Source organism: Clostridium liquoris (genome assembly GCF_002995785.1).
Classification (GTDB): Bacteria; Bacillota; Clostridia; order Clostridiales; family Clostridiaceae; genus Clostridium_AO; species Clostridium_AO liquoris.
In genome coordinates this window covers 1-57671 of sequence record NZ_PVXO01000027.1, presented here as the reverse complement: position 1 = coordinate 57671, position 57671 = coordinate 1, and the positions used below count along the sequence as shown (strand labels likewise).

At 30.5% G+C, this 57671-nt stretch carries 47 protein-coding genes, 2 pseudogenes and 1 riboswitch (1 of these 50 running past the window's edge); of the genes and pseudogenes, 12 read left to right on the top strand and 37 right to left on the bottom strand.

Annotated elements, in window-relative coordinates; all coding sequences use genetic code 11:
• From CLLI_RS04360 to CLLI_RS04320, 9 genes are all read right to left on the bottom strand, one after another.
• A protein-coding gene (locus tag CLLI_RS04360; protein ID WP_106063012.1) for a protein-glutamate methylesterase/protein-glutamine glutaminase crosses the window boundary here: on the bottom strand, window positions 1-775 show its 5' portion. The gene continues 332 nt to the left of window position 1, outside the view; 775 of the gene's 1107 nt are visible here — the first part of the coding sequence; the start codon lies at window positions 773-775; its stop codon lies off the left edge, out of view.
• 15 nt (window positions 776-790) lie between these two features.
• A complete protein-coding gene (locus CLLI_RS04355; protein WP_106063011.1) occupies window positions 791-1279 on the bottom strand; it encodes a chemotaxis protein CheD in 489 nt (162 codons plus the stop codon).
• A 57-nt stretch (window positions 1280-1336) separates the two neighbouring features.
• Window positions 1337-1783 (bottom strand): chemotaxis protein CheW, encoded by a 447-nt coding sequence (locus tag CLLI_RS04350; RefSeq protein WP_106063010.1) that lies wholly within the window; start codon window positions 1781-1783, stop codon window positions 1337-1339.
• 10 nt (window positions 1784-1793) lie between these two features.
• Window positions 1794-3821 (bottom strand): DUF342 domain-containing protein, encoded by a 2028-nt coding sequence (locus CLLI_RS04345; protein WP_106063009.1) that lies wholly within the window; start codon window positions 3819-3821, stop codon window positions 1794-1796.
• A gap of 84 nt (window positions 3822-3905) precedes the next feature.
• The gene (locus CLLI_RS04340) at window positions 3906-4730 is read right to left on the bottom strand and encodes an aminotransferase class IV (RefSeq protein ID WP_106063008.1); all 825 of its coding nucleotides are present in this window, start codon (window positions 4728-4730) and stop codon (window positions 3906-3908) included.
• Between the two features lie 55 nt (window positions 4731-4785).
• Window positions 4786-5439: an HAD-IB family hydrolase gene (locus tag CLLI_RS04335; RefSeq protein WP_106063007.1), complete on the bottom strand. Its 654-nt coding sequence runs from the start codon at window positions 5437-5439 to the stop codon at window positions 4786-4788.
• A gap of 97 nt (window positions 5440-5536) precedes the next feature.
• Window positions 5537-5869, bottom strand: coding sequence for a DUF1292 domain-containing protein (locus CLLI_RS04330; protein ID WP_106063062.1), 333 nt, complete (start codon window positions 5867-5869; stop codon window positions 5537-5539).
• 413 nt (window positions 5870-6282) lie between these two features.
• Entirely contained in the window at window positions 6283-9798 is a 3516-nt protein-coding gene (gene nifJ / locus CLLI_RS04325; RefSeq protein ID WP_106063006.1) for a pyruvate:ferredoxin (flavodoxin) oxidoreductase, read from the bottom strand.
• A gap of 341 nt (window positions 9799-10139) precedes the next feature.
• Complete coding sequence (locus tag CLLI_RS04320) at window positions 10140-11210, bottom strand: undecaprenyldiphospho-muramoylpentapeptide beta-N-acetylglucosaminyltransferase (protein WP_106063061.1); 1071 nt, start codon at window positions 11208-11210, stop codon at window positions 10140-10142.
• Between the two features lie 257 nt (window positions 11211-11467).
• Here CLLI_RS04320 and CLLI_RS04315 point away from each other — a divergent pair, with 257 nt between their 5' ends.
• Complete coding sequence (locus CLLI_RS04315; protein WP_106063005.1) at window positions 11468-11662, top strand: alpha/beta-type small acid-soluble spore protein; 195 nt, start codon at window positions 11468-11470, stop codon at window positions 11660-11662.
• Window positions 11663-11805: 143 nt separating this feature from the next.
• Here the strand turns inward: CLLI_RS04315 and CLLI_RS04310 are convergent, their stop codons facing one another.
• The 3 genes from CLLI_RS04310 to CLLI_RS04300 all read right to left on the bottom strand — a co-directional run bounded on the left by CLLI_RS04310 (window position 11806) and on the right by CLLI_RS04300 (window position 18048).
• Window positions 11806-14190, bottom strand: a complete 2385-nt coding sequence (locus CLLI_RS04310; RefSeq protein ID WP_146127070.1) for a PAS domain-containing sensor histidine kinase — start codon at window positions 14188-14190, stop codon at window positions 11806-11808.
• Window positions 14191-14346: 156 nt separating this feature from the next.
• Window positions 14347-16122 (bottom strand): single-stranded-DNA-specific exonuclease RecJ, encoded by a 1776-nt coding sequence (recJ, locus tag CLLI_RS04305; RefSeq protein ID WP_106063004.1) that lies wholly within the window; start codon window positions 16120-16122, stop codon window positions 14347-14349.
• Window positions 16123-16494: 372 nt separating this feature from the next.
• Window positions 16495-18048, bottom strand: coding sequence for a cell wall-binding repeat-containing protein (locus tag CLLI_RS04300; RefSeq protein WP_106063003.1), 1554 nt, complete (start codon window positions 18046-18048; stop codon window positions 16495-16497).
• A 201-nt stretch (window positions 18049-18249) separates the two neighbouring features.
• Between CLLI_RS04300 and CLLI_RS04295 the strand changes: the two genes are divergently transcribed.
• Window positions 18250-18429, top strand: coding sequence for a hypothetical protein (locus CLLI_RS04295; RefSeq protein WP_106063002.1), 180 nt, complete (start codon window positions 18250-18252; stop codon window positions 18427-18429).
• Between the two features lie 217 nt (window positions 18430-18646).
• On the opposite strand, the gene CLLI_RS04290 is transcribed toward CLLI_RS04295, so the two are convergent.
• Window positions 18647-19465, bottom strand: a complete 819-nt coding sequence (locus CLLI_RS04290) for a TIM barrel protein (protein ID WP_106063001.1) — start codon at window positions 19463-19465, stop codon at window positions 18647-18649.
• 228 nt (window positions 19466-19693) lie between these two features.
• Between CLLI_RS04290 and CLLI_RS04285 the strand changes: the two genes are divergently transcribed.
• Window positions 19694-20338, top strand: coding sequence for a FlxA-like family protein (locus CLLI_RS04285; protein ID WP_106063000.1), 645 nt, complete (start codon window positions 19694-19696; stop codon window positions 20336-20338).
• A gap of 174 nt (window positions 20339-20512) precedes the next feature.
• Here the strand turns inward: CLLI_RS04285 and CLLI_RS04280 are convergent, their stop codons facing one another.
• From CLLI_RS04280 to thiD, 6 genes are all read right to left on the bottom strand, one after another.
• Window positions 20513-21625, bottom strand: coding sequence for a Ger(x)C family spore germination protein (locus CLLI_RS04280; RefSeq protein ID WP_106062999.1), 1113 nt, complete (start codon window positions 21623-21625; stop codon window positions 20513-20515).
• Window positions 21591-22706, bottom strand: a complete 1116-nt coding sequence (locus CLLI_RS04275; RefSeq protein WP_106062998.1) for a GerAB/ArcD/ProY family transporter — start codon at window positions 22704-22706, stop codon at window positions 21591-21593. The genes CLLI_RS04280 and CLLI_RS04275 overlap by 35 nt, the downstream gene beginning before the upstream one ends.
• Complete coding sequence (locus CLLI_RS04270) at window positions 22696-24189, bottom strand: spore germination protein (RefSeq protein ID WP_106063059.1); 1494 nt, start codon at window positions 24187-24189, stop codon at window positions 22696-22698. The genes CLLI_RS04275 and CLLI_RS04270 overlap by 11 nt, the downstream gene beginning before the upstream one ends.
• Before the next feature lie 144 nt (window positions 24190-24333).
• On the bottom strand, window positions 24334-24960 hold the full coding sequence (gene thiE / locus CLLI_RS04265; protein WP_106062997.1) for a thiamine phosphate synthase: 627 nt from the start codon (window positions 24958-24960) through the stop codon (window positions 24334-24336).
• Entirely contained in the window at window positions 24960-25781 is an 822-nt protein-coding gene (gene thiM, locus CLLI_RS04260; RefSeq protein ID WP_106062996.1) for a hydroxyethylthiazole kinase, read from the bottom strand. Before thiM ends, thiE begins: the two co-directional genes overlap by 1 nt.
• Before the next feature lie 174 nt (window positions 25782-25955).
• Window positions 25956-26804, bottom strand: a complete 849-nt coding sequence (thiD, locus tag CLLI_RS04255; protein ID WP_106062995.1) for a bifunctional hydroxymethylpyrimidine kinase/phosphomethylpyrimidine kinase — start codon at window positions 26802-26804, stop codon at window positions 25956-25958.
• A gap of 73 nt (window positions 26805-26877) precedes the next feature.
• A riboswitch (TPP riboswitch) is annotated at window positions 26878-26989 on the bottom strand.
• A gap of 167 nt (window positions 26990-27156) precedes the next feature.
• Between thiD and CLLI_RS04250 the strand changes: the two genes are divergently transcribed.
• The 3 genes from CLLI_RS04250 to CLLI_RS04240 are packed head-to-tail and all read left to right on the top strand — an operon-like array spanning window position 27157 to window position 30826.
• Window positions 27157-28251: a GerAB/ArcD/ProY family transporter gene (locus CLLI_RS04250; RefSeq protein WP_106062994.1), complete on the top strand. Its 1095-nt coding sequence runs from the start codon at window positions 27157-27159 to the stop codon at window positions 28249-28251.
• Window positions 28232-29377, top strand: coding sequence for a Ger(x)C family spore germination protein (locus tag CLLI_RS04245; protein WP_106062993.1), 1146 nt, complete (start codon window positions 28232-28234; stop codon window positions 29375-29377). The genes CLLI_RS04250 and CLLI_RS04245 overlap by 20 nt, the downstream gene beginning before the upstream one ends.
• Window positions 29378-29398: 21 nt before the next feature.
• Window positions 29399-30826: a spore germination protein gene (locus CLLI_RS04240; RefSeq protein ID WP_106062992.1), complete on the top strand. Its 1428-nt coding sequence runs from the start codon at window positions 29399-29401 to the stop codon at window positions 30824-30826.
• A 51-nt stretch (window positions 30827-30877) separates the two neighbouring features.
• Here the strand turns inward: CLLI_RS04240 and CLLI_RS04235 are convergent, their stop codons facing one another.
• Complete coding sequence (locus tag CLLI_RS04235) at window positions 30878-32125, bottom strand: M16 family metallopeptidase (RefSeq protein ID WP_106062991.1); 1248 nt, start codon at window positions 32123-32125, stop codon at window positions 30878-30880.
• Between the two features lie 106 nt (window positions 32126-32231).
• Here CLLI_RS04235 and CLLI_RS04230 point away from each other — a divergent pair, with 106 nt between their 5' ends.
• Window positions 32232-32633 (top strand): GtrA family protein, encoded by a 402-nt coding sequence (locus tag CLLI_RS04230; RefSeq protein ID WP_106062990.1) that lies wholly within the window; start codon window positions 32232-32234, stop codon window positions 32631-32633.
• On the opposite strand, the gene CLLI_RS04225 is transcribed toward CLLI_RS04230, so the two are convergent.
• Window positions 32623-33171, bottom strand: a complete 549-nt coding sequence (locus CLLI_RS04225) for a DJ-1 family glyoxalase III (protein ID WP_106062989.1) — start codon at window positions 33169-33171, stop codon at window positions 32623-32625. The two genes, CLLI_RS04230 and CLLI_RS04225, sit on opposite strands and share 11 nt — an antisense overlap.
• Before the next feature lie 160 nt (window positions 33172-33331).
• Between CLLI_RS04225 and CLLI_RS04220 the strand changes: the two genes are divergently transcribed.
• A complete protein-coding gene (locus CLLI_RS04220) occupies window positions 33332-33757 on the top strand; it encodes a SoxR reducing system RseC family protein (protein ID WP_106062988.1) in 426 nt (141 codons plus the stop codon).
• Between the two features lie 302 nt (window positions 33758-34059).
• Here CLLI_RS04220 and CLLI_RS04215 read toward each other — a convergent pair whose 3' ends face one another.
• Window positions 34060-34620, bottom strand: coding sequence for a glycerol-3-phosphate responsive antiterminator (locus CLLI_RS04215; RefSeq protein ID WP_106062987.1), 561 nt, complete (start codon window positions 34618-34620; stop codon window positions 34060-34062).
• A 300-nt stretch (window positions 34621-34920) separates the two neighbouring features.
• On the opposite strand from CLLI_RS04215, the gene rocF reads away from it, so the two are divergent.
• The gene (gene rocF, locus CLLI_RS04210) at window positions 34921-35817 is read left to right on the top strand and encodes an arginase (protein ID WP_106062986.1); all 897 of its coding nucleotides are present in this window, start codon (window positions 34921-34923) and stop codon (window positions 35815-35817) included.
• A 225-nt stretch (window positions 35818-36042) separates the two neighbouring features.
• Here the strand turns inward: rocF and CLLI_RS04205 are convergent, their stop codons facing one another.
• The 3 genes and pseudogenes from CLLI_RS04205 to CLLI_RS04195 form a co-directional block, all read right to left on the bottom strand.
• Complete coding sequence (locus CLLI_RS04205) at window positions 36043-38916, bottom strand: DNA topoisomerase IV subunit A (RefSeq protein ID WP_106062985.1); 2874 nt, start codon at window positions 38914-38916, stop codon at window positions 36043-36045.
• A gap of 12 nt (window positions 38917-38928) precedes the next feature.
• A pseudogene (locus CLLI_RS04200) lies at window positions 38929-39324 on the bottom strand (DNA topoisomerase IV subunit B); the annotation flags it as partial.
• 330 nt (window positions 39325-39654) lie between these two features.
• Window positions 39655-41214 (bottom strand): annotated as a pseudogene (locus CLLI_RS04195) (DNA gyrase/topoisomerase IV subunit B); the annotation flags it as partial.
• Between the two features lie 248 nt (window positions 41215-41462).
• Between CLLI_RS04195 and CLLI_RS04190 the strand changes: the two are divergent.
• On the top strand, window positions 41463-41861 hold the full coding sequence (locus CLLI_RS04190; RefSeq protein ID WP_106062984.1) for a hypothetical protein: 399 nt from the start codon (window positions 41463-41465) through the stop codon (window positions 41859-41861).
• Between the two features lie 62 nt (window positions 41862-41923).
• Here CLLI_RS04190 and CLLI_RS04185 read toward each other — a convergent pair whose 3' ends face one another.
• From CLLI_RS04185 to CLLI_RS04165, 6 genes are all read right to left on the bottom strand, one after another.
• The gene (locus CLLI_RS04185) at window positions 41924-42577 is read right to left on the bottom strand and encodes a TVP38/TMEM64 family protein (protein ID WP_242975524.1); all 654 of its coding nucleotides are present in this window, start codon (window positions 42575-42577) and stop codon (window positions 41924-41926) included.
• 237 nt (window positions 42578-42814) lie between these two features.
• On the bottom strand, window positions 42815-44524 hold the full coding sequence (ptsP, locus tag CLLI_RS04180; protein WP_106062983.1) for a phosphoenolpyruvate--protein phosphotransferase: 1710 nt from the start codon (window positions 44522-44524) through the stop codon (window positions 42815-42817).
• Window positions 44525-44536: 12 nt separating this feature from the next.
• The gene (locus tag CLLI_RS04175; RefSeq protein ID WP_170063644.1) at window positions 44537-44797 is read right to left on the bottom strand and encodes an HPr family phosphocarrier protein; all 261 of its coding nucleotides are present in this window, start codon (window positions 44795-44797) and stop codon (window positions 44537-44539) included.
• 43 nt (window positions 44798-44840) lie between these two features.
• Window positions 44841-45338 carry a PTS sugar transporter subunit IIA gene (locus CLLI_RS15035; RefSeq protein ID WP_170063643.1) on the bottom strand — a complete coding sequence of 166 codons (498 nt, stop codon included), beginning with the start codon at window positions 45336-45338 and terminating at the stop codon, window positions 44841-44843.
• 36 nt (window positions 45339-45374) lie between these two features.
• On the bottom strand, window positions 45375-46817 hold the full coding sequence (locus CLLI_RS04170) for a PTS transporter subunit EIIC (protein ID WP_170063642.1): 1443 nt from the start codon (window positions 46815-46817) through the stop codon (window positions 45375-45377).
• Between the two features lie 153 nt (window positions 46818-46970).
• Window positions 46971-47807, bottom strand: coding sequence for a PRD domain-containing protein (locus CLLI_RS04165; RefSeq protein ID WP_106062982.1), 837 nt, complete (start codon window positions 47805-47807; stop codon window positions 46971-46973).
• Window positions 47808-48129: 322 nt separating this feature from the next.
• On the opposite strand from CLLI_RS04165, the gene CLLI_RS04160 reads away from it, so the two are divergent.
• Window positions 48130-48624 carry an FUSC family protein gene (locus CLLI_RS04160; RefSeq protein ID WP_207655073.1) on the top strand — a complete coding sequence of 165 codons (495 nt, stop codon included), beginning with the start codon at window positions 48130-48132 and terminating at the stop codon, window positions 48622-48624.
• Window positions 48625-48660: 36 nt separating this feature from the next.
• On the opposite strand, the gene CLLI_RS04155 is transcribed toward CLLI_RS04160, so the two are convergent.
• The 6 genes from CLLI_RS04155 to CLLI_RS04130 all read right to left on the bottom strand — a co-directional run bounded on the left by CLLI_RS04155 (window position 48661) and on the right by CLLI_RS04130 (window position 55946).
• A complete protein-coding gene (locus CLLI_RS04155; RefSeq protein WP_106062980.1) occupies window positions 48661-49023 on the bottom strand; it encodes a DUF1667 domain-containing protein in 363 nt (120 codons plus the stop codon).
• 3 nt (window positions 49024-49026) lie between these two features.
• Window positions 49027-50283: an NAD(P)/FAD-dependent oxidoreductase gene (locus tag CLLI_RS04150; protein WP_106062979.1), complete on the bottom strand. Its 1257-nt coding sequence runs from the start codon at window positions 50281-50283 to the stop codon at window positions 49027-49029.
• Between the two features lie 21 nt (window positions 50284-50304).
• Window positions 50305-51735, bottom strand: a complete 1431-nt coding sequence (locus tag CLLI_RS04145; protein WP_106062978.1) for an NAD(P)/FAD-dependent oxidoreductase — start codon at window positions 51733-51735, stop codon at window positions 50305-50307.
• 204 nt (window positions 51736-51939) lie between these two features.
• Window positions 51940-53118: a galactokinase gene (locus CLLI_RS04140; protein ID WP_106062977.1), complete on the bottom strand. Its 1179-nt coding sequence runs from the start codon at window positions 53116-53118 to the stop codon at window positions 51940-51942.
• Window positions 53119-53134: 16 nt separating this feature from the next.
• Window positions 53135-54688: a UDP-glucose--hexose-1-phosphate uridylyltransferase gene (gene galT / locus CLLI_RS04135; protein WP_106062976.1), complete on the bottom strand. Its 1554-nt coding sequence runs from the start codon at window positions 54686-54688 to the stop codon at window positions 53135-53137.
• A gap of 238 nt (window positions 54689-54926) precedes the next feature.
• On the bottom strand, window positions 54927-55946 hold the full coding sequence (locus CLLI_RS04130; protein ID WP_106062975.1) for a LacI family DNA-binding transcriptional regulator: 1020 nt from the start codon (window positions 55944-55946) through the stop codon (window positions 54927-54929).
• Between the two features lie 226 nt (window positions 55947-56172).
• Between CLLI_RS04130 and CLLI_RS04125 the strand changes: the two genes are divergently transcribed.
• Window positions 56173-57075, top strand: a complete 903-nt coding sequence (locus tag CLLI_RS04125; protein WP_106062974.1) for a chemotaxis protein — start codon at window positions 56173-56175, stop codon at window positions 57073-57075.
• The last annotated feature ends 596 nt before the right edge of the window (window positions 57076-57671 follow it).

The following is a 57671-nucleotide window of genomic DNA, read 5'->3' as shown; positions in this document are numbered from 1 at the left end:
TGTGGAATCCCCCTGGAGCTACATAAACCACATTTTTTTCTATTATATCGCCTTCCTTTGATTCTACTACTTTTAATTTGCTATTACTATTTAATCTATCTGCAAACGCCTTTGTAAAAGTAGCCGGCATATGCTGAACTACAAATACAGGTACATTTAAATCTTCTGGTAACTTTGTAATTATTGAATAAAGCGCCTTTGGTCCTCCTGTAGAAGCACCTATTACCACAGCTTCTATCTTATTAAATGATTTTCTTCTTACTATATTATTTACATTTATATCTTTATTTTCTTTTTTGGCAATTTCTTTTATAGTCATAGCAGCTTCTTTAGCATGTCTTTTAATTTCGCCTTTTGTACAGCCTTCCTGGCATTTTTCATAAGCTAAATTTATCTTTGTTATAAGATCATTTTTTACTTTATCCAAATCTAAAGATATAGCACCTGAAGGTTTAGGAATGAAATCAAAGGCTCCATTTTCAAGACATTCCATAGTAAGTTCAGAAGATTTTTTTGAAAAACTACTTAAAACTATTACAGGAATATTAATTCCAATTCTTCTCATCTTCTTTAATGCAGATATACCATCCATTACAGGCATTTCTACATCTAAAGTTACTACATCTGGAGAAAACTCCTCCAGTTTAGAAAATAGATCTTCACCATTTCTTGCAGTTGTTACTACCTCCATATTGGACTGTGAATTTATCATGTCAGAAATTATTTTCCTCATTAAGGCAGAATCATCTACAACTAAAACCTTTGCTTTTTTCAATGTCAATCAACTCCATTAAATTTCTTTTACGCCCATTCCAACGGTTTTTATCTGAACTGTCCCATTGGCAGTATCAAAAATCATTGTTCTCCCCTTATTGCCGCCTATATCTTCACTTAGAACTGGAATTGAAAATTTATTTAAAACCTTTTTTACTGAAATACCATTTCTGTTTCCTATATCCATTGTCATACTTTTATCTGAGAAATTAAACATGGAAGCCCCACCAGCAATTTTAGCCTTTAAGTTTCCCTTATTTGCACCTTTTGATTCCAATTTTTCAATAAGAATAGGAATACCTAAATCTGCAAATTTCAATGGATTGGTCACATTGCTAAACTGTGTACTATCTGGCAGCATTATATGGAGTAATCCACCTATACCATTAATCTTGTCATATAATGCTATGCCTATACAGGAACCAAGTCCCACTGTTATTATTTTATCTGGTGACGTAGCTACATTTAAATCCGCAATCCCCACTCTATATTCTTTTACTTCCATAATATGCAACCTTTCATACTTTAATAAATATTCATTTTAGCAGCTTGTTATTTAAATTTAAATAAGATTCTTTTCTTCTTCCGTGAGTATAGTTTCTAAATTTAAGAAAATTACAATCTTTTCATCTATTTTTATAAGACCTTTTATATATCTTCTTGATATTCCTGCTATTATATCTGGCGGATTTTCTATATCCTTTGCAAATACATCTCTCACCTCAGATACAACATCAACCATAATCCCAAATTTATTGTCATCTTGCTTTACTACTATTATCTTTGAATCATTTTTTCTTTCATTTTCTTTTAACCCAAATCTTTTGCTCAAGGATATTACAGGTAAAATATTCCCATCATAACTGATAACCCCATCTACAAAACTTGGTGAATCAGGAAGCTTTGTAGGTTCTTGAAAACCTAATATTCTTTCTATTTCCATAATATCCGCAGCATAGTATTCATCATTAATGCAAAATATTAGTACTTTGATCTCCTTATTTGCCATAATACGCCTCCTATAATACAAATCTATCTACTGTTAGTTCACCATGATTATCTATATAAGCATGGATATCCTTGCTTGGTGTTTCTAATAGATGTTCCTTTTTCCCAACTGTAAAAATTGTATTCTGATAAGCTATATCAGCCCATATATGTCCCTTCTCCTCTACAATAAGTTTTGTAGCTACTCCTCCTATACTTCCTACAACTTTACACTTTATTTCATTTTTGGCTTTTAATTCTCCACCTCTAGCTATGCCTCTAATATCCGTAAAATATATTCCACCATTGGCAACTAATGTGGATACATATTGCCCTTTTCCAGCTACTATTATATCTCCTGAGCTGTTTATTTTAGCATCTTGGCAATAACTTATTTTTACATTTACCGGTAATGATAGCTCTCCCTTTACCTTATTTATCTTTTCATTTAAAAAATTAGCAATATCCTGCAATTCACCATAATGTCTTATGTTAATAGGGCTTAATCCTATTAATTTCCCCTTTATTATTGGAAGTAGTGTTTTTTCTCCCTCTGAATCAGATGTTAAAACTATATCTCTAGTAATTTTTATACACATTTTAGGAATATCTTTGAATTTATTTTCTATTAATATTTTAATTATTTCTCCATCTTTTTTATCCTGTCCAAGTAAATTATATTTTTTAATTTCTTCTACTGTTCCAATCAACTTTTCTAAAATATCCTTAAACTTAGTTAAATCATCTATATAATTTAACTTTGCTACATCTTCTCCCCCGCCTGTTATTTCTGAGGCTATTATATTTCCATCTATAATTATATCGCCTTTGCCCTTTATAATTGATCTATCTACCTGTTTTTTTATGATTATGGAATTGCCAGAAAGTATTTTCATTCCTTCTTTTACATTCCCATGAACTAATATATCTCCAACAAACTTCACATCTCCAGTTTTCAAATCCACATCAGTTTTTACTTCGTGAACTTTATAAACATAAAAAACATTATTTCTTACGCAGGGCTTACCTTCAATAGTGGCAATTACAGTATTACCACCCTTTAGACTGCATCCATCTGCTGTTCTTAATTGTATCCTTTTACCACTCTTATGTTTTTTTACTTTGCCAAGAATGTTTTTTCCATCTTTTCCTGGAGTACCTGGAACCTTTTTGGCTATTATATCCCCTTCTTTTACAGATTCTACTGAACCTATGCTCTTAAAATCCACATTTCCTTGTTCATCCTCTGCTAATTTTTTTAAGGTACTGTCCATAGAAAATTTGTATTCTATAGTATCATTTTTGTCGTCTATAGGCATGTCCCCTTTTGCTATAATGATATTTGTGCAATCTGTTTCTACATATTTAGCAATATTTTCTTCCATTATACCATAAACTATCCCCTTTTTGGATAATTCTTCTTTAACTTCTTCTACAGTATACTTTGGCGGCATTTTTTGAGCTTTTAATATTTTTTCTAAGGATATACTGTTGCTTTCTTTACTGTCTTTAAGTGCATATATATTTCCCGGGCTATAGGTTAAAGTCATATAGCACTCCATTTTTTCATTTGTAGTACTTATATCCAAATGTCTGGTAGGTGGTATTTCTTCTAGACATATTTCTATAGAAGATTCTTCATAAACCTCCACCTTACCCACAGCCTGTTTCCCATCTATAATAATCTTCATGGATGGATCAATTATAATAAATGCCGGTAAACCATCCTGTTTTGGATTAGTGACTATAATATTTCCATTTTCTACTTTTACTTTTCCACTTTTTTCATTATGATTTATACTATTTTCTAATATATTTGTCCCCTGGTTTCCTTCCTTATCTTTATTATTATCTATTTCAATTTTATCTAATTCTTTTTCATCTTTTCCATCTTTAGTTTCTTCTGGCGGGCATTGAGCCTTTATAACTACTTTCTTTTTAAATATCCCATTCTTTTCTTCTAGTATTTCATATTTTAAGTCTTTTTCTTCTATTTGATAAACCTTGCAAGCTTCCCCTATGCATTTTTCTAAACTGGAGTCTTTAAAAATATTTTTCATTTGTATCCCCCCACAAACTTAAATAAGATCTCCTATGCTTAAACCCTTTTTATAAATTATCGTTATTTTATCATTATTCTTTAATTATTGCTTATTTAAATCTTTTTTTATATATTCCTTAATTTTATTTCTATATGCATTCATTATAGTTGTAATTACCTTATTATCCGCTGATGCTAAATTTATTTCATCTATGTTTTTTATTGGAAGTATATCAAATGGAGTACTTGATATAAACATTCCTTCTATATTTTCAATTTCCTTATAATATAGCTTTTTTTCTATTAATTCTATATTCTCTTCCTTACATATTTCTAAAATAGTACTTCTTGTGGTACCTGGCAGCACGGCTTTTACTGGGGTGGTTATTACTTTCTCATCCTTTATTACAAATACATTTGACTTACTTCCCTCAGTTATATCTTCATTTCTATCTACCAATATGGCCTCAAATATATTTTTTTCTTTTATAAACTTGTCTAAATCCTTTCTAAATTCTGCATTCAGAACCTTTGCATTAGGATTTACCCTTTCCCTATGATACAATGCTGCAGCCACACCTTCCTCATACTGAATTTCTGTAGGAAAATTATTTTCCTCAAAAAAAGCTAAAAAACTTTTTTTGTCAAAATTAAGAAGAAATTTTAAACTTCCCTGTTCTACTTCATTGGCTTCTATAAGTTTTTTTAATCCTTCCTTTATATATGAATCTGAAATCCATGGTTGTAAATTAGTTAACTTAGCAGAATTATGAAGTCTTTCTATATGTTTTTCATAAAACAAGGGAACCCCTTCTTTAACCTTTATAACTTCATATAGATTCTTCCCTTGAAAAATCTTATCTTCTTCAAAATACTTAACATCTATCAAGTCCTCATTTAATAAAAAATACTTATTAGATATTCCCATTTTAACACTCCCCTTTTTTAGTTAATAGTTAATAGTTAATAGTTAATAGTTATTATTATTTCCATTTCAATATTTTTATTTTGTTATATTTTTTTCTGTAATTAATTAAGCATGGATTCCCTACTAAATTGAACAATGGCAAATCAGATAATGAGTCAGAAAACATATATGATTTCCCAAAGTCTACATCAATATTCTCCTCTTTTAAAACTTCCATTAATCTATTTACTTTTTCTTCGCCCTTGCAGTTTTTTCCTTCTATTTTTCTACTAAATACTCCATGATTTATAGTAAATTTGGTTCCGATGACTTTATCTACTATAGTTATATTATACAATTCATTTAAATAAAATTCAGCAGATGCTGATATCAAATATATTTTATATCCTTGTTTTTTTAATTTTTCCATATATTCTATAGCATCCTTGTAAAATATTTTACTTAAACGTTTCTCATAAAACTCCTTTACCAGCTTTTTCATATCATCTTCTTTAATTCCCTCTATAAAGGATATAAAATTTTCCTTTGCTTTTCCTGCATCATATATTTTAAAAACATAAAAAAAAGCCGCTTTAAGACTCCTTGGAATATACTTAATCAGATAGGGTTTTTTTCTTAATACAAATCTATAAAATTCTATCAATGTTTCCCTTTTAGTTAAGGTAAAATCCACATCAAATATGGCTAGCTTTACTTTTTCATTTTCCATTTAAGAATCCTCCAGTTCATCATCTATTCTTATTACTTACTATATATATTTTAATATTGAAAAAAGAACCTCACTTCCGTGGGTTCTTTTTTAATAATTATTCTTCTGTATCACCTAAAGTTTGGTAATAGGAAGAAACTTCTTCAAACTCTTCATCCTCAGGAATTACAAGTTCACTATTTTCTTCATCTCCAACAACTTTAAATAAGTATACTGAACCATCCTCCGGATTCTGTACTAGTACATATTCATTCTCCTTATACTCAAATCCGTCAACCACTTCGCAAGTTACTACCTTGCCATTTTCATCTTCTAAATCTACTACTAAGGCGCCATGTTCATGATCATGATCTTCACAGCCGCATCCACAACCTTCGCTTTCGCAGCCTTCATTTTCACAACCACAATTATATAGTTTTTCATTATCCATAATATTCATCCGGCATTTAAAAAAAACCAGATTTCCACCTCCTTTTCGGTTATGGTATAATTTTAACCTTAAATGCAAAATTTTAAAAGACCTTTTTGAAAAATATTTTTTAATACTGTAAAATCCTTAGCAATTGCTAAGGATTTTCTTAATTTAGAAGGACTTTTTAATATTTTTAACTATTTTTTTTACACCTTTTTCTATTCCGTCTGTCATATCATTAACAGTCATTTTTTTCCTTCTTTTATTAAATACCTTTTTATTCATATAAATTCATCTCCCTTCTATATAAGTATTATTCCTATTTTCTCTCCATATAAGTTTTTAATACTAGTAAATAAGAGTGACCTTTAGTCATTTATTCCTTAACTAAAAAAAAGGAGACCACTTCGTGATCTCCTTTTTTATTAAAATTAAACTAATTTTTTATAGCTTTCGTATCTTACCTTTGCATCCTCTTCAGTCTTAGCATATAATGAATCTGCTGTTTCTGGGAATGCTTTCTTTAATGAAGCATATCTTACTTCGCCCATTAAGAAGTCTTTGAATTTGCCCCAATCTGGTTCTTTTGAATCAAGTGTAAATGGATTCTTACCTGCTTCTTTAAGAGCTGGATTGAATCTGTACATCTGCCAGTATCCACATTCAACGGCTCTCTTCTGTTCTAACTGACTGCAGCCCATTCCAACTTTTAATCCCTGGTTGATACATGGTGCGTAAGCAATGATTATTGATGGACCATGATAAGCTTCAGCTTCCTGCATAGCCTTTAGTGTCTGGTTCTGATTGGCACCCATAGCTACCTGTGCTACATATACATAACCATAGCTCATAGCCATCATTCCAAGGTCTTTCTTCTTTGTCTTCTTACCTGATGCAGCAAATTTTGCTATAGCAGCAGTTGGTGTAGATTTTGAAGACTGTCCACCAGTATTTGAGTAAACTTCTGTATCAAATACAAATATGTTTACATCTTCTCCAGATGCTAGAACGTGGTCAACTCCACCGTATCCGATATCGTAAGCCCAACCGTCTCCACCGAAGATCCACTGTGATTGTTTTAGTAAATAATCCTTGTGTTCAAACATATCTTTTACAGCTACATTCTTACCTTTTTCAGCTTCAAGCAATGGGATAAGAACTTCTGTAGCTTTCTTTGAAGCTTCTCCATTGTCCATGTTATCTAACCAGTTCTGTAAAGCTGATTTTAATTCAACACTTACTCCAGCTTCCATAGCTTCTTTAGCATTCATAGCCAATTTTTCTCTTATCTGTTTAGTTCCAAGGGACATACCTAATCCGTATTCAGCGTTGTCCTCAAATAATGAGTTAGCCCAAGCTGGACCATGTCCTTTATGGTTAACAGTGTATGGAGTTGAAGGAGCTGATCCTCCCCATATTGATGTACATCCTGTTGCATTAGCTACCATCATTCTGTCACCAAATAACTGAGTTAATAATTTAGCGTAAGAAGCTTCTCCACAACCAGCACATGCTCCGTTGAACTCAAGTAATGGCTGTTCGAACTGACTTCCTTTTACAGTCATCTTGTTCATTGGATTTTCTTTTGGTGATAATGTTAAAGCGTATTCCCAATTTTCTTCTTCTTTTAACTGAGTTTCAGCTGGTTTCATAATAATAGCTTTTCCTGGTGCTGGACATACGTCAGCACAGTTTCCACATCCTGTACAATCAAGTGGAGTAGTAGTAATTCTATACTGTAATCCAGCAAATGCAGCTCCACCCTTAGCAGCAACCATGTTAAATCCTGCAGGAGCCTTAGCAGCTTCTTTAGCATTTAGTAAGAATGGTCTAATTACTGAGTGAGGGCATACAAATGCACACTGATTACATTGGATACATTTATCTGCCTGCCATTCTGGAATATTAACAGCTATTCCTCTCTTTTCGTAAGCAGCTGTTCCCTGTGGGAATGTACCATCTTCATATCCTTTGAATGCTGATACAGGAAGTTTATCTCCTTCTTGTCTATTCATAACATCAACGATATTCTTTATGAATTCTGGTTTTTCTTTAGCTTCTTGTACGAAACCTTTAGTAGTTGTTTTCCATGATCCTGGAATGTTGATTGTAACAATGGATTCTACTCCTTTGTCTATAGCAGCGTTGTTCATGTTAACAACTTTTTCACCTTTTTTGCCGTAGGATTTAACAACAGCCTCTTTTAAGTACTTAATAGCATCTTCAACAGGAATGATATCAGCTAGCTTGAAGAAAGCAGCCTGCATAATCATGTTGATTCTTCCACCAAGACCAATTTCCTGAGCAATCTTAACAGCATTGATTGTGTAGAACTTAATATTGTTATTAGCAATGTAGTTCTTCATGGATGCTGGTAACTGAGCTTCTAATTCTTCTGGAGTCCAGATACAGTTAAGTAAGAATGTACCATTCTTCTTTAATCCATCAAGTACATTGTATTTATGAACATATGCTTGGTTATGACAAGCAACGAAATCTGCTTTGTTTATTAAGTAAGGGCTCTTTATAGCTTTCTTACCAAATCTTAAGTGAGATACAGTTATACCACCAGATTTCTTTGAATCGTATGCGAAGTATCCTTGAGCATACATATCAGTATGGTCTCCTATGATCTTTATAGCACTCTTGTTGGCTCCAACAGTACCATCTGATCCAAGGCCCCAGAACTTACAAGCTGTAGTTCCTTCTGGTGTAGTATCCACATCTTCTCCAACTGGAAGTGACTTGAATGTTACATCGTCGTCTATACCAATTGTGAAGTCGTTCTTTGGACATTCTGCTTTTAAGTTTTCAAATACAGAAATGATGTGTCCTGGTAAAGTATCTTTTGAACCTAATCCGTATCTTCCTCCTACAATAACTGGGTTCATTTCTTTACAGCTGTAGAATGCTGATCTAATATCTAAGTATAATGGTTCTCCTATTGAGCCTGGTTCTTTTGTTCTATCTAAAACAGCTATCTTCTTAACAGTCTTTGGTATAGCTTTGAAGAAGTGTTCTAATGAGAATGGTCTATAAAGATGAACTTTAACTAAACCAACTTTTTCTCCCTGAGCCATTAAGTAATCTATAGTTTCTTCGATACAGTCACAAACTGAACCCATAGCTATGATTATTCTTTCAGCATCTGGTGCTCCATAGTAGTTAAATAATTTATAATCTCTTCCAGTTAAATTGTTGATTTCATTCATGTAATGTTCAACAGTTTTTGGAACAACATCATAGAATCTGTTACTAGCTTCTTTTCCCTGGAAGAATATATCAGGGTTTTCAGCAGTACCTCTAGTTACTGGGTGATTTGGATTTAAAGCTTTTGCTCTAAATGCATTAACAGCATCCATATCAACTAATTTAGCTAATTCATCATATTCCAAAACTTCTATCTTCTGAATTTCATGTGATGTTCTGAATCCATCAAAGAAGTTTACAAATGGAATACTGGATTCTATAGTTGATAAATGTGCAACAGCTGATAAATCCATAACTTCCTGTACACTGCTTTCAGCAAGCATAGCAAATCCTGTTTGTCTAGTTGCCATAACATCGGAGTGATCTCCAAATATATTTAAAGCGTGAGTTGCAACTGCTCTTGCACTAACATGGAATACGCATGGAAGAAGTTCACCAGCTATTTTATACATGTTAGGGATCATAAGTAAAAGACCCTGTGATGCAGTATATGTAGTAGTTAATGCACCAGCCTGTAATGAACCGTGAACTGCTCCAGCAGCTCCAGCTTCTGATTGCATTTCCATTAGTTTAACAGTCTGTCCAAAAATATTTTTCTTTCCTTGTGCAGCCCATTCATCAACATGTTCTGCCATTGGTGATGAAGGTGTAATTGGGTAAATTGCTGCTACATCAGTAAATGCATAGGATACATATCCAGCAGCGGTATTACCGTCCATAGTTTTCATTCTTCTCATTGAAAATTCCCTTCTTTCTACAGATTTAATTGCATAAAAATATTTAAAAATTTTGTAGAAAATCCACAAAATTTATAATAAGCTTAAAAATATATTATATAATCATTCTAAAAAAGTGTTTAACAAAATCTTCTTTAGTATACATCAAAAAAACAAATATGTAAAACATATTAGTTATATTTTGTTACAAAATAACCTTTTAATTCAAAAATTTTATAAAATTTTTATTATTTTTTAGTTATATATAAATTTTTTCTATTAAAACCTTTGCAAAGTTATTATAACACAAATTTTTTAAAGAATAAAGTATAAAGAACAAATAATAAATATGGACAATTTTTTTACTTTGCGTATTTTTCAATAAGCTTTATAATGTTATCTACCCCATTTTGAACTGGACTTTCTTCCATTGTCTTTATATATCTCTTTCTATCTTTATATAGTTTTTTTATCTCTTCTAAAAGTAATTCATTGGTCAATTCCTCTTCTTCTAAAACCACACTGTATCCAGACTGTTCAAAGGAAGCTGCATTTAATATTTGATCCCCTCTGCTGGATTTTTTTGAAAGAGGTATTAATAAGTTTGGCTTTTTTAAAGCTAATAGCTCAAAAATCACATTAGCTCCTGCCCTTGAAATAACTATATCAGCTGCCTTCATAAAATGAGGAAGCTCTTCCTTAACATATTCAAATTGTTTATATCCAGGCATGTTATTGAGTTTTTCATCTAAATTTCCTTTACCACAAATATGAATTACATTAAAATCTTTTAAAATTTTTGTTAATATACTTCTTACACTATCATTTATAAATTTTGAGCCTAAACTTCCTCCTATTATAAGCAATATAGGTTTATTTTCTTTAAAACCACATATTCTTATTGCCTCTTCTGTTTTTCCCGAAAAAAGTTCCTCCCTAATTGGAGTCCCTGTTAATACTCCCTTCTTTCCCTTTATATTATCTAATGATTCTGGAAAAGTTACACAAACTTTTGTGCAATAAGGGATTGAAAGCTTATTTGCAAGGCCTGGAGTAATATCTGATTCATGCGCAACCACAGGGACTTTGTTTAAATAGGCCCCAATTACTACTGGAACAGATACAAAACCTCCTTTAGAAAATACAATATTAGGTCTTTCCTTTTTTATAATGCACTTAGCTTGCCATACTCCTTTTAGTACCTTAAAAGGATCAGTAAAATTTTTTATATCTAAATATCTTCTAAGTTTACCGCTGGATATTGCATGATATTTTATTTTTTCATTTTTTATAATATTTTTTTCTATTCCATCATTAGTACCTATATATTGAATCTCATAGCCTAATTCTCTGAGCTTTGGTATTAAAGCTATATTTGGAGTTACATGTCCTGCTGATCCTCCACCTGTTAATATTATTTTCTTTTTTACCAAAATAATCACCAACCCTCTTTAATAATTGACAATTGACAGTTGACAATTGACAGTTATTAATACTTGTCCTCTATTTTAAGTATCATTTTATATTATTCAAGAACTATTGTCCAATGTTATTGTTTTAATGAAAATTTGCTGAATTGTAATAGTATTCCAATTTGTGTACAAACTACATCTTGTACCTCTAATAAACTAATATATTTATTTCAAATGTGGTTAAGATAATAATACCAAAGAAAAAGGAGGTAGTAAAAATGGCAAGAGGCAGTAATAGAACATTAATACCAGAAGCTAGAGAAGGCTTAAACAGATTTAAAATGGAAGCTGCTAAAGAAGTAGGCGTTAACTTAACAAATGGATACAATGGAAACCTTACTTCAAGAGAAAATGGATCTGTTGGCGGACAGATGGTTAAGAAAATGGTAGAACAGTACGAAAAAAATTTATAATAAAATAAGTACACACAAAAAGTGGATGGTAAGCCCATTAGAATAATTGATTCTTATAAGTTTACTTTCCACCAAGAATTATAGAAAGGCATATAATGCTTAAATTAATTTGGCATTATATGCTTTTCAATTTATATATTGTTCTAATTAATATCTGACATTTCTATATTTACTATGTCACCACAATTCTCGCTTATTGTAGCCAATTGGCTTATTGAATTAGGTACTGGAGATTTTCTATCAAGTACTACAATAAATTCCGAGCCCTGGGCTATTTTACTTTTTACATAAATACTGCCTTTCATAGCTTCCATAAATTTTTTTACAACTGTAAGTCCTAATCCCAGCCCTTCTGCTCCTCTAGAAAGAGTGCTGTCTATCTGAGTGCATCTATCAAATATACAGTCTATTTTGTCCTCAGGTATGCCTACACCTTCATCTTTAATAGTTAAAGTAAAATAATCCTCTTTTACATCTATAAGCACATATATACGTTTATTTTCTGGAGTATATTTTATTGCATTTGATAGGAGATTTAATAATATTCTTTCATACTTCTGTTTGTCAATTACAACTTTACACTCCTCTTCATTGGTATCAAATATTATATTTAAACTTTTTTCTCTTCCATAGAAGTTAACTAAGTTCACTATTTTCTCACTTTCCATTACCACGTCAAATTCTTTATTATTAATGGAAAGCATTTTTTCTTCGGCTTTAGAAATATCCATAATGTTATTTGTTAATTTAAGAAGTCTGCTGCAATTTTGATTTATTCTATTTAATGTCTTTTTTATATTTGGAGTTATTTCATCACTATATATGTCATTAGCTAATTGTAGTGAAGAATATATTATAGTTAAAGGTGTTCTTAATTCATGAGATACTATAGTTAAAAATTCGTCTTTCATTCTATTAATTCTTTCTAATTGTAAATTATGATTTGTTTCTTCAGTTACATCTATTCCATGAATATATATTCTTTTATTTTCGCCTTTCACTTTATAAGGTGTTATCTTCATTTTATAATACTTTTCTTTTTCATTTGCTTCCTTTACTGAGAAAGGAGCTAACACTACTTCCTCATTATTTTCAACTGAATACAAAAGTTTTTTTATAAATTCATCATTGCCGCGGCTGGAAAATACCTCTAAAATATTTTTCCCAATAATATTATCTGCAGAATATTTTTTATCAAATAATGTAGTTAATATTTGTTCAAACTTTTTATTTAATAGTCTATTGGTAAATCCAGGATAATCTAACACTGATATAGGTATATCTAAAGTGTTTAAAACATTTTTTACAAACTCAGACTGCTCCTCTGCATATATTTCATTGAGTTTTTTATCTGTTATATCCTTTAAAGTTATTATGGTATATACAAGTTCCCCACTGCTTTTTATTATTGGGTTACTACTGTATTCTATATATTTTAATTCATTGCTATTATTATCTTTTAACTTTAAAACTAAATTTTTTATAGATACATTGTTCATATGATATTTATTAAAATATTTACCTAAGCTTTTATCATTTTTATCTTCAGTGCTTATGCTATATTTTCTTACAATGTTATTATAATCTAAAAGCTCTATTTGTTTTAGTCCAAGAATATTGCAAACAGCATTATTGCAAAGGGTTATCTTATGATTATCATTTATTACCAAAATACCTTCTGATATATTATTAATAACATCTTTTAAATGCATTAAGTGTTCTTGTTCTCTTTTCCTTAGTATTCCAATAATATCGCATTTGGTCTTTAATTCTGTGGATAAAGCTAAAAACTTTTCTCTCTCTTTCTTCTCTTTTAAAATATTAGCATAGGATTCTGTTATATCTTTTAAAATACATATAGAACCTATTATTGAGTCTTGGTTAATAATAGGTAAGGTTGTCACCTCAATATAAAAATTTTCATGATTCATATTACACAATAATACCTTATTCACCATGCAGCTGCCTTGATTTAAAGTTGCATATAGTGGAATCTCTTTAATTCTTAAAATTTCACCATAATCATTATACAAGTTATAAACCTCTATAAAATGAAAAAGGTTTTTTAAATCCTCTATTCCAGCCTTTGCTAAGCTATCATGAGCTTTTTTGTTCATACATTTAATATTTCCTTCTTTATCCGTTGTGCATATAAAATAAGGAAAAGCTTCTAACAGCTTTGTATTTATAATATAATCATTAATAATATCTATATTATTTTTGCTGTCCTCATGTATTTCATTGATGAATACTTCTAAAGTATTTTCTTTTACACTTATTTTTATATCTATAAAAGTACTTGAATTTATCTTTATGTCTCTTAAATTGCAATCCTTATCATTACAATCACAATAGCATATTGCATCTATTATGGCATTAGGCAAATAAAGATTGGATATTTTCTTTCCTATAATGTTATTTGAAATATTAAAAATATTGCTAAATCTGTTGTTTAAGTATTCTACCTCCAGAGTTTCTTTTCCCAGTATTAATACTCCAAAGGGAATACTTTCATAAAACTTGTACATAAACAGTCCCCCGCATATAGAAAGTTGAATATATTACCTAAAATATCATTTTTTATACTCAACCTATATTATATTTCTTAATTTTTCTATAAACAAGACTTAATATTAATTTATTTGTAAAAAGTAATAAACTAATAAAGTATTACCATTTCTTTTCTAAATAGAACTAAATCTATAATCTACTATTCTAATCTGAATAGATACATATCCATTATATTCATTTATATATGGATAAAATATAAAGTCCATTTTAATATTCTGTGAATTATTAATTATATTATCATAGTCATCACCATATTTCATTTTCAGTTCTTCCTCAAATTCTTTTCCTCTGCCAAAACATAATCCATAAATTTTATTAAAGCTATTACCTATCCTTAAGCTGAATTTTATGGTATTTCTATCCTTGCCTAATATACTTATTCTATCTACCATTACATTTTTTTCTGCAAACAGTGGTGAAGGATTGCCTTTGCCAAAGGGTTCCAATATCTTCAGATTTTTTACTAAGTCAGTGGATATTTCTCTTAATTGAAGTCTTTTATCAATACTTATTTTAGGTATCATATCCTCTTTCTTAAGCTTGCATTGTTGATTTAGTGACTTTCTAAGCATAGGAATGTTTTCTTCCTTTAAAGAGAGTCCCGCTGCCATGGGATGCCCTCCAAACTTTTCTAATAGGTCTTTGCATTTAAGAAGTTCTTCAAACATATTATACCCTTCTATGGATCTTCCAGAACCTTTAGGCATATCCTTTCCCCTGGTTAAAACTATGGTAGGTACATTATATTTCTCCTTTATTTTGCCAGCTACTATGCCTGCAATACTTTCATGAATATCCTCTTTGTATATTACAAATACCTTATCATTTTTTAAAGGGGTGTTTTCTATAATTTCTTCAATATCTTCTACACCTTTTATTGTCATTTCCTGTCTTTCTACATTTAACTTATGGAGCTTTGATGCCAAATCTTCAGCTGTTCTTTCATCTTCTGCTAAAAGCAATTCTACTGAAAGTTTTGCAGTTTCCAATCTTCCTGTAGCATTAATACAAGGTCCTATAATATAGCCTATATGATAGGAATTCAAATCTTTACCTTCTATGTTGGTTTCCTTTATTAAAGCCTTTAGCCCTAAATTTTCTGTATTCTTTAAAATTTTCAATCCATTTTTGGCTATGATTCTATTTTCATCCACTAAATCAACCACATCGCATATGGTGCCTATAGCAGCATACTGTAGTAATTCATATATTTCATCTTCATTTACATTCATTACAGAATATAGTGCTTGGGCAAATTTAAAGGCTATTCCCGCTCCACATAACATTTTAAAGGGATAGCTGCAGTCACCTCTTTTAGGATTTACCACTGCATCTGCTTCAGGCAATATGTAATGTCTTTCTCCATTTTCATCCTCTTTAAAGCTTAATTCATGGTGATCAGTTATTATTACCTTCATACCCAATTCTTTAGCTAATTTTACCTGCTCTATGGCTGAGATTCCATTGTCACAGCTAAGTATTATATCAACTCCTTCTTCTTTCAAGGATTTGATTCTTTCACTATTCATGCCATAGCCTTCATCTTCTCTATTTGGAATATGATAAATGAAATTACCCTTACATCTCTTTAAAGCCTTATATAATATTACAGTGCTTGTAACTCCATCTACGTCATAATCACCATATATGGCTATTTTCTTTCCATGCTTTATTCCCTCTTTTATTATTTCTATTGCCTTATCCATGTCCTGCATTAAAAAGGGATCATAAAGATCATTTAATGAAGCATTAACAAATCTATCTATATCATAAGGGGTCTTTATCCCCCTGTTCACCAAAATATTAACCATAATTGGATTTACTCCAGTTGTTTTAGAAAGTTCCTTTATATTTACACTACTACATTTTATCATCCATTTTCCCTTCATGCTGTATCACCTCTAAAACATTATATAATAACTTTAAAAATATTGCGAAGCAATATTTTTAGTTGACAGTTGGCAGAGGACAATTGACAGTTAAAGTATAAAGAATAGATAATAAATTAGGTAAGAACTAATAAGTAAAAAGTAAGAGTTTATGAAAAAATTCAGCAAGGCTGAATTTTCACCACAACTATTGCTTCTTAGCTCTTACCTCTTACTTATCTATAAATTTAAAATTTTTCGTAATGTTAATGGAGAAAAATTACCCTTAACTGTCCACTGTCAATTGTCAATTGTCAACTAAAAAAGTACTTCGCACTTTTTTTAATTTCCTATAAAGTAAAAAATCCCTGAGCTAGGCCCAAGGATTTTTTACTAATTCATCATATTTTTTATTGTTAATAATTTTTCTTTTAATTTATTAATTTCCATCTGTCCATCTTCTAATCCTATAATTTTATCTAAAGAATCAGCATTATCTTCTTCTAATTTTTGAAGTACTTGTTGAACTTTATTCATATTCCCAGATTTAATAGCATCCTTTAGATTATTAAGATTGCTTTCATATGAGCTAATCATGATTATAAGTTTATCCGCACTGTTAATTTCAATATCAATACTATTTATATACTGAATTTTAAGTGATTCAAGTCCATTTAATTCTCCCATGGCAGCTGCTTCATTTCTTTGATTTAACAAGCTTTGTCTATATGTTTCTAAAATAGTTTTATAATCTTTATAAAACCTAGAAAATTCATCTAATGCACTAAGAATTTTATTAGGATCTTGTAAATTTGCTAAATTCTCTTCAGTTAGAACATCATCCAAACGGTTCATAATATAATTTGTAGTATTGGTATTTTCTGCAATGTATTTATCACAATAATCTAATAACTTATTAACGTAATCTCTTTCTTCCGCTGTTATATTTTCTGGACCTCTTAATAAATATTCTACTGAAAAATCTATAGCTGCTGCTCCACCAAGCAAATATATATTTTTGTAGTTTTTACCATCTAAAAATTCTTTTTGATTAGTTATATCTTTTCCATCAGTAAGCACTATTGGGGCATTAAATTTTGTAGCTAAAGCACTCCCTGATAAAGCATCAGGAAAATTTGAACCATTGGCTATTACTGCAGTATCAGTATCCATATTAAAACAATTGCATACTTTTAGTGAGGTTTCATATCTATCTTTTCCCGCCAATTTTATTACTTTATCCTTATCCAATGAAGGTACTATGCCCTTTATTTCACTAATAACATTAGCTCCTACAGAAGCGTCTCCACCTATTATATATACTTCACTTGGTTCTATATTTTTAATCATATTTATAGCTTCATCGGATAATTTAGAATTTGATGTCATAATTATAGGGTACCCTTTTGAGGCTGCAATACTTGAAACACTAAGTGCATCTGCAAAACCATAAGCATTTACTATAACTACAGGAGTATGTTTTTCTACATTCATGAAGTTTACAATAGATTTATTGGTATCAAATCTATTTTTTCCTCCAAGTCTTACAAAGTTTTTATACCCTTCACTTTTTATTTTATTTATAAACTCATCATTTATGGATGCTTGTCCTCCTAATAGATATACTGTTCCACTTTTATCCAAATGAGATTTTATGTATTGTATACACTCCTTACTCTCATCTTCTGTATTACCTGCTAACAATATAGGTGCATTTAGCTTTTTAGATAGTACACTTCCAGCCAAGGCATCAGGAAAATTCTTTCCGCTTGCTACTATTACATTTTCCAAGGTGCCATTATTAAATTGGTTTGAAATGCTAACTGAAGTCTTGTACCTATCCATGCCATATAATCTAGTAACATTGTAATTATTTTGTGCATGGACTGTGTTTGAAATTCCTACTGTTATTGCAGCTGCAGCAATAAAACTCAATATCTTTTTCATTAATATCACGCTCCAAATTAATTATTAACAAAATATTATCATATTAACATAAAATTAACATTATGATGTTTATGGGCCTCTTGGAATATTCAGTAACCTCTATTATGAATAAAATCCATGAATAAAATTAAAATATAACTAAATGAAAAATAATATTGAAGGTGGAGATATAATTTTACATGATGATGTGCTTTTGTTGGCATGAGTAGAAGAAGTACTAGAGAAGCTTGTGATGAGGTTCAGCAGGTGTTAGATACTCATAAAATAGATGTTAAAGTGCTTCCTATAGAATTTGACAATAAGAAACTTCACCTTGACTGTGTATTTAATACCATAGACGAGGACTTAGGCTTTAAAAAGATTGCGATACAATCTTTTTAAGTTGACAGTTGACAATTGACAGTGGACAGTTAAGGAGGCTTTTCTTACGTTGACACTACAGAAAAGCTTTAAATAATTTTTTAAATAATAAAGTATAAAGAATAGATAATAAATATGGACAATTTTTTTCCATTAACATTACGAAAAATTTTTAATAATTAAAGATTTTCTGTAGAATAACGGAAGAAAATCATCCTTATTTATTCTTTGTTATTTTTTATAATGAGTAATAATATTGTTTTAACAAAAGGGCATCTTTTTCAAGAATTGGGCTTTCACAAATTACACAGCCCTTTATATCAAAGGTTTTAAAGGCTTTAAGACAATCCTTGTAATTAAAATCACTTTCTTCAAAGGGAAGATGATTCTTTTCTCCTTTTTCACCATAGTTTATGCCTGAAAGATGTATATGCATATCCTCTAAAGCCTCATAACCTAGCTCATCTTTCATATGTTGAAGTATTTTTGCAAAATCATCATAATTCTTTAAACCGCCATTATATCTAGCATGAACATGAGAAAAATCTATGCAGGGTTTACAAGTAGTAACCTCTTTGCAAAGAGCCACAATTTCTTCTACAGAACCAAACTGGGTGCCCTTTCCTGTGGTCTCAAGCCTATAATCTACCCCAAGGTATGGAAGTTTTAAAAGATTTTCTTTAATAGTGTTAAAAGTATCCTCTTTTGAAGATTTTAAATAAAAACCTGGATGGAATATTAAACTCCTTCCCTCTACCTTTTTTAAGCCCTCTGCTCCTTTAATTATTCTTTCTAGGGATTTTTCCTGTTTTTCTATTTCTTCTGCATTAAGATTCACATAATAAGATCCGTGAGCAGAAAGATAAAAATCATTTTCTAATTTTGAAGCTAAAACTTCACCTTTATTTTTATCTGTGATATTTACAGAGCGAACAAAAGGAAGCTCCATAGCATCAAGTCCTATATCTTTCAAGTATTTTATTGCAGTTTTATAAGTAAATTTTTTAGAACCATCACCTATAGGAATGCCTGATATTCCAAAAAGTAATTTATCCAAAGTAACACAACCTTTCAAAATATTAATCTGATAATATTTTAAACGTTGGGTAGTTTTAAGTCAAACTCTGAAAAAATTGTGACCAATTTTTTTAAATGGAGAAAGTAGTTTTCTTAAGCAAACTCCACCTGAACCTAAAAATCATTTGATCATTAAAGTAAATATTTCCAACAAATTACCGATAATATTATGAAGAAATAAAATTCACTTTATATGGAGGAATAATGCATGAATATATTATCAGTATCATCAAATAACAGGAATAACTCTTTAAACAGAATTAAGAATATAGATAATGAAATAAAGTTATTAGAAAAGCAAAAGTTAAATGTACAAGAACAGATTAGCAAAGTAAGAGAAGGAAAAGCTTCTGAAGATGTGAAGCGAGAGCTTATAAAGCCTTTAGAAGAACAGATAAGAATATTAGACCAGCAAATACAACAAGAGCAGATGGACAAAATAAAAAAGGATGACCATAAAGATGGAAAAAATAGCCTTAAGAAAAATTCAAATAATACTAAAGCTGATAAGAATAGTATAAAATTCTCAGATGATACTGACAATTTAGTCAATGCAGGTTTAACCTATTCAAAAATTAAAACAGCTCATGGAATCAAAGTTAAAATAAGTGGTGAATCTAAAATACTAAAAATGGAAGCAAAAATGGATATGGGGCGAGGTAAATTTGAAATTGCAGAAAAGAAAGAATTGAAGGCTAGTAATCTGGATATGAATGTTAATAAATTAGATAAGAACATAGCAAAAGAAAATAGAAAAATAAAAAACATTGAAAATCATAATACAACAAAACCTGAAAAGGAAGATACAAATTCTCATGAAATAAATCATAAAACCCTAGATGTGTTAGCTTAATCAAGTGAGATTATAAAAAATTCAGCAAGGCTGAATTTTTTTTCATAAGCTCTTACTTCTTACTCATCTACAAAATTAAAGCTTTTCTGTAGTGCCAACCTAAGAAAAGCCTCCTTAACTGTCCACTGTCAATTGTCAATTGTCAATTGTCAACTAAAAAATTGGTCACAATTTTTAATACTCTCCTCTGCCTTGGCTATCTACTTTAACCTTTGCCTTTACCTCTATGATAGAATTTAAAACTTCTTTATTCCAATCAATATCTTTTCCTCTTCCATACTTTGCAGCTGCTACCTTTCCCAGCTCTAATATATCCACTCCATAATTGCCCTTTGTTTTATTTATAAAATCCATGCACATTTTCTCAATATGCTTTTCCATTTCATTTTCAAATTCTTTTAATGCTTTTGAATCACTACTAAAATTTTTATATAGTTCATTGCCTACAATGGGACCTTGGAGATTTAATTCTATAACAAATTTGTACCTATCTCCTTCTTTGCTGCAGTTAACCTTTCTTTTTGCTTTAGGATGATAATTTATAAATTCAGTAGAATTTTTTTGTATAGTTAAAATTCCTTTTCCTCCGCTTTCCCGCAATAGATTTAGTATTTTTGCATCTTTCATATCTAATTTCCCTACCATTTTATCTTTATTAAAAATTGCTACACCTGTTATTTCTATCCCATCTTTAGTTAATTCCACATAAGGCAGCACTACATTTCTCCCTTCTGAGCTAGATATTATAATAAAATCTATAACAGTATAATCCTCAGGGAAAAAGTTAAATTCATTTGAATGTTCTATCATATCTCCTATAACTTCATCAGTAGCATTATATTTTTTAGTTTCATATTCTAATATATCCTTTGCCTTACCACTGCATACTGCTACTTTACCATTATCATTTACTTCAGGATTATTTACTAATGCATCTACTGGAGCTTTTAATCCATACCTAGCCTGTTCCTCACTGAAAATTATTACCTTTTCCAATCCAAGTATCAATTTTTTATTAGATTTTAGCTGCCTATCCTCCCTTGTTTCTCCTACATTTAATCCTTCTCCAATTAATACATGGCTGTGATTTTGCTGTTTGCTCTCTAAAAAATGAGTTCTAACAGAAACACTATAGTTCACCCCATCCACAAAATCTTTTTTTAAATCATAACCTATCATACTAGATATATTTAACTCCTCCACAAGAGTTCCCCTTTTACCAATAAAGCTAATTATTAAAATTAAAATGAAGCTAATCATTATTACTGTTTTCATCTTTTTTTGCATAATCATCACCTTTCCTAAAAGCCACTAATATAGCAGTAATGGTAACTAACATAACATTATATATTACATGTGGTAGAAATATCATATTTAGAAAATCCCTCCTAGTAGTTGGACTGCCATACAGGGTGGATAATATAATCATTATGGGAAAAAGTATTATCACCCATGCTTTTCTATCAAATTTTTTAATAAATTTGTTTAACCCATAGGAAAAGGTATAATAATTTATAGAAATAACTCTAAACATATTCATAACCCATAGAGATGAAAATATATATCTAAAAGAATTAATTACTGGTATCATTATACTTTCTGTTACTGTGACTAATGGCCATAAAAATATTGAGGTTGCATCTATACCTAAATACAATATGGTTACTATAGTAAATAGAGTATAAATAGTTGAAGTAAAGGCTATGCTTTTTAATCCACATTTCTTAATGTTTATATCCATACCTGCAAAAGGATATATTATAAATAGTACTTCTATTCCTGCATACGCAACAACAGTTTCCTTTAAGCCCTTTATGATGTTTAATGCTCCACTGCCAAATATGGGTTTTAAATTTAATATGTTACCTTTACTTATAGCAAATAACGGTATTATATAAACTATGAATGTGCCATAAAATAATACTTCATTTATTCTTCCAATGGTCTTTATCCCTCCATAAGCAGCATAAGCTGTTATTAAAAACAATACAGTTAAAATATTCCACCTATTTAAAAAAGGTACCATATAAATTCTCAGTACATTATTAATTCCTGCTGCTACTTCTGTAGCAGCTAATAAAAAAGATAATAGAAATATTAGATTAAATATACTTCCAAAGAACCTGCCATAAATTTTTTTATTAATATCCAATATATCCGCCTTTGGGTATTTCTTTCTAATATAGTTTGCTATAAAAACCATGTATATGGGATAAACCGCACCTAAAAAAACAGATATCCAACCATCCTGTTTGGATATCTTTATTACATCCCCTGGCAAACTTAACACTCCTATACCTGTCATGCTTCCTATGAGTATACACATTAATTGACTTTCCGTTAAAACATTATCCTCTTTAGTTCCCATGCTTTTTCCTCCTAAAAAGGTTTCTAAAGTTACTTTGCCTTGTAGGATTTACATTGGGTATAATTTCAGGTCTTTTATCCATTTTCCAAACAGGTTCTCTTATAAATATATCCTTTAAATCATTTTTATAGAATTTAAAATAGGGCACTCCATAGCTTTCTAAAGTACATAAATAGGTTATAACAAAAAACCACCCTGCTGCAATGCCAAGCATGCCTAAAAAGTTTCCTAGAAATAACATGGGATAACTAATTAGCCTTATAGAAAGGGACATTTCATAGTTAGGTATTAAAAAGGTTGCCACAGTAGCAATACCTACTATAAGTAAAGTGGTAGAACTTACTATTTTTGCTTTTGTTGCTGCATCTCCTATAATAATACCTCCTACCACACTTAAAGTTTGACCTATTTTAGATGGCAATCTAAGACCGCCTTCCCTCAAAAACTCTATGATTAAATTCATAGACAATATGGACATGAAGGGTGTTAATGCTATACCTTTTCTTGATTCAATGATAGCTCCTAAAAACTTTAAAGGAATTAATTCCGGATTAAACTTTATAAAGGTTACATAAATAGCCGGCAAAGTTATAACAATAAAAGCTGCTATATATCTTAATAATCTTGTAAATGAGCCTAGATATGTTCTTTCACTGTAGTCTTCTATTGTTTGAAAAAATTCAAATAATACAACAGGAAAGGTTACTACAAAAGAAGTTCCATCCACAAGCATGGCAATTCTTCCCTCCAGTAGATCTGACTGTACTATATCCGGCCTTTCTGTAGAAAAGCTTTGTGGAAATATACTATAAGGATAGCATTCTATAAATTGCTCTAACATACCACTGCCTGAAAATCCATCCACATCAATAGCATTTAGCCTTTCTTTTATGTCATTTACTATATTGATGTCTGCTATATTGTCAATATATAATAATGCTACATCTGTACTGGTTCTTCTTCCTATTACCAATCTTTCCTCCACTAGGCTGTTATCTTTTATTCTTCTTCTAATTAAACTTATATTTGTTTCTAATTTTTCTACAAAGCCTTCTCTAGATGCTCTTACGGAAGTTTCATTAATTGGATCCTCTATGCCTCTGTATTCTCCTCCAATAGTATCAATTATTATAAATTTGGCAGTTCCCGGAAACACCAATACACTTTTGCCCCTCTTAATATTTAAAGCAACCTTATTTATATCCTGTTCTATAAAGACATTGCTAATGGATATATATTTTTTAATAATAATATCCTCTAAATTATCTGTAACAGCTAAATCCTCTTCTACTTTGAACATTAACGGTCTAAGTACATCACTATCTATGGTCTGTCTATTAGTTAATCCATTTATATATAATAATGCTGCGTCCATACTGCTGCTTTTTCCTATTACAAATTCTCTTACTATTAATTCATTTTTTTCACCAACTAAACTTTTTATAGAATTTATTTTAGTCTGAAGTAAGTTTTGGTTTTCCATAGATATATCATCCTTCCATGGTAAGTAAAGTATATACACTAATTATCCCCATAGCATTAAATAACTATGCAAAAAAATCATATAACTGCACAAAATATATGTGCAATCATATGATTTTTTACTACTCATTATTTATAATATGTTTTATTTAAGAAAAAGATGCTTTAAATTTTTTGACGCTTCTTTTATGTTTTCCTCAGCCAATATAGCAGAGATAACCGAAATGCCTTCAATTCCTGTATCTTTAAGTAGAGATACATTTTCTTTACTTATTCCACCTATAGCCACTACAGGAATAGATACTGTGCTTTTTATTCTTTTCAATTCCTCAATTGATACATTTTTAGCATCCTTTTTGGTTGTAGTCCCAAATATAGCCCCTACACCTAGATAATCAGCTCCCTGCTTTTCTGCTTCCATAGCTTCATCCAAATTTCTTGCTGACACTCCAATTATCTTTTCTTCTCCAATTAGTTTTCTTACAATTTTAGCCTCCATATCACTTTGTCCAATATGTACCCCATCAGCATCTACTGCTAAAGCTATATCCACTCTATCATTTATAATTAAAGGTACATTATATTTACTTGTTATGGCCTTTATTTTTAAAGCAATATTATAAAAATCCCTTGTATCTATATCTTTTTCCCTTAACTGAACTAAAGTTACTCCACCTAAAATTGCTTCTTCTACTGCTTTTTCCAAGCTTCTTCCCTGTAAAAGTCCTCTATCAGTAACCAAATATAATGTATAATCTACTGAATTTTTCATTAGTATATTTTGCTCCTTTCTTTATAAATATTTAAGTCCAGATTATAAATACTGTCCATTAAGGATGCCTTAAAGGAACCTATTCCTAAATTCTTAGTTTTTTCATAGGCTATTTCTCCTGCAATACCCATGGAAGCTATTCCCGCTACAGCCGCCATTAGGTAATCACTTTCCGCTCCACAAAAACTTCCTATTAAAGAGGAACACATACATCCTGTACCTGTAATTTTAGATAAAATTTTATGTCCATTGGCAATATAATAGCTTTTATCTTCAGAACTTATACAGTCAACTTCTCCAGTAATAGCAATTACAGCATTTAACTTTTTAGAAAGCTGTTGTGCAATTTCTTTCTCCTCCTCCATTTTTGAAGAAGTGTCCCCAATTTCTGAAGTATCTACACCTTTAGTTACAACTTTTATTCCTGCAATGTTTTTAATTTCTGATAAATTTCCTCTAATTACTGAAAAATTAACTTCTTCAATTAATTTTTTTGCCACCTTTGTTCTATAAGTTGTGGCTCCCACACCTACAGGATCTAATATTACAGGTATATTTAGTTTGTTTGCTCTTTTGCCTGCAAGTATCATTGACTGTACTGTTCTACCATTTAGTGTTCCTATATTAATTACTAAAGAAGAAGCTATAGAAACCATCTCCTCTACTTCTCTTTCATCATCTGCCATTACCGGGGAGCCTCCAATGGCTAATACAATGTTTGCGCAATCGTTTACTGTAACATAATTTGTTATATGATGAACAAGAGGATTCTTTTCTTTTACCTTTAATAAACTATTATATATATTTTCATACATTTCCATATCTGCTGCCTCCAACTTTATTTAAGAGCACAGAGTACAGATGACAGAGTACAGATAAGGAGAATTTTTCTCCGCTCACGCTGCGAAAAATTTGAAATTAATGCTTTTCTATAAAGAAAAGCCTCCTTTACTGTCCACTGTCCATTGTCTCTGTCAACTATTATTTATTATTTATTATTTAGAAACCATGCCTGCTTTCTTATAAAGTGTATAAAAATGATTTGTAGGCCCTACTCCTTTTCCTATATCTAAAGAATGTTCTATGGCTACAGTAATATATTCTTTAGCTAATTTAACTGATTCCTCTATTGAATGACCAAGGGCAAGATTTGATGCTATGGCTGAAGATAAAGTACATCCTGTACCATGGGTATTTTTTGTATTTATCCTCTTACCTTCAAAATAGCGCATACTCTTTCCATCAAATAAGATATCCACTGCATCATCTTTTAAGTGTCCACCTTTTATTAGTACATACTTAGCTCCAATTTTACAGATAAATCTAGCTACCTTTTCCATATCTTCACTATTTTCTATTTTTTCTATATGTAATCTTTCTTCCTCTGGCAATATTTCATTATAAGTTTTTACAATAACTTCTGCCTCTGGAAGATTAGGAGTCAATACAGTAGCTAATGGTAATAGTTTTGTAACTAAAGCCATCTTAGATTCTGGCTTTAAAAGATCAAAGCCACTTTTAGATATCATAACTGGATCAACTACCAAATTCTTTGGATTATACTGTTTTATCTTTTCACAAATTATATCTATAGTGTCTATTTTAGACACCATACCTATTTTTACAGCATCTACTTCTATATCTGTAAAAATTGCATCAATTTGTGCCCCAATTATGTCTTTATCTATATCCTGAACCGCAAAAACTCCTTGAGTATTTTGAGCAGTTATAGCGGTGATAACACTCATACCAAAAACACCATGGGCAGACATTGTCTTTAAATCTGCTTGAATACCTGCTCCTCCTGAACTGTCTGAACCCGCTATTGTCAATACCTTTTTCATACTAAAACTCCTTTCTTTTAATTGAAAAATAAAAAAGGTACAATCCATCGGTGGGATTTGTACCTTAAATTTCAAATTAGCTTTCAAAGCATGTTCCTACGCTGGCATTATCCAGATCAGGTTAAAGGGTCTAAGAATTTATTTCTTACTCTCAGCTGGCAATACCAGCTCCCCTGCCATTGTATATTCATTTTTATTTTACATATTCATAATACTACAAGTAAGTATTATGGTCAATACTAAATCCAGTAAATGCTGCCTGCAATAACTATTATATAGCGCCCCGCAATTATGGAATAAAGTTCACATAAATGAGTATACTAAGCTTTAATACACCTAGGAGGACTATCTTATGAATGAGAACCTTACTAATAGACAAATTGCCTTCTATATATTTGGAGCAGTAGTTGGTTATAGCATCATTAGTCTTCCAAAGCAAGCTGCTGAATATGCTTCCACTGCTGGCTGGATTTCCATAATTATGTCTACAATAATTGCCTTAATTGAAATATATATAATTACATTTTTAAACTATACCTTTAAAAATATGACCATTTATGAATATAGCAGAATTCTAGTTGGTAAATTTACATCCAATATATTTATTATTTTATTTATAATATACACATTTATGCTTTCCAGTATGTCCATTAGGGATACTGCAAACATAGTAAAAAATTCTATACTAATTAAAACTCCCATATGGATTATAATATTTATTTTATTGTGTTTATGCTATTATGCTTCTTCAAAAGGGTTACAAGTTCTTGGAAGGCTATGCGAAGTTTATGGTATTTTTATTATTATTTTTACAATATTAATAAGTATAGTTTCTTTCCAGCAGGGAAATATATTAAACCTGCTGCCAATACAAGGTTTTAATGGAATAATAGGTCCATTAAAATCATTATCACAATTAATTGCTGCATTTTTAGGAGCGGAATTCTTATTGGTAGTTCCTTTTAATGAAAAAAATAATAAATCTGTGTTTAAGTATACTTTATTTATAATTGTATTTATAGGTTTATTTTATATAATAGTCTTTGAATCAACCTTATCTATAATTGGTGCTGAGGATTTAATTCATTATTATGATGCTTTGTTAACCTCTGCTAAAAGAATCGATATTCATTTCTTGGAGTTTTTTAGAAAAATAGATGGATTTGTATTAACTACTTGGATAATGGCGGTGTTTACTACTATTTCAATTTCAGCCTATGTTTTAACATTTTTTATAAAAAAGTTATTTAAAATAAACAATACCTTTATTTTGTCAATTGTAATTATTATATTGAGTTTTATTGCTTCACAACTTCCACAAACCATTGAAGATGTTAGAAAAGTGCTATCATATACTTCATATTTAGGAATATTTTATTCATTTATCATTCCTCTTATATTATATATTGTTGCAAAGGTGAAAAAATATGATAAAGAAAATCTATAAAGTTCTATCAATTATACTTCTATTTATATGTACTACAGTATTTTCAGGCTGCTGGGATTATACTGATATAGATAGAAGAGGAATCTATACCTCTGTAGGTATAGATAAGTTAAAAGGAGACATAGAAATTACTAGTGAATCAGCTGGATTTAAGACTTCATTATCTAAGGGTGAAAATAAAGCAGAGCCTAGAATTATCCATGAAATCTCTTCCTATGGCATTAATTTTGAGGAAGCCCGATTTAATGATGATTTAAAAACACCTTTCCCTATATTCTTAGGTGCTGTTAAAACCGTTGTGTTCAGCCAAAACTATGCAAAGGACGGCATACTTCCATATATCAACAGGATAAATAGACTTTATGATTATAGAAAAACTATATTGCCAGTTGTAAGCAGGGAACCTCCTAAAGAAATATTCGATTTAACTGTTTCAAATGATTTATCTCCGGGCTTTTTAATTGAAGATATTGTTAGAACTCTAAATCAAACCGGAAAGGGTATTTATGTTACCTTTAAAGATATACTAAATTTTACTTCCTTAAAAGAAATAGGTTTTATACTTCCCTACGTGGGTATAGAAAGCGGATTAATAAGCTATTTAGGCTTTGCAGTAATAAATGACCAGGGCAAACTTATTGATGTAATAGATATGAATAATTCTAAAGGCATAATATATCTGCTATCTAATAATCCTAAATTAACGGAATATTCAAGCTTAATGGATAGCAGTAATTTACTGTCTACTACTCCTATAAACTTTAAAAGAAAAGTCAAAACCCAGTATATTGATGATAAAGTAATAATTAATATAGATTTAAAGCTAAAAGAAAAACTAGAATACACCTATGAGGAAACATCTTTAAGCCATGATGATTTAATAATGTTAGAGAATATATTATCTAACAAAATAAAAGGTTATATTGTCAATACAGTTAGTAAAGCCCAAGAAGATTATAAATGCGATATATTCCAATTTTTAAGATATTTTAGAGCACAAAACCCAAAGGCATATAAAACAATTGATTGGAAAGAGAAGTTTCCTAAAGCTGAAGTCAGTGTGAATGTAGATGTAAAAATAGCAAGTGTATGTCTTTATGATTATAAGGCAAACAATAAAAAGTAGTCAAAAGCAAGGTGGTTATTTATGTTAAAAAATAAATCTGTATTAAATATAATAGAAGAATTATCAAAAAGCGAATTAGGCATAACTATAAGGAAATTATACTTATGTAAGTGTGATTATTATATACTTTATATTTCAGAAATAACTGATAGAAACTCAATTTCAAATTACATAATAAAACCACTATTATACTATAAAGATTCAGCTTCATTAGATATAAAATACATAGCTGAATCAATTATAACAATTGACAATTTATTTATTGATAATGATATAAATAACATAAATGATTATATTGTAAAAGGTAACTCAATTATTTTATCAACTAAAGATACTAACTATATAGTAGCAAATACTTATAAAGTATCAAAAAGGAGTTTAAGCGAGCCTGAACTTCAAACTGATTTAAAGGGGCCAAAGGATAGTTTTACAGAAAACTTTGAAAGCAATATCTCATTAATTCGCTATAGATTAAAAGATTCCAGATTAAATATATATAAAACCACTGTTGGTGAAAGAACTAAATCCTCTGTAGCTGTAATTTATTTAAAGGATGTTGCTGACTCGAATTTAGTAAATAGTGCTATAGAAAAAATAAACAACATAAAAATAGATGGGATTATGGAAAGTGGATATTTACAAAAATATTTGCAAGAAAAATTTAGTCTATTTCCACAAACTGGCATAGTTGAAAGATCCGATGCTGCCTGTTCAAGTTTACTTAAGGGTAAAGTTTGTATAGTTGTAGAAGGTGGAAATTTACCTATTATAATTCCACAAACCTTTTGGGACTTTGTGGATGCAGGTGATGACCATTACAAGCTTTCCTATTTTTCTATATTTTTAAAATCTATAAGGATATTTTCACTTATACTGTCTTTAACTTTATCTTCTCTGTATGTAGCCGTAGTAAGTTTTCATCCTGATATATTACCAACTGAATATATTTTAACTTTAGCTGAAGCACGAGCTACTGTGCCTATAAATGCCTTTTTAGAAGCCTTTCTTTTGGAGATAGTTGCTGAAATATTAAAAGAAGCAAGCTTAAGATTGCCAAAACAAGTTGGCTCAGCTATTGGTATTGTGGGTACTATAGTTATAGGTCAGGCTTCAGTGTCAGCTGGACTTGTAAGTCCACTCATGGTTATTATAGTTGCTTTATCTACAATGACTTCTTTTATACTGCCTGACTATACAATCATGTCCTCTTTTAGGGTATTAAAATTTTTCCTTTTAATTTTCACTGGCGCTTTTGGGTTGTTTGGGCTAGTTGTAGGAATGACTTTTATAATTATTAATCTAGTGTCTACCATGAGTTTTTCTACCCCATATTCCTCACCTATGATACCTATTGATTTAAAAGCTATAAGAGCCTTTTTTTTAAGTGATATAAGATTTAATAATGAAAGACCTAGTTTTTTTTATCCTAAAGATAAAAAAAGAAAATAGCTGTGAAGTTTTGGCTCACAGCTATTTACACTATCTTAGTACTTGTATAGGCTATCTTAGCACTTGTATGCTAGGGAAATTTAATACTCTATTTATAAGTCTATTAATTTTCTCCCCGTCTATACAACTTAAATTTTCAACTTCATCATAAACCTTTTTATAAGAATTATACATAAGTTCATAACAAGTTAAATCCTTAGCTAATTGTATAGATTTTTCAAGTCTTAAAGCCTTTTTTAATTTAATACTTTTAGATGCACTTTCAATTTTTTCCTTTGTAAAGAACTCCTTATTGTTTTTAATATCTTCTATGGATTCATTAATCAATCTAATTGCCTTTTCTACATTGTTCTTTGATGTTCCTAATGTAATTGTAAACAGCTTAATGCCTCTTTCTTCCTTGATGTCACTAGATATTTCATAAGCTAAGCCATTTTTAGTCCTTATGGTTTCATATAATATGCTGCTGGTACCTTCTCCAAAATAGAAATTAAACAGCCTTAATGCTTTCATTTCTTCATCATTTAAATCATGTATAGGGTAGCAGTATTGTATTTTAGCGCCATTTATTTCTTCTTTCAGTTTTACAAATACTCCATGATTATTATTTTCATAAAGTTTTACAGATGTATGATTTTTGATGGTTAATTCTTCTGGTCTTAAGGATTTATCCTCTGTTTTAAAATTTTCAAAATGATTTTCTACTATATCTTTAACTAATTCAAAGCTGAGAGAAGTTGCTACAGAAATAACCATGTTGTCAGGTTTATAGTATTTTTCATAAAATCTTTTTAAATCCTCTATAGTTATAGAATTTATGCTTTCTTCTGTACCTATTATTAAATTTTTTATTCTTCTTTTATCAAAAGCATTATATAAAAGCTCATCTTCACAATATTGATATAGATCATCTTTCCATTCTTTCAATTCTTCAAGAATAATATTCATTTCCTCCTTAAAGCCATCTTTAGGGAAAATAGGATTTAAAACTATATCTGAAAATAATTCTATGCCTAAGTTAAAATCTTCAGATAAAGTTGTCCCATAATATATAACATAGGGGTAATTAGTCATAGCATTTTGGAATCCAAATATTTCATCACAAAGCTTATTTATTTCTTTTTCGCTCCTATTTTTTGTTCCTTTAAACACCATATGTTCTACCGCATGGGCAGTGCCTAAAGGAAATCCCTCCTCTTCTAAGGCCCCCCCATTAAATCCAATGCAAAAGGAGGTTATATCTCCTGGTACCTTTTTATATATAAGTTTTATTCCATTTTTAAGTTCTGAATTTTTCACAAAATCACCTACAATATTAATTATTTAAAAACTTTTCCCTATAATCATTTGCAAACTTATACTGAGTAGTATAATAATAGTATTACATATATAAGGAGAGTTATTTATGCATAATAAAAATATAAAACAATTTATACTATATGCCATTATTGGCGGGTCAAATTTTTTTATAGAATTTTTTATACTAAATATACTTTGGAAAATTACTGGCTTATATAGTGGATATATAAATTTTTTATTTAAAGGTATTGCTTTTATAGCTTATTCTATTAATGGATACTACTGGAACAAAAAATACACCTTTAAAACAGAGGGCTCCTATGTATCATATGCCTCTGTTTTAGGTGCAGCATCTATTGTGGATGCTTTTATACTTTCTAACTTATCCCTTCATAACTTACTGGGTGTATCCCAAGTTCTATGGTCCAATATATCAGCATTAACTGCATCTATTACTACGGGTGTAGCTAGTTTTTTAATCAATAAATTTGCTGTGTTTAAAAATTAAAAAGCATTTCATTTTTTAGTTTGTCTATTTCTTTTGTTGTAATAAAATTTTCTAATACTTTGTATGCAAAGTCAAAAGCTGTAGCAGGCCCTCTGCTGGTTATAATATTGTCATGTTGTACAACCTTCTCTTCCGTGTATATAGAATTGTTGAATTCTTCTTTAAAACTTGGATAGGATGTTATTTTTACATTCTTAATTATTCCTGCTTCATTTAGAACTATTGGTGCAGCACATATAGCCCCTATTATTTTTCCCTCTGCATTAAATTTTTGTAAAATATCTATTACCCTATAATCATCTTTTAAATTTGCTGCTCCAGGCATACCTCCAGGCAATATTATCCCCTCATAGTTATGTATTTTTATGTTCTCTACATTCACATCGCTTTTTACACAAATATTGTGAGCTCCCTTTACTATTTCTTCTTCTCCTATGGCACATAAATGACAAGTTAAACCTGCCCTTCTTAATACATCGGCTACAGTCAATGCTTCAATTTCCTCAAATCCTTCTGCTAGTAATAGAATTAATTTCATATAAAATCCCCCTATCATAGTAATAATCAGTTGTAATATATAAAATATTCTCTATTAATTATAACAAATAATACATTTTTCAACACCCTTTTTTATTTTATATCAATATGGTATAATATTAAAGTAAAAATATAATATGCCTATAAAGGGGTGATCTTTAATGAATCAAATTGGATTTGTAAAAGAAGTAAAAGGTGATAAAGCTTCAGTTATGTTCAAAAGGTTGTCCGAATGCGGTGATAAATGTTCTACTTGTTCATGCCATTGTGAGGCACCACCTATAACTTTAGATATGAGCAATCCTGTAGATGCAAAAGCTGGAGATACTGTTGAAGTTGTTATGAAGGATAGCATTTTCCTTAAATTCACTTTTTTTGCTTATATAATACCTTTAATATTAATGTTGTTAGGAATTGCTATAGGGTATTTAACTACTCATAATGAACTTACTTCTGTTTTATTGGGACTTACATTCTTAGCTATATCCTATGTTATTTTAAGGTTTATCAATAACAACCATAAAAAAGAGTCTTTTCACATGGTAAGAATAATAAGTGCAGAGGAGCTTGCAAGATTTGGGCTTTAATCAGAGGACAGAGGACAGAGGACAGAGGACAGAGGACAGAGACAATTATAAATGTTAAAGAATAAATAATAAATATGGATAATTTTTCTCCATTATCATTGCGAAAAATTTTTAATTAAAATTTAAGAGGTTGTCGCATTAAAGAATTTACATATAATATACTGTTTTGCAAGTTTAAGGTTAACACAATATATTGTAGGATTTATTCTTAGTGCAACAGCCCCTTTCCTTATTTATTCTTTATTATTTTTAATTAAACCCTTAAAAACTTGTCCGAAATTGTTAGGCTTTACCGCCAACTTCTATAGGTTCCATAACTCTGTAGAGGTGGTGGATATAGCTATAGCCCCTGCTGCTAACGAGTCCATAACATCTTTTTTAGACTTTATAAGTCCACCTGCGATTATTGGTACATTAATTTCTTTTTGCATAGTATGAATTATCTTACTTGCAACACCAGGCATAACTTCTACTGCATTTGGTCCTGTTTCATGAATATTTTTTATACCAGTCCTTAGGAACAATGAATCTATTATAAATACCCTTTGTATAGTATAAAGTCCTAATTGCTTTGCATATTTTACATTACTACTTTTTGTGGTAATAATACCTTCTGGATTAGCGAATTCCTTAATGAATTCAATGCCTGCCTGATCTCCTTTAAGTCCATCTATCATATCCAAATGGATAAAAACTATTTTTTTTGCCTCTCTAAGCTTATTACAGATTTTAGCTATATTCATTATATTTCCATAGAGTACGAATACTACTAAGGCTTTACTATCTAATACGTTTTCAAGATCTTTATCATTTCTTAATGCTGCTATTACAGGATTTTCAATAAGTATTCCTTTTATATTCATTAGCTAACTCCTTTACGCCTTTTTCCCTAACTTCATTTTTTCAACTATAGATTTAACTTCATTTAGACTTTTTTTCATACTTTTATTATAACATAACTAAAAATTTGATAAATAATACTCATAACTATTTACATATAAACAAATACTATTTCTGAATATTTTTAATTATCTGTGTTTAATAAAAAGGCTTATATATTTTTTGAATTTGGTATATAATTCTTTAACGTAATATAAAAATTTTAATATTATAATTATGGTAAAATAATTTTATTTATGTAAGATATTTAAGGGGGTCACGAAATGGACATTAACTTAATAGGTGTTCCTATTTATTATGGATCAGATATACCAGGTGTAGAATTTGGTCCTAAAAAATTAAGAGAAAAAAATATTTATGGAGTTTTAAGCAAATATCACAAAGTTTATGACTTAGGTGATTTATACGTTCCAACTGAAATAGAAGAAAATAAATATGCTTACCATCCTAAGATGAAATATTTAAAACCTATAGTTGAGGTAAATACTAACCTAGCCCAACAGGTTTATGCCTCCTTAAGTTCTGGAAGCTTTCCTCTTGTATTAGGCGGAGATCATTCTTTAGGTCTAGGGAGCATTTCTGGTGTAAGTAAATATTACAAAAACTTTGCTGTTATTTGGGTAGATGCCCATGGAGATATAAATTCTTATCTTACTACTGAAACTGGCAATATTCATGGAATGCCTCTTGCAGCAGCTATGGGTGTTGGCTATGATGATTTAACTAATGTATATTTTCATGGCACAAAAGTTAGTACTAAAAATGTATTTATAATTGGTGCTAGAGATTTAGACAAGGGAGAATGTAAACTTATCGAAGAAAAAAATCTCAATGTTTACTCCACTGCAAGAGTACAAGAAGAAGGTATTTCTTCTATATTTCAGGATGTTATGGATAAAATAAAAGCATTAAATATTAATGCTATTCATTTAAGCTTTGATATAGATTGTATTGATTCAAACTATGTACCTGGAACTGGAACCCCTGTTAAAAATGGTATGACTGTAGAAGAAGTTAAAGCCCTCTTAAAGGTCTTAGGAGAAACAAGGCTTATTAAATCTATGGACTTTGTTGAATTGAATCCTAAACTAGATAAAAACGATGAAACCGCAGATCTATGTATGGATTTGTTGGACTGGACATTTAAATATATAAAGTAAAAAAGCGCATGGCACTTTTTTTAAATTGACAGTTGACAGAGGACAATTGACAGTTAAGGATGCTTTTCTTTCGTTAACACTACAGAAAAGCTTAATTTAAAAATTTTTCGTAATGTTAATGGAGAAAAATTATCTTTAACTGTCCACTGTCAATTGTCAATTGTCAACTTAAAAAAGACTCTTTATAATTCCGGTTACTAACACCTAAATTATAAAGAGTCTTTTTTAATTAATGATTTCTACATTCTTTAAACAATCATCCATAACCACTAACATTATATTATTCCCTCTGCCTGCTCTATTCTGCACCTTTATATTTTCTAGTGAAACTGTTTCTTCATTTTTTTTCATAGATTTAATCAATACTTTTTTATGTTTTTCTTTTATTATAAAAGCAAATGCTGCTTTATCATCTTCTTTAAGACTTATACCTGTAACTCCAGAGGCTATCCTTCCCATAGGATTTACTGTATTTTTATCAAATCTTATACACATAGCTCTTTTTGTTATTATAATTATATCTTCTTTTTTCTCTTCCTCTGAAAAATCCACAGCTATTAATTCGTCTTTATCACTCTTAAATTTATAACCTGTGGTAACAAAATAATCTCCATAAAATTCACTTAGCATGGTTTTCTTTACTAATCCATTTTTAGTAAAGAAATATATGCCTAATTCTTCTCCTCCTTTAAAAGATAATACATTTAAGACTTTATTTTTGTTATCATTATTTCCTAGTAAATCTAATATATTTATACCTTTATCCTTTAAATTTTGCAGCATATATGAATGTATTAAAATTACATTCCCATCCTTTAAAAATATCAACAACTTACTTGAGCTATCTGTATTTACTATGAAGTCACAACTCTTTACTCTTTCACTTACCTCTTTAACTTTACCATTTTTCATTATTCCTAAATGAAAAATTTTATAGTTTCCTTCTTCTACAAAGTCTATACTTTGAATAAAGTCTTTATCACTTAAGTTAAATAATTGTACAGATAAAATATTTCTATCTACAGCTTGAAGTGATGGCTCTTCCATAGTAAATTCTAATCCTTCACCAGTTTTGATCTTTATAAACTTTTCTTCTCTATCCCTTGGCATTAATTCCACCTTAATTAATTTTTCATCATCTTTAAGCTTTAATGCCATTAATTTTGTATAACTTGTATTGTATTTATCTAAATTAGTTTTCTTTATTGCTCCTTTAGAGGTTATAAACATAAAATCTTTCTGAGCTGCAAAGTTATCTATTGAATATGCATTTACAATAGCTTCTTCTAAATTCAATCCTTTTATCAGTCCATCAATTCTTTCTCCTTTTTCCTTCCATCTTAATTCAGGAATAGCTATCACCTTTATTTGATACATATTTCCCTTATCTGTAAATAATGTCAATGTGTCCTTAGTATTGGAGCTGATTAGAAATCTATTAAAATCTCCTTCTCTATATTCAATATCTTCCACATTGATATTCGAACGATTATAAGATTTCAATGGAACCCTCTTGATAAAACCTTCATTAGACATAGTTATTATTACATCTTCTTCAACTATAAGTTCTTCCACATCTATCTTTGCCTCTTCATCATCCTCTACTATAGTTGTTTTTCTATCATCAGCATATTTGTTTTTTATTTCTAAAAGTTCATTCTTTATTACCTTTAAAAGCTCTTTTTCACTTTTTAGTATTTTATTAAGTCTTTTTATCTCTCTTTCTAATTCCTTATACTCTTTTTCAAAGGTTTTTATCTCAAGTCCAGTAAGTCTATATAGCATAAGCTCTAATATGGCTTCAGCTTGTATTTCTGTAAAGGAAAATTTATTTATAAGATTATCTTTTGCATCTTTTTTGGATTTTGAGCCTCTTATAGTTTTAATAACTTCATCCATAATATCTATGGCCTTTATAAAGCCCTGTACTATATGAAATCTTTTTTCTGCTATTTCTAATTCTCTCTTTGTTCTTTTTGTAATTACATCCTTTTGATGGTTTACATAGTGATATATTATGGTTTTCAGTCCCATGGTTTCCGGTTTTCCATTAACTAAAGCTACCATATTAAAGGACAGATTGCATTGAAGATCTGTTTTCTTATATAAATATTTAAGAACCTTTGAAGCTGTTTCCTCATCAGCAGATTTCTTAAATTCAATAACCGCCCTTACTCCTGTTCTATCCGATTCATCTCTTATATCGCTTATAGATTCTAATGCTTTGGAATGTTTTTTGTCTGCTGTCATTTCAGAAATAACCTGAAGAAGTTTTGCTTTATTCCTTCTATAAGGAAATTCTGTAATTACAATTCCCAATCTTCCATTTTCCAATCTTTCAATAGCTGCCTTAGCCCTTAATGTAACCTTTCCTATACCAGTTTCATAGGCAGATAACAATGAGTTTTTGCCTATTAATATTCCCCCTGTAGGTAGGTCTGGTCCCTTTATATATTCCATTAAACCTTTTACATCTATATTGTTATTATCTATATATGCTAATGTGGCATCTATTACTTCTCCCAAGTTATGAGGCGGAATATTGGTAGCAAGGCCTACTGCTATACCAAAGGCTCCATTGACCAGTATATTAGGATATCTTGCCGGTAATACTTCCGGTTCTTTTTCGGAAGCAGAGTAGTTATCCACCATATTCACTACTCCTTTATCAATGTCCCTTATCATTTCCATGGCAATAGGAGTAAGTCTAGCCTCAGTGTAACGCATAGCCGCTGCACTGTCTCCGTCTTGGCTTCCCCAGTTACCATGGCCATCTATTAAAGGCTTTCTAGTGGTAAAATCTTGAGCTAATATTACCATAGCATCATATACAGAAGTATCTCCATGAGGATGGTATTTACCTAGAATATCTCCTACAATTCTAGCTGACTTATAATAGGGCTTATCCGGAAAAGCTGAAAGCTTATAAGCTCCATAAATAATTCTTCTATGTACAGGCTTTAACCCGTCCCTAACATCTGGGAGTGCCCTATCCTTTGCCACTTCAACTGCATAAGGTAAATAATTGTCCGGCATGGCTTCTTCTATGGGGATAGAAATAATATTTCTATCCCTTGGTATTTGTAATTTCTTTGACATCGAAACACCCCTTTAAAATTCCGCGTATTTGTACATATAGTTTTTTCTCGGTTCTACTACATCCCCCATTAGTAAAGACACCATTTTTTCAGCTTTAGCTGCATCCTCAATAGTAATTCTTTGCAGGGTTCTTGTTTCTGGGTTTAATGTGGTTTCCCAAAGCTGTTCTGGATTCATTTCGCCAAGTCCCTTGTATCTTTGGATTAAATGACCTTTCCCTACTTCCTTCTTTACCCTTTCCAATTCCTCATCGCTATAGGCATATTTTACTACTTCCTCACCCTTTGATTGTTTATAGACTTTATAAAGTGGTGGAAGAGCTATATATAAGTGTCCATTTGTAATTAATGGTTTCATATATCTATATATATATGTCATCCATAGTGTTCTAATATGATAGCCGTCTACCTGTTACTACCCTATCTTTCGATATATTTACATAAGTCCCATCTAGACTTATAGGGCATAGATCATATCATCATCTTCTGTGTTTTACAGAAGAGCCTTGCGCTTCGGATTTCTCCTACTCCCATGCCTGGGATGATCGTTGAGCGTTCTTCTTAATTTAAGAAGCTTCGCTGCGTGGTTACCCAATCTTTAACCTTATTACTATACCTCGGTAATTACTCCTTGCCACTAATATGTCACCAAATTAGTTTAGTAGTTAAAGCTCTAAGGGACTTCCCGCAGTTCACAAGGTTATCACTATGCAATTACTTGCATAGGGGACAATAGTTTATCCGCATCCGACATAATTATTATCTTATCATATTTTAAATCTTCTTCTTTATAGTTATCAAGAACACCAGTACCTATGGCTGTATTGAATATTTTAAGTTCTTCACTGCTTAATACATTTTCCAACTTCTGTTTTTCTGTATTCATTATTTTACCTTTTGAAGGCATAATGGTTTGAAATCTTCTATCCCTAGCTTGTTTTGCAGAACCTCCAGCAGAATCTCCCTCCACCACTATAAATTCAGCTATAGAAGAATCCTTTAGGGTGCACACTGCAATTTTACCTGCCAGTGGAGCAGCTCCTTTTCCTATTTTTTTCTTTTCAGCTTCATTTATCTTTTTTATTTTTTCTCTTCTGCCCGCAGCATCAAGTGCATTATTTATTATTAAAGAAGCTGTTTCCTTGTTATCCTCAATCCATTCAGAAAGCTTAGTATAAGCTAAATCATTCATCATAGTATAGGCTTCATTATTCCCAAGTTTTGTTTTGGTCTGACCTTCAAATATAGGATTACTTAGTTTTATTCTTACTATAGCTGTCATGCCCTCTCTTAAATCGTCGCCTTCAAATTCAATATCCTTTTCCTTTAAAAGATTAAGCTTTTTAGTCCATTCTTTAAAGGCTCTAGTCATGCCTGTCTTAAATCCTGTTTCATGAGTTCCGGATTCAGTAGTTGGAATATTATTTACATAGCTTGCAATGTATTCCGTAGTTGAATCTGTAAACTGCATACATATTTCTCCATACATATTTATTCCATTTATTTCTCTTTCACCTTCAAAAAGAATAGGCGGATTATGAATCACTGTTTTACTTTCATTTAAATAATCTATAAAATCTAAAAGTCCTCTTTCTGAATGATATTCTTTTTCTATGGTTTCTTCTTTCCTATTGTCTATAAGTTTTAAAGTTATTCCTTTATTTTGAAAGGCCAATTCTTGAAGTCTTTCGTCTATTATGTCAAATTTGAAATCTACTATGGAAAAGACCTCTTTATCAGGCATAAAAGTGACTTTTGTACCTGTTTCTTTTGAACTCCCTATAGCTTCCAATTTGGTTACTGCAGTTCCAGGCATTTTCTTCTTTAAATGCTTATCATAGGCATACTCAAATCTTTGCCTATATATTTTCCCATTTTGTTTTACCTCTACTTCTAACCATTCTGAAAGGGCGTTAACTACAGAAGCTCCTACCCCATGAAGACCTCCAGAGGTTTTATAAATAGAGTTATTAAATTTTCCTCCAGTGTGCAACTCTGTAAAAACCATCTCTACTCCTGATTTTTTCTTTACTGGATGTATTCCTGTAGGAATTCCTCTCCCGTTATCCTCTACAGTTACACTTTTGTCTTTATTTAATGTAATAACGGCTTTATCTCCAAAGCCATTGGAAATTTCATCTATAGCATTATCTAGTATTTCCCATATACAATGATGAAGTCCCTTTGATCCTGTGGAACCTATGTACATTCCAGGTCTTACACGCACAGGCTCTAACTTTTCAAGTGAAGTAAGGGCTGTTACATCATATAGGGAAGCTTTTTCAATTTCATTATCCATAAAAATCCTCCTTATTTTAAGCTCTTCACAAATTAAAATTATATCAGATATCTCCTTGAAAAACAAACGTTCCCTTTGTTCAGAGGACAGAGACAATTATAAATTATAAATGTTAAAGAATAAATAATAAATATTGATAATTTTTCTCCATTAGCATTGCGAAAAACTTTTAATTAAATTTCTAAGGGTTACATTTCTCTTGTATCTGCATATAAAATTATTAGGAAGATATATAAGGAGAGATATTTATGTCAAACATAATACTTGAATATGTTCTTATAGTATTTCTAGTTGTGGGTATCGGTTACTTTCTTTATCTTCTAAGGGATAAGGGAATTACAATAAAAGATGATTATTTTGGAATAACTCTTTCTATATTAAATACATTAAGTGAAGAAGATGCTACCCATGAAAATGTAAAGAAAATATTACGTGCTGTTTCTAAAGCAGTTAACTATGTGGAATCAAATTACAAAGATGAGGCTAATGATATAAAAGAACAAAAGGCATTAGATATGGCACAAATAATAATTATGGGACTAAATCTTAATAGTCCTATTACAGAAGAATCTATAAGAAATTTAATTAAACTTGCCACAGCTTTCTTACCACCCGATAATAAAGAACAAATAATAAATTATAAATAATAAATGCTGAAGGGATTTTTGATTATCAAAAATCCCCCTTATTATTTGTTCTTTGTAGTTTCCTATTGTTGTGAATGTGCCTTTTTAAATACATAGGTAGATGTAACTGTAGCAATTATTACTATACTTAATGGAATTATAAATCTTGGAGAAAAAGGATTTAATATATTTTGTCCCATAAATGAATAGCAAAGTGTCTCAGGTATTACTCCTAATAGGGAAGCTACAATAAAATCCCTATATTTTATCTTTGTTAATCCGCAAGTATAGCTTAGTGGATCATATGGCAATATTGGAGGAAGTCTTAATAAAAATAATATTTTAAATCCGTTTTTTTCTAAGTTGGCATTTATGTTGATGGCTCGTCCTTTAAGAATCTTGTCTATAGTAGATTTTTCTAAAAATCTAGAAAGATAAAAGGCCAAAGTCCCAGATAAAAAAAATCCTGTCATATTCAATATAAAACCTTTAAAAGGGCCAAATAAAATTCCTCCTACTACAGAAAACATAGCAGCTGGTAAAAAAAGCATTAGAGGCTTTAGCCCGCAAATAATCAAGAAACATATGGCTGCATATTGGCCATAATTTCTTAAATAATTGACTAAAGTAGCTATATTTAATGATCTTATATGAAAATTAAATTTCTCTAAAATAATAAATACAAATAAAGCTATAATAATTACCATGGAGAGTTTTAAAATGCCTGCCTTTTTCATAATAGCTCCTTTCAAATTGCCATATTTTTCTCTTAAAACCATATTACAAAATATATTCATTATAATTTTATCATATAATCTATTAATAACAATAAAATTTTATGAATTTGGAAACAGTCCCTTGGGATAAACTGGAACCTGGGGCCAGACCCCTGGGATAAATTGGAACAAATTAAGGGGGATTTTTGATTAGCAAAAATCCCCCTTAATTGTGTAACAATATGTAACACTATAACACTATTTAACACTATCTTTAAGAAATTTCTTTATTTCCATAGAGGTACCTAACTTCATGGCCTTTGGCACCAGCTTCCTGCAATCCTCATATTTTAAATTTCTTATTGTACCTCTAGCTTTAAGTACAGAAGAAACACTCATGCTAAATTCATCTAATCCCATACCAAGAAGCAGTGGTATTAATTCAGTTTTTCCAGCCATTTCGCCGCACATACCTACATATTTTCCTTCTTTATGAGCATTATCTATTACCATGTTTATAAGCCTTAACACCGCTGGGTTAAAGAAGTCGTAAAGATAAGATACCTTTTCATTCATTCTATCTACTGCTATAGTATATTGAATTAAATCATTGGTTCCTATACTGAAGAAATCCACTTCTTTAGCCAACACATCTGAAATAATTGCTGCTGAAGGAATCTCAATCATTATTCCAACTTCTACTTTATCATTGAAATCTATTTTTTCTTTTCTTAATTCTTCTTTACATTCTTCTAATACAGCTTTTGCTTCCCTTAGCTCTTGAAGATTTGATATCATAGGAAACATTATTTTTAAATTTCCATAGACAGAAGCTCTAAGTAAGGCTCTTAATTGAGTTTTAAATATGTCCTTTCTATCCAGGCATAATCTTATTGCTCTATATCCTAAAAATGGATTTAACTCCTGTTCTATAGGAAGGTAGGGAAGTTTCTTATCTCCTCCTATATCTAGTGTTCTTATTATTACAGGCTTTCCCTTTAATTTTTCTAATACTTCTTTATAGGCATTGAATTGCTCTTTTTCACTAGGCAGTTCATCTTTACTCATGTACAAAAATTCTGTTCTAAATAGTCCAATGCCTTCAGCTCCATTATTTATTGCATTTAAAGCATCTGTAACTGAGCCAATATTAGCTGCCACTTCCACTTTTCTATTGTCTAGAGTAATGGATTCTGCTTCCTTATATTGAATAAGATTTTTCTTGAATTCCCAATCTTTTAACATTTTACCTTTATAATTATTTAATGTTTCATCATCAGGATTTACTATAACAATTCCATTATCCCCATCTAATATCAACAAATCATTTTCCTTTATAGTATTTATTTCTTTTCCTATACCAAGCACTGCAGGTATACCAATGGAACGGGCAATAATAGCAGAATGTGAGGTTACTCCACCGATTTCTGTAGCAAAACCTAATACTTTTTTCTTATCAATTTGAGCAGTATCTGATGGGGTAAGATCTTTAGCTATTATAATGCACTCTTCTTTTATGTCCCCTATTGATGGATTTTCTTCTCCCTTTAATATTCTTGTTATCCTATTACTAACATCTCTTATATCTGCTGCTCTTTCTCTCATATAGTCATTATCTAAGGCTTCAAACATAGATGCCAGCTCTTCACTAGTGGTTTTTAATGCATATTCTGCATTTACTTTTTCAGCAAGTATTTTTGAAGAAATAGCTCCAACAAATTCTGGGTCATCTAGCATAAACAAATGGGCCTCAAATATTTTAGCTTTTTCTTCCCCTAACTTTTCCATTGTGCTATTGATGGTGCTTTTAAGCTGCTTTTTACCCTTTTCTACAGCTTCTTTAAATCTTTCATTTTCAGCTTCATATTGGGTTACATCTTTTTTAATAACTTCATTATCTTCTTCTTTTAATACTAAAGCTTTAGCTATAGCTATACCTGATGAAGCACTTATTCCCTTTATCAACATCATTCCCCCTTACTAACTTATATGATTTTCTATTAAATCTACTAAGGAAATTACAGCTTCATTCTCGTCTTCCCCTGATGCTTTTATAGTAATTTCGTCTCCCTTTATGCAACCCGCAGACATAATGCTTACAATACTTTTTGCATTATAGCTATTTCCATTCTTTATTAAAAATACATCTGACTTAAATTTTGAAGCCTCCTTAACTACTTCCATTGCTGGTCTTGCATGTAGTCCAGTTTCATTTTTTATTATTGTATTCTTTTCTATCATAATTAAATCCTTCCTTTCAAATTAAAGGCCTAATATTTTATATCTACTTTTTAATTTTTACTCTAGCTATTACAGAATTAGTATCTACCTCTCCATAATTAAATTCTATATGTTCTATTATTTCTTTATTTGTTATAACCATAGGGCTTAGATTGGATTTTGCCTTTTCATTTATTAAATTTAAATCAAAAGAAATCAATTTATCTCCTGCTTTAACCTTGGCTCCACTATTTACAAAAGCCTCAAATCCTTCGCCCTTCATTTCCACAGTATCAATACCTATATGAAGTAATATTTCAAGCCCTTCTACTGATCTCATAACCACTGCATGTTTTGTTGGAAATACCTGAATTATTTCTCCTTCTAGTGGTGAATATAATATTCCATCCTTGGATGAAAAGCCTACTCCTTCTCCCATCATATTTGATGCAAAAACCTCATCTGGTATATCCTTTACTTCAAAACATTTTCCTATAAAAGGTGATTTAACCTCTACTACATTATCTTCTTCATTTTTATTTTTCTTAAAAATATTAAACATATATGCTCTCCTTTCAATCATAGCTTTTATATTAAATTACATTATTTTTTTAATTTCATCTTTAAGCATTTCTGCTTCAGTTCCAAACACTACCTGTATATTTCCTCCTCCTGCATCCATAGTGCCTGCAGCGCCTAAAGCCTTCAATCTTGCTTTATCTACTTTCGCTGTATCGTAAACTGTAAGTCTAAGCCTTGTAATACAAGCATCTATAACATCAATATTCTCTTTACCTCCTAAGGCTTCTAAAACTTTAGCAGCCCTTGAAGATTTATCTAAATTTTTATTCTCCTGAGGGCTTTCAGTTTCACCATCATCTTCTCTTCCTGGAGTTTTATAGTCAAATATTTTTATTGCATAGTAGAATACCACAAAATATAGTATTCCAATTATAGGTCCAACTATTAAAAATAGTTTCCAACCGTTTTGGGAATTACTTATACCTAACACATAATCTATTAAACTTGCAGAGAAAGTATATCCAAGCCTAATATTAAGTGCTTTAGTTAAAACACCTGATAAAAAGGCTGCTAAAACATGAAATACGTATAAAAGTGGTGCCACGAATATAAAAGAAAACTCTATTGGTTCTGTAATACCTGTAAGTATGGATGTAACTGCTGCTGTAAGCATCATACCTGCTACAGACTTTTTCTTCTCTTTTTTTGCTCTTAAATACATAGCCAAAGTAGCTGCTGGAAGTCCAAATAACATTATTGGGAATTCACTGGCCATAAAGTATCCCGCAGTAGGATCTCCTGCAAAATATCTTGCTGCCTCTCCCTTTAATATTTCTCCTGTAGCTGGATCCGTAAATCTACCAAACTCATATAAAAATGGTGGGTAGAAAACATGGTGCAGTCCAACAGGAATTAAAGCTCTCTTGCCTGCTGCATATATGCCTGCTCCAAAGGGTGAACCTGTAGCAAAATTTGCAAACTGGTTAATACCTGCTTGTATTGGGGGCCATATGAAGGAAAAAGCCACACCAATTAAAAGAGAAGCTGCTGCAGTAACAATAGGCACAAGTCTCTTCCCTGCAAAGAAGCCTAAATATGGCGGAAGTTTTGTTTCATGGAACTTATCATACAATTTTGCTGCAATAAGTCCAATTATAATTCCTCCGAAAACCCCCATATCAATGCTTTCTATACCTTTTGCTTTTATATTTTGAATATTTCCCATTACTTTTAATACACTGGTAAGTACTCCGTACCCTACTGCTGAAGCAAGCCCTGCTACACCTATATTACTTGTAAATCCTATAGCAACTCCAATAGCAAATATAAGAGGTAGATTTACAAATACCGACAACCCTCCATTGTAGATAATCTGTCCTATTACATTAATAATTCCATGACCTTGCATAAACCATCTGCCTAGTGCAACTAGAATTCCAGCTGCTGGAAGAACAGATACTGGCGTCATAACAGCTTTGCCTATCTTTTGCAATGTCTTGAAAGTTTTACCTTTGGCCATTTTTAGCCCTCCTTATTTCATTTGTTTATATTAGTTTTATATTAATTCACAAAAATTATTATATAAAAAGCAAAAAGCATGAACCTATAAAATGCCCATAAAGCATTTTATAAGGCTCATGCCTGATTTTCTCAGTAACACGCCTGATTATATTTAATTTTTTTCTAACAATCTGTGTATATGAACTGCAATATATCCTATTTCATCTTCTGGAATTTCTTTATCTAATTTCTCAGCTATAAAATTGCATACTTCCTTTGAAATTTTAAATTCCTTTTTCAATTGTTTTTTCACTGAAGGTAAAAACATATTTTCTAAGTTTTTATTATTTTCAATTCTGTAAATAGCATACCTTAAATGAGAAATAAGTCTAGAATACTCCAATGACTTTTCATCTATGGATATATTTAATTTCTCACTAATAAAATTTACAACTTCCTTTACTATCCTTGTGTTTTTTAAACTATCTGATACATCAGTATTTACCCTGGCTGAATAAATGTGAAGGGCAATAAAACCGATTTCACTTTCAGGAAGATTGATGCCTAACTTTTCTTTTATTAATTCTAAAGCTTTTTCTCCTATAGAATATTCTGTAGGATACAAGGTTTTAATTTCATAAAGAAAGGGGTTTACTATGTCAATTCCTTCCTTAGTTCTTTTTATAGCAAAGTTTATATGATCTGCTAAGGCTACATGTATATGAGAATTTAATTCCTCATTCAACCTTTCTGAAGCTAATGCAATTACTTCCTCTGTTAATGCAATAGTTTTTTCATCTACACTTGTTAAGATATTTTCATAACCATTCTTTTCTTTATCATTGATTTGTATAAACTTATTCTCGATATTTTTCTCCTCGGATATTATATCTCCTTTTTTTCTTCCAAAGCCTATACCTTTACCAATTAACACAAATAACTTATTATCTTTCTCTGTAACTATTACATTATTGCTTAGAATTTTTATTATTTTATATTCTATATTCATTTTTCTCACCTAAATTATAAATTATTTATTATCCATTTTCAAACTTAATATTTGCTGATTATTTAATATTATATATATAATTACACATATTATCTGGTTTTTTTAAACTTTCTGACATTTATCCATATTTTTTTACTTTCTTCATATAAGTCAGTACACTATTATTTTAACATATCAGCGACATAATTTGCCATTATGTTAAATTAATTTTGCATTTTCAAAAAGCCAGCTATAAAAATTATAGCTCTATTCCAGGACAAAGTATATGCTTTTGTGATAAAATAATATTGTTTATCTTAATCAAAACTTGGAGGAAGAAATTATGCCAAAGATTGATATATATAATGTAAAAACATCTATTTCTGTATTCTTATGTGTTCTATTGTTTAAATTTTTTCATAGGTCTTATCCTTTTTATGCTTGTATTGCCGCAATTAGCTGCATGAGAGATACTTCATGTAATTGTTATTCTGCAGGAAAAAGTAGAATTATTGGTACATGTATAGGTGCGGCAATAGGACTAATATTTTTTAATTTTCTTAAGACTACTCCTTTGTACTGTGGCATTGGCATTGCAATAGTTATATATTTATGTAATCTTTTTAATAAAAAAAGTTCTATTGTAATTAGCTGTATTGTTTTTATAGCTATAATGACAAATCTTAAAGGAATGCCTTCCGATATATATGCAATTAATAGAATAATAGACACCACCATAGGTGTTATAATTGCTGTATTTGTGAATAAATTCTTTGAAGCTAAATATATTAAATATATTAAAAATATAAAAAATAATGTTAGTTCATTATGGTCATAGTGGACTAACATTATTAGCTATTATTTATAGATAAAACTATGCTGTGATTTTTTTAGTAGCAATAACATTTACTCCTGTTGCTGCTACATTTTCTATAATAACCTGCCCTATTTCTACAGGAGCCTTAGCTTTAGCTTTTTTTATGCATTTCATACACTGAAATATCTTATCTTTTGGTATATCTCTTTCTGTTTTTACAGATACCATATCTACTTGTCCATTTTCCACTTTTACAGAGGAAGTCACTATTCTAGTAGGATTTGTACATTCTTTTTCTGCATATGCCTTTCCCCTAGGACAAATATTTCCTGAAACTTTTGTTACTTCTTTATCATTTATCTCTACTTGAAGATTACATCCCATAGGACAACCTATACATATTAATTCTCTAGAATCCATTTTTTACACACCTTCTATCTTCACAGTAATATGTTTACAATTTGGATATTTATTAAACATTTCTTCAGTAAGCTTTACATCTTCCATTTCCCCGGGAGCTAAAACTCTTTTCTTTTGATGTACTTCTTTATTATTATCAAAATAAACTGATATAAAGCTATCTTTATATACATTTCTTACTCTAAATCTTACTAAAATACCATGCTGTACATTGTCCTTATGTATAAATTTAGGTACAGTATATCCTATCCCTTCTCCAGCTGCGAGTTCTATTACATCTTCCAGTACTTTTTTGCCCTTTATATAATCTGCAGCATTTTTAGCTGCATTATAACTTTCCTCTGTTACAAAGTCTACCAGGTCATGGACATGAAGCACATTCCCACAGGCAAATATTCCTTCTATATTAGTACCCATTCTTTCATCCACTTCTGGGCCACCAGTTACACCTAATCTTACTCCAGCTTTTCTTGAAAGCTCATTTTCTGGAAGTAGTCCTACTGATAACAGCAATGTATCACAAGGTATATATTCCTCTGTTCCTTTTATAGGTCTTAATTTTTCATCTACTTTACATACTTCAACCCCTGTAACTCTATCCTTACCTTGTATTTTTGTCACTGTATGAGATAGTTTAAGTGGAATATTAAAATCATCCAAGCATTGAACTATATTTCTTTTAAGTCCACCTGAATAAGGCATAAGTTCCACTACAGCCTTTACTTTAGCTCCTTCAAGAGTCATTCTTCTAGCCATTATAAGACCTATATCCCCTGAGCCTAAAATAACCACTTCTTTTCCAGGCATTTCTCCTTCAATATTTACAAACTTTTGTGCCGTTCCAGCAGTGTATATTCCTGCACATCTACTTCCTGGTATATTTATAGCACCCCTTGGTCTTTCCCTGCAGCCCATAGCAAGTATTATAGCTTTAGCTTTTATTTCTAGTATTCCATCAACATCATTTACACCGGTGATTATCTTTTCTTCATTTATATCTATCACCATGGTGTTTAATTTATAAGGTATTTTTGCCTCTTCCACCTTATCTATAAACCTTTGAGCATACTCTGGTCCTGTTAGCTCTTCCTTAAATGTATGAAGTCCAAATCCATTATGTATACACTGATTTAAAATTCCTCCAAGACTTTTATCTCTTTCAAGTATCAAAATACTATGAATTCCTTCTTCCTTAGCTTTCACCGCAGCTGCAAGTCCCGCTGGACCTCCTCCGATTATTACCATGTCATATTGCTGCATATTTATCCCTCCAATTTTTAATTATTGTCCTTTGTCCATAAGTAACTTTGAATCATTACCGAACTTAGTAACTTGCCTGCGGGAAATATTTAATTCATCTGATAATATATCAACAACTCTATTTAAACAGAAACCGCTCTGACATCTTCCCATGCCAGCTCTAGTTCTTCTTTTAATTCCATCTATGGTTTTGGCCCCTAAAGGTCTTCTTATGGCATTTCTTATTTCTCCTTCAGTAATAGTTTCACATCTGCAAACTATTCTGCCAAAAGCCGGATCCTTCTTAATAAGTTCTTTTCTTTTTTCATTACTTAATTCTCTAAACTTTGGCATAGCTTTTCTTATGGCATTGAAGTTTTCTTTTTTTTCAGGTTTTAGCTTTTCCACTACTATATTGGTTATATATTCCCCTATAGCTGGAGCACTGGTAAGCCCTGGTGATTCTATTCCAATTGCATTTATAAAATTTTTTGCATCTTCTGCTTCTCCAATTATAAAATCTCCATTGACTTCATGAGCCCTAAGTCCTGCAAAGGAGGTTATAATCTGTTTGGTTGGAATTTCTTTAACCATAAGCTTAGCCTTCTGTAGTATTGAGTTTAATCCTTCTTCAGTAGTTTCTACATTAGCCTTATCTTCTATATCTAGAGAGGTTGGCCCCATAAGTAAATTTCCATCCACTGTAGGGGTAACAAGAACCCCCTTACCCATTTTTGTTGGAAGCTGAAACAGAGTTCTAGTTACCATATTTCCAACAGCTTTATCAAAGAGTATGTATTCACCTTTTCTTGCTATTATTTCATACTTTATGCTGCTTACCATGTTGTTTATTTCATCTCCATAAAGTCCTGCTGCATTTATTACTAATTTAGTTTCTATATTTCCTTTATTAGTTTGTAAAATATAATATCCTTCTCTTTTTTCTATTTCCTGTACCTTCCTTTCAAACAGGAACTCCACACCATTCATATTAGCATTTTCCGCCAAAGCAATTGTTAACTCATAGGGACAGACAATTCCTCCCGTGGGAAGGGTTAAAGCTGCAACTACCTTGTCTGACAATGCTGGCTCTAATTTTAATGCTTCTTCTCTATTTAGTATTTTCATATTATCTGGAATACCATTTTTTATTCCACGTTGTCTTAATTCTTCTAATTTATATATATCTTCCTTATTAAAACAAAGTACTAAGGATTCATTCCTTTTAAAAGGAAAGTCTAGTTCTTTCTGCAGTTTATGAAATAGTTCATTTCCTCTGACATTCATTTTTGCTTTGAAAGTTCCTGGCAAAGGATCTTCTCCGGCATGAACTATACCGCTGTTAGCCTTACTTGTACCACAGGATAAATCCACTTCCTTTTCCAGTACACATATATTTAATTTATACTTTGATAATTCTCTTGCAATAGCACAACCTGTAACTCCTGCACCAATTACTGTTACATCAAACATATTATTCCTCCTTAAACAACAAAAAATGAGAGCACTCACCTTAAAGGAAGATTTTTTCCTTTAAATTAAGTTAAGGCTCTCATATTCTCCGCCATGAATATTTAATTAAAGATTTCCATAACTATGATATCACTATTTCTTTTATTTTTCAACATTTTTCAATTTGATTTTTTGCCCTCGCCATATATCCTGCTCCATCGCAAACTAAAATTGCCATAACATTTCCTCCTTTACTTTTCTAGCTCCCCCGCCTATTCCCACCACATATATGGTAGGCTCATAACCAATTTTCTTTTCATAATTTTTACTAACTATTTTTTTAAAATCATCTATGGCATTATCCTTCACTAAGCTTACTGTACAGCCTCCAAATCCTGCTCCAGTCATACGTGAGCCTAATACTCCATGTACTTTTAAAGCTTCCATAACTAAAGTATCTAACTCTTTTCCTGTTACTTCATAATCATTCATTAAGGAAATATGTGACTGAATCATAAGTTGTCCAAATGTAGCTAAATCATTTTTCCCTAAAGCTTTTACTACTTTTAGCACCCTACTATTTTCATATACTATATGTGTTACTCTTTTTTTAATAGTGTGATCTGGAATAAGTTCACTATATTTAGTATAATCCTCTAGGGTTATTTCTCCAAGATTTTTTACATTTAAACCTTTTTGTAGATACTTTAATCCTTTTTCACATTCAGCTCTCCTCTCATTATACTTAGAGTCTGCTAATCCTCTTCTTTTATTTGTATTGGATATTATGATTTTGTAGTTTCCTAAATTTAGAGGCACATATTTATATTCTAAAGTACTACAATTTAATAAAATAGCGTTATCTTCTTTACCCATACCTACTGCAAACTGATCCATAATACCGCAGTTTACACCTACATATTCATTTTCCGCTCTTTGACTTATTTTAATTAAATCTATCATATTTATATTCAATTTATATAATTCATTTACAGCTACAGCCATAGCTACTTCAATAGACGCAGAAGAAGAAAGTCCAGCTCCATTAGGTATATTTCCTTTAAATAATACTTCAAACCCAAAAAATTTATATCCTAAATCCTGCAGTATCTTTAAAACTCCCTTAGGATAATTAGCCCAGTCCTCTTCTTTACAGTACACAATACTATCAAGGGAGCTTTCAATTCTCAGTGGGAAATTAACAGATGAAAAAAACACCTTTCTATCCTTTCTCTTTCTTATGACCGCAAAAGTTCCAATGTCCAATGCACAGGGCAATACATAGCCCCCATTATAATCAGTATGTTCGCCTATTAAATTGACTCTGCCAGGGGAAAAAAATAAGTTAACTTTTTCTTCACTATCCCCATAAATGTTTTTGAACAAAACCCTTAAGTTCTCCATAAAAACATTACCCCCATTAAATCACTTCAAAATCTAATTTATTCATAAATTTAATAAAAGCCTTTCTCCCCGCCTTATCACTTTTATAAACTCCAGCATCCTTTAACACCTGTGAAAATTTTTCTCCCACTTCCTGCTGTATATACCTTTTAGCTTCCAACTCAGAGCAATTACTTCCGTACTTTTCTATTAACTCTTCTATCCAATCTTTATGTTTTAGCAATTCATTATTATGCTTAATTAAATCATTGTTATAATGAATTTTCCCTGATAAAATATCTTCTATTTCTTTTAGCTCCTTATATAGCCTTCCTGGCAATACAGCAAGTCCCATAACTTCAATAAGACCTATATTTTCTTTCTTTATATGATGCAGCTCTTTGTGAGGGTGGAAAATTCCATCTGGATATTTATCTGACGTTCTATTATTTCTTAAAACTAAATCAATTTGAAATTCTTCATCCTTAGTCTTTCTAACAATAGGTGTTATAGTATTATGCGATATTCTTTCTCCATTTTTATAACTATAGGCTAGTATATCTACTTCCTCATCACTATAATTTCTCCATAGGCTTAATATTTCATTTGATAAACCTATTAAGCTTTTAATATCCTCACTGGTTAATCTAATTACCGACATAGGCCAATTAACTATCCCTGCCTTTACATTAGGATAATTATTGTTTTTCAATGCAATATTAATTTTTGATTTTTCCATAGGGAATGCATGATTGCCTCCTTGAAAATGCTCATGGGTTAAAATAGATCCTCCCACTATAGGCAAGTCCGCATTAGAACCCATAAAATAATGAGGAATCTGCTTAACAAAATTAAATAGCCTTTCAAAGGTTTTTTCGTTTATACTCATTGGTACATGTTCTTCTTTAAATAAAATACAGTGCTCATTATAGTATACATAAGGTGAATACTGTAAAAACCATTGTTCTTCTCCTAACTTCATAGGTATTACTCTATGATTTTGTCTTGCAGGATGATTGGTGTTCCCTGCAAACCCCACGTTTTCTAAACATAATAAACACTTTGGATAATTTACAGTTGGAACAGATTTAGCTAAGGCAATATCCTTAGGATCTTTTTCAGGTTTTGATAAATTTATAGTAATCTCCAGTTCTCCGTATTCTGTGCTGCACTGCCAATAGAGATTTTTTTTAATTCTATCCATTCTTATATAATTTGAACACTTGGATAGGTTATAAAAATATTCTGTAGCCTCCCTAGCCCCTTTTTTCATGTATATTTCTCTAAACTTTTTTACTACTTCTGATTCCCTTGGCATTAAAATTCCCATAATTTTAGCGTCAAATAAATCTCTATATGTTGTTGTATCATATTCTATAATTCCCTGCTCTACAGCATAATCCAGTATATTGTTTAGTATTTCAGCAGGTTCATCTGCTACTTCTTCTTCAATTTTCTCTTTATAGGGCTCCCTAACCTTTAGCAAGTCCATTAATCCATTTCGGCAAAGAATTATATCCAATTCATCTATCAATCCATTTTTCACAGCAAACTGTAATAAACGCTCTATTTCTTTTTCAATAACTATCATAGCCAATCCCCCTTAGAAAACCCTTTCTATTAAAAAATGTGATACACTTTTTTAGATTACAGATTACAGAGTACAGAGTACAGATATGGATAATTTTTCTCCATTAACATTATGAAAAATTTTAAATTTAATAATTCTGTGTAGTATAGCTAAAAAAACAACATTTTTTATTCTTTATTATTTTTTATTTATTTTTTACAAATATTATTTATCTGTGTTCTGTACTCTAAAAAAATTACTATGTAATTTTTTTGCAGCTGTCTCTTATAATAAGTTTTGTATTGAGAACAATTCTTTCTGATTTACCAGTGTGTTTATCAATATGCTTTAGGAGCATTTGTGCTGCATTTTCTCCTAATTCATACATATTCTGATCTACTGTAGTGATTTTAGGTTCTGTTAAATTTGATATTATAATGTTGTCAAATCCAACTACAGAAATATCCCCTGGAACATTTAGTTCTGCCCTTTTGCAGGCATTTAATACTCCTAAGGCCATAATATCATTACAGGCAAAAAATGCAGTAGGATGGTTATCATTATTTAATACATCTTCAACGGTTTCCATTGTAGTATCCACTGTATTATATTTATTTCCATATCCTACATTGATAACTTTTTTGTATTCTCCATAATGGTGCTTATCTAATACTTCATTGTATACCCTTTCCTTTAAATCATAAGAATAACTTTTTTCTCCTCTTACAAAAGCAATTTTTCTATGTCCTAAAGATATAAGATATTCCATGGCTTCAATTGCACCAGTTTCTTCATTATTTAAAACGAAGTTACAATCTATACCCTCATTATATCCATTTATACATACCAAAGGTACTTCCTTTGAAATTCCTTCATAAAATCCATTCTTCATATTTGAGGTCTGAGGGTCTATTACTATTATTCCATCTACTACCCTACTTAACAAAGACTTAGCATATCTAATCTCTTCCTCTTCATTATTATCTGAATCGCAAAGATAAATTGTATAGCCTTTTTTCCTAAGCACACTGTCAATGCCTTTAACTACAATAGGAAAAAATAGGTTTGTATTACTAGGAACTATAATACCTACTGTATCAGTCCTTTGATTTATAAGTCCTCTTGCTAAAATATTTGGATGAAAATTAAGCTTATCTATTACTTCCTCCACTCTTTTGCGGGTTTCATCTTTTACAGGATAATTGTTATTTATAACTCTAGAAACAGTGGTTATGGAAAACCCTGATTCCTTTGCTACATCTTCTATAGTAACTTTCATATAATCCTCCATAGAAAACCTTTTCTTATATTAATTATATTTCTTTTATTATATAATTACAATAAAAGACATTGTTATTTTCTTTTCAAGTTATATATGTTATATTATACCGTATGCCCAAAACAAAGATATTTACTACTAAAGCCATGAACTTTTCATTCGAAATATTGAATGAATAACATTATATAAAATGTCAACTTAACATAATAAAAAAGGAAGTGTATTTATGAATAATAAGGGTATATTACTAGAAACTGGCACAGGGGAACTTGAAATACTTGAATTTATAGTAAATAATAAACATTATGCTATAAACGTAATAAAGGTAAAGGAAGTACTAGATGTAGACAATCTAACAAAACTTCCTCAAACAAATCCTTCTATTGCTGGGTTAATACTTTGCAGAAATGAAATAATAACTTTGTTAGATTTGCATTATATTTTAGATGGACAAAAGCAGGATTTCAAAAGCTCTAAAACAATTATATGTGAATTTAACAAAATTAAAGTAGCTTTTAAAATTGATAATATTGTAGGAGTTCATCGTATTAAATGGGAACAGATAACAAAACCGGATGACTTATCAACAAATTCATTGGTTACTGGAAATATAGTTTTGGATGATAAAATTATATTATTACTAGACTTTGAAAAAATAGTAACAGATATTAATCCAAGCACTGGTATAAGTGAGGATAGAGTTGTAAAAGTTGAATATAAGGATAGGTCTAATATTAAAATTGTTTTAGCAGATGATTCTGCATTAATAAGAAAGTTATTACTTGATACCCTTCACAAGGCTGGATTTAAAAATTTAACTATGTTTAATGATGGTAAACAAGCTCTAGATTATTTATACGGTATATATGAAAACAAAAAAGAAAATTTTCTAGAAGACGTTCAACTGCTTATAACAGATATTGAAATGCCGCAAATGGATGGTCATACTCTTACAAGAAAAATAAAAGAGCACCCTGTTTTAAAAAGACTTCCCGTTATAATATTTTCTTCACTTATAACAGATGACTTAAAACATAAAGGTGAAGCTGTAGGTGCAGATGCCCAGCTAAGTAAGCCAGATATTGGGGAATTGGTTAATTTAATAGATACTTATATTGGGAATGTTTAAAAATTGTGACCAATTTTTTAGTTGACAGATGACAGAGGACAATTGACAGTTAAGGAGGCTTTTCTTACGTTATCACTACAGAAAAGCTTTGAATAAAATTTTCTTAAATAATAAATAAGAAAGAAAAAAGAATAAATGTGGATGATTTTTCTACATTAACATTACGAAAAAATCTTTTATTAAATAGTTCTCTTAAGTAGCACGCTATGCGTGGCCCATAGGGATTGATTAGGTAAATTTATTATTGGTTTTAAATAAATAGTAATTTAATTTATCCCTAAATAGTCGTAGACTGAGAACTTAATATTAGCTATGCAGTCTATCGACTATTTTTCCTATATCTAAATTATACAATTTATTATAATCAAAAAAGTTAATTTCTAAGTTCCTTCGGACCACGCAAAGCGTGCTATTTAGTGAACTTATTAAATTAAAAACTTTTCGTAATGACAATGGAGAAAAATTATCCTCGGATAGCACCCCGTTAAATAGACAATATTAACTCAAACTCATTTTAGCTTATATTTGCTAAATAATACTCATGAGGGGGTACATATCCTATTGAGGAATGTATTCTCTCATTATTATATCTATAC

What these genes read in the sequence shown, in the direction of transcription:
- CLLI_RS04310 (WP_146127070.1), bottom strand. Translation starts at nt 14,190, where the DNA reads ATGTACAAGTTTTATGAAAGTATTCCCTTTGGAGTATTAATACTGGGA.
- CLLI_RS04295 (WP_106063002.1), top strand. Translation starts at nt 18,250, where the DNA reads ATGAGTAGAAGAAGTACTAGAGAAGCTTGTGATGAGGTTCAGCAGGTG.
- CLLI_RS04185 (WP_242975524.1), bottom strand. Translation starts at nt 42,577, where the DNA reads ATGAAAAAGGCAGGCATTTTAAAACTCTCCATGGTAATTATTATAGCT.
- CLLI_RS04220 (WP_106062988.1), top strand. Translation starts at nt 33,332, where the DNA reads ATGAATCAAATTGGATTTGTAAAAGAAGTAAAAGGTGATAAAGCTTCA.
- CLLI_RS04170 (WP_170063642.1), bottom strand. Translation starts at nt 46,817, where the DNA reads ATGGCCAAAGGTAAAACTTTCAAGACATTGCAAAAGATAGGCAAAGCT.
- CLLI_RS04275 (WP_106062998.1), bottom strand. Translation starts at nt 22,706, where the DNA reads ATGGGAACTAAAGAGGATAATGTTTTAACGGAAAGTCAATTAATGTGT.
- galT (WP_106062976.1), bottom strand. Translation starts at nt 54,688, where the DNA reads ATGATAGTTATTGAAAAAGAAATAGAGCGTTTATTACAGTTTGCTGTG.
- CLLI_RS04335 (WP_106063007.1), bottom strand. Translation starts at nt 5,439, where the DNA reads ATGGAAAATGAAAAAGTAAAGCTAGCCATATTTGATGTGGATTTTACC.
- CLLI_RS15035 (WP_170063643.1), bottom strand. Translation starts at nt 45,338, where the DNA reads ATGTTTAATATTTTTAAGAAAAATAAAAATGAAGAAGATAATGTAGTA.
- CLLI_RS04165 (WP_106062982.1), bottom strand. Translation starts at nt 47,807, where the DNA reads ATGAATATAGAATATAAAATAATAAAAATTCTAAGCAATAATGTAATA.
- CLLI_RS04225 (WP_106062989.1), bottom strand. Translation starts at nt 33,171, where the DNA reads ATGAAATTAATTCTATTACTAGCAGAAGGATTTGAGGAAATTGAAGCA.
- CLLI_RS04125 (WP_106062974.1), top strand. Translation starts at nt 56,173, where the DNA reads ATGAATAATAAGGGTATATTACTAGAAACTGGCACAGGGGAACTTGAA.
- CLLI_RS04175 (WP_170063644.1), bottom strand. Translation starts at nt 44,797, where the DNA reads ATGATAGAAAAGAATACAATAATAAAAAATGAAACTGGACTACATGCA.
- thiM (WP_106062996.1), bottom strand. Translation starts at nt 25,781, where the DNA reads ATGGAAATGTATGAAAATATATATAATAGTTTATTAAAGGTAAAAGAA.
- CLLI_RS04155 (WP_106062980.1), bottom strand. Translation starts at nt 49,023, where the DNA reads ATGGATTCTAGAGAATTAATATGTATAGGTTGTCCTATGGGATGTAAT.
- CLLI_RS04160 (WP_207655073.1), top strand. Translation starts at nt 48,130, where the DNA reads ATGCCAAAGATTGATATATATAATGTAAAAACATCTATTTCTGTATTC.
- rocF (WP_106062986.1), top strand. Translation starts at nt 34,921, where the DNA reads ATGGACATTAACTTAATAGGTGTTCCTATTTATTATGGATCAGATATA.
- CLLI_RS04350 (WP_106063010.1), bottom strand. Translation starts at nt 1,783, where the DNA reads ATGGCAAATAAGGAGATCAAAGTACTAATATTTTGCATTAATGATGAA.
- CLLI_RS04240 (WP_106062992.1), top strand. Translation starts at nt 29,399, where the DNA reads ATGTTAAAAAATAAATCTGTATTAAATATAATAGAAGAATTATCAAAA.
- CLLI_RS04230 (WP_106062990.1), top strand. Translation starts at nt 32,232, where the DNA reads ATGCATAATAAAAATATAAAACAATTTATACTATATGCCATTATTGGC.
- CLLI_RS04190 (WP_106062984.1), top strand. Translation starts at nt 41,463, where the DNA reads ATGTCAAACATAATACTTGAATATGTTCTTATAGTATTTCTAGTTGTG.
- ptsP (WP_106062983.1), bottom strand. Translation starts at nt 44,524, where the DNA reads ATGTTGATAAAGGGAATAAGTGCTTCATCAGGTATAGCTATAGCTAAA.
- CLLI_RS04145 (WP_106062978.1), bottom strand. Translation starts at nt 51,735, where the DNA reads ATGTTTGATGTAACAGTAATTGGTGCAGGAGTTACAGGTTGTGCTATT.
- CLLI_RS04355 (WP_106063011.1), bottom strand. Translation starts at nt 1,279, where the DNA reads ATGGAAGTAAAAGAATATAGAGTGGGGATTGCGGATTTAAATGTAGCT.
- CLLI_RS04140 (WP_106062977.1), bottom strand. Translation starts at nt 53,118, where the DNA reads ATGGAGAACTTAAGGGTTTTGTTCAAAAACATTTATGGGGATAGTGAA.
- CLLI_RS04150 (WP_106062979.1), bottom strand. Translation starts at nt 50,283, where the DNA reads ATGCAGCAATATGACATGGTAATAATCGGAGGAGGTCCAGCGGGACTT.
- CLLI_RS04215 (WP_106062987.1), bottom strand. Translation starts at nt 34,620, where the DNA reads ATGAATATAAAAGGAATACTTATTGAAAATCCTGTAATAGCAGCATTA.
- CLLI_RS04315 (WP_106063005.1), top strand. Translation starts at nt 11,468, where the DNA reads ATGGCAAGAGGCAGTAATAGAACATTAATACCAGAAGCTAGAGAAGGC.
- nifJ (WP_106063006.1), bottom strand. Translation starts at nt 9,798, where the DNA reads ATGAGAAGAATGAAAACTATGGACGGTAATACCGCTGCTGGATATGTA.
- CLLI_RS04130 (WP_106062975.1), bottom strand. Translation starts at nt 55,946, where the DNA reads ATGAAAGTTACTATAGAAGATGTAGCAAAGGAATCAGGGTTTTCCATA.
- CLLI_RS04205 (WP_106062985.1), bottom strand. Translation starts at nt 38,916, where the DNA reads ATGTCAAAGAAATTACAAATACCAAGGGATAGAAATATTATTTCTATC.
- CLLI_RS04285 (WP_106063000.1), top strand. Translation starts at nt 19,694, where the DNA reads ATGAATATATTATCAGTATCATCAAATAACAGGAATAACTCTTTAAAC.
- CLLI_RS04250 (WP_106062994.1), top strand. Translation starts at nt 27,157, where the DNA reads ATGAATGAGAACCTTACTAATAGACAAATTGCCTTCTATATATTTGGA.
- thiD (WP_106062995.1), bottom strand. Translation starts at nt 26,804, where the DNA reads ATGAAAAAGGTATTGACAATAGCGGGTTCAGACAGTTCAGGAGGAGCA.
- thiE (WP_106062997.1), bottom strand. Translation starts at nt 24,960, where the DNA reads ATGAAAAATTCAGTAGATTATACATTATATTTGGTTACTGATAGAGGA.
- CLLI_RS04245 (WP_106062993.1), top strand. Translation starts at nt 28,232, where the DNA reads ATGATAAAGAAAATCTATAAAGTTCTATCAATTATACTTCTATTTATA.
- CLLI_RS04270 (WP_106063059.1), bottom strand. Translation starts at nt 24,189, where the DNA reads ATGGAAAACCAAAACTTACTTCAGACTAAAATAAATTCTATAAAAAGT.
- CLLI_RS04300 (WP_106063003.1), bottom strand. Translation starts at nt 18,048, where the DNA reads ATGAAAAAGATATTGAGTTTTATTGCTGCAGCTGCAATAACAGTAGGA.
- CLLI_RS04280 (WP_106062999.1), bottom strand. Translation starts at nt 21,625, where the DNA reads ATGCAAAAAAAGATGAAAACAGTAATAATGATTAGCTTCATTTTAATT.
- recJ (WP_106063004.1), bottom strand. Translation starts at nt 16,122, where the DNA reads ATGAAGGGAAAATGGATGATAAAATGTAGTAGTGTAAATATAAAGGAA.
- CLLI_RS04340 (WP_106063008.1), bottom strand. Translation starts at nt 4,730, where the DNA reads ATGGGAATATCTAATAAGTATTTTTTATTAAATGAGGACTTGATAGAT.
- CLLI_RS04345 (WP_106063009.1), bottom strand. Translation starts at nt 3,821, where the DNA reads ATGAAAAATATTTTTAAAGACTCCAGTTTAGAAAAATGCATAGGGGAA.
- CLLI_RS04330 (WP_106063062.1), bottom strand. Translation starts at nt 5,869, where the DNA reads ATGGATAATGAAAAACTATATAATTGTGGTTGTGAAAATGAAGGCTGC.